Annotated in this window: 45 protein-coding genes and 1 pseudogene (1 of these 46 cut by a window edge); 34 read left to right on the top strand and 12 right to left on the bottom strand. The window is 71.7% G+C overall.

The features are described from left to right. The 4 genes from ACIQPT_RS26950 to ACIQPT_RS26965 all read right to left on the bottom strand — a co-directional run. Window positions 1-729, bottom strand: a 729-nt coding sequence (locus ACIQPT_RS26950; RefSeq protein WP_401159315.1) for a hypothetical protein, incomplete at its 3' end; no start/stop codon positions are given. Between the two features lie 9 nt (window positions 730-738). Beyond that, entirely contained in the window at window positions 739-3,114 is a 2,376-nt protein-coding gene (locus tag ACIQPT_RS26955) for an FHA domain-containing protein (RefSeq protein WP_401159317.1), read from the bottom strand. A gap of 59 nt (window positions 3,115-3,173) precedes the next feature. Further along, window positions 3,174-3,590 (bottom strand): ATP-binding protein, encoded by a 417-nt coding sequence (locus ACIQPT_RS26960; protein ID WP_401159319.1) that lies wholly within the window; start codon window positions 3,588-3,590, stop codon window positions 3,174-3,176. Between the two features lie 105 nt (window positions 3,591-3,695). Beyond that, window positions 3,696-4,304, bottom strand: a complete 609-nt coding sequence (locus ACIQPT_RS26965) for a sigma-70 family RNA polymerase sigma factor (RefSeq protein ID WP_401159321.1) — start codon at window positions 4,302-4,304, stop codon at window positions 3,696-3,698. A gap of 105 nt (window positions 4,305-4,409) precedes the next feature. Here ACIQPT_RS26965 and ACIQPT_RS26970 point away from each other — a divergent pair, with 105 nt between their 5' ends. The 3 genes from ACIQPT_RS26970 (at window position 4,410) to ACIQPT_RS26980 (ending at window position 10,539) form a co-directional block, all read left to right on the top strand. Beyond that, window positions 4,410-5,237 (top strand): alpha/beta fold hydrolase, encoded by an 828-nt coding sequence (locus ACIQPT_RS26970; protein ID WP_401159323.1) that lies wholly within the window; start codon window positions 4,410-4,412, stop codon window positions 5,235-5,237. Window positions 5,238-5,306: 69 nt separating this feature from the next. After that, a complete protein-coding gene (locus ACIQPT_RS26975; protein WP_401159324.1) occupies window positions 5,307-8,684 on the top strand; it encodes a LamG-like jellyroll fold domain-containing protein in 3,378 nt (1,125 codons plus the stop codon). Between the two features lie 232 nt (window positions 8,685-8,916). Continuing rightward, the gene (locus ACIQPT_RS26980; protein WP_401159326.1) at window positions 8,917-10,539 is read left to right on the top strand and encodes an alpha/beta hydrolase; all 1,623 of its coding nucleotides are present in this window, start codon (window positions 8,917-8,919) and stop codon (window positions 10,537-10,539) included. A gap of 161 nt (window positions 10,540-10,700) precedes the next feature. Here the strand turns inward: ACIQPT_RS26980 and ACIQPT_RS26985 are convergent, their stop codons facing one another. Then, complete coding sequence (locus tag ACIQPT_RS26985) at window positions 10,701-13,052, bottom strand: AbfB domain-containing protein (protein WP_401159328.1); 2,352 nt, start codon at window positions 13,050-13,052, stop codon at window positions 10,701-10,703. 70 nt (window positions 13,053-13,122) lie between these two features. Then, window positions 13,123-15,567: an RICIN domain-containing protein gene (locus tag ACIQPT_RS26990; RefSeq protein ID WP_401159331.1), complete on the bottom strand. Its 2,445-nt coding sequence runs from the start codon at window positions 15,565-15,567 to the stop codon at window positions 13,123-13,125. A 568-nt stretch (window positions 15,568-16,135) separates the two neighbouring features. Between ACIQPT_RS26990 and ACIQPT_RS26995 the strand changes: the two genes are divergently transcribed. The 8 genes from ACIQPT_RS26995 to ACIQPT_RS27030 all read left to right on the top strand — a co-directional run bounded on the left by ACIQPT_RS26995 (window position 16,136) and on the right by ACIQPT_RS27030 (window position 25,750). Beyond that, window positions 16,136-17,218 (top strand): ABC transporter substrate-binding protein, encoded by a 1,083-nt coding sequence (locus ACIQPT_RS26995; RefSeq protein ID WP_401159333.1) that lies wholly within the window; start codon window positions 16,136-16,138, stop codon window positions 17,216-17,218. Window positions 17,219-17,317: 99 nt separating this feature from the next. Next, window positions 17,318-18,964 carry a sugar ABC transporter ATP-binding protein gene (locus ACIQPT_RS27000; RefSeq protein ID WP_401159336.1) on the top strand — a complete coding sequence of 549 codons (1,647 nt, stop codon included), beginning with the start codon at window positions 17,318-17,320 and terminating at the stop codon, window positions 18,962-18,964. Further along, complete coding sequence (locus ACIQPT_RS27005; protein WP_401159338.1) at window positions 18,961-19,935, top strand: ABC transporter permease; 975 nt, start codon at window positions 18,961-18,963, stop codon at window positions 19,933-19,935. Before ACIQPT_RS27000 ends, ACIQPT_RS27005 begins: the two co-directional genes overlap by 4 nt. Continuing rightward, the gene (locus ACIQPT_RS27010; protein WP_401159340.1) at window positions 19,932-20,978 is read left to right on the top strand and encodes an ABC transporter permease; all 1,047 of its coding nucleotides are present in this window, start codon (window positions 19,932-19,934) and stop codon (window positions 20,976-20,978) included. Before ACIQPT_RS27005 ends, ACIQPT_RS27010 begins: the two co-directional genes overlap by 4 nt. 45 nt (window positions 20,979-21,023) lie before the next feature. After that, on the top strand, window positions 21,024-22,055 hold the full coding sequence (locus ACIQPT_RS27015) for a LacI family DNA-binding transcriptional regulator (protein ID WP_401159342.1): 1,032 nt from the start codon (window positions 21,024-21,026) through the stop codon (window positions 22,053-22,055). Window positions 22,056-22,097: 42 nt separating this feature from the next. Beyond that, window positions 22,098-23,192: an aldose epimerase family protein gene (locus ACIQPT_RS27020; RefSeq protein ID WP_401159344.1), complete on the top strand. Its 1,095-nt coding sequence runs from the start codon at window positions 22,098-22,100 to the stop codon at window positions 23,190-23,192. A 107-nt stretch (window positions 23,193-23,299) separates the two neighbouring features. Continuing rightward, window positions 23,300-25,267: a GTP-binding protein gene (locus tag ACIQPT_RS27025; protein ID WP_401159345.1), complete on the top strand. Its 1,968-nt coding sequence runs from the start codon at window positions 23,300-23,302 to the stop codon at window positions 25,265-25,267. A gap of 66 nt (window positions 25,268-25,333) precedes the next feature. Beyond that, window positions 25,334-25,750 (top strand): acyl-CoA thioesterase, encoded by a 417-nt coding sequence (locus ACIQPT_RS27030; RefSeq protein WP_401159347.1) that lies wholly within the window; start codon window positions 25,334-25,336, stop codon window positions 25,748-25,750. A gap of 34 nt (window positions 25,751-25,784) precedes the next feature. Here ACIQPT_RS27030 and ACIQPT_RS27035 read toward each other — a convergent pair whose 3' ends face one another. Then, the gene (locus tag ACIQPT_RS27035; RefSeq protein ID WP_401159349.1) at window positions 25,785-27,272 is read right to left on the bottom strand and encodes an MFS transporter; all 1,488 of its coding nucleotides are present in this window, start codon (window positions 27,270-27,272) and stop codon (window positions 25,785-25,787) included. A gap of 123 nt (window positions 27,273-27,395) precedes the next feature. Between ACIQPT_RS27035 and ACIQPT_RS27040 the strand changes: the two genes are divergently transcribed. Both ACIQPT_RS27040 and ACIQPT_RS27045 read left to right on the top strand, forming a co-directional pair. Next, entirely contained in the window at window positions 27,396-27,968 is a 573-nt protein-coding gene (locus tag ACIQPT_RS27040; RefSeq protein ID WP_401159351.1) for a TetR/AcrR family transcriptional regulator, read from the top strand. Window positions 27,969-28,089: 121 nt separating this feature from the next. Further along, window positions 28,090-29,343, top strand: a complete 1,254-nt coding sequence (locus ACIQPT_RS27045; protein ID WP_401159352.1) for an MFS transporter — start codon at window positions 28,090-28,092, stop codon at window positions 29,341-29,343. Window positions 29,344-29,434: 91 nt separating this feature from the next. On the opposite strand, the gene ACIQPT_RS27050 is transcribed toward ACIQPT_RS27045, so the two are convergent. Continuing rightward, on the bottom strand, window positions 29,435-29,968 hold the full coding sequence (locus ACIQPT_RS27050) for an EF-hand domain-containing protein (RefSeq protein ID WP_401159355.1): 534 nt from the start codon (window positions 29,966-29,968) through the stop codon (window positions 29,435-29,437). A gap of 262 nt (window positions 29,969-30,230) precedes the next feature. On the opposite strand from ACIQPT_RS27050, the gene ACIQPT_RS27055 reads away from it, so the two are divergent. After that, window positions 30,231-31,013 carry a helix-turn-helix domain-containing protein gene (locus tag ACIQPT_RS27055; protein ID WP_401159357.1) on the top strand — a complete coding sequence of 261 codons (783 nt, stop codon included), beginning with the start codon at window positions 30,231-30,233 and terminating at the stop codon, window positions 31,011-31,013. Here ACIQPT_RS27055 and ACIQPT_RS27060 read toward each other — a convergent pair. Then, entirely contained in the window at window positions 31,003-32,100 is a 1,098-nt protein-coding gene (locus ACIQPT_RS27060) for a MerR family transcriptional regulator (RefSeq protein ID WP_401159423.1), read from the bottom strand. The two genes, ACIQPT_RS27055 and ACIQPT_RS27060, sit on opposite strands and share 11 nt — an antisense overlap. A gap of 279 nt (window positions 32,101-32,379) precedes the next feature. Here ACIQPT_RS27060 and ACIQPT_RS27065 point away from each other — a divergent pair, with 279 nt between their 5' ends. The 11 genes and pseudogenes from ACIQPT_RS27065 to ACIQPT_RS27115 all read left to right on the top strand — a co-directional run bounded on the left by ACIQPT_RS27065 (window position 32,380) and on the right by ACIQPT_RS27115 (window position 47,255). Then, the gene (locus ACIQPT_RS27065; RefSeq protein WP_401159358.1) at window positions 32,380-33,414 is read left to right on the top strand and encodes an iron-siderophore ABC transporter substrate-binding protein; all 1,035 of its coding nucleotides are present in this window, start codon (window positions 32,380-32,382) and stop codon (window positions 33,412-33,414) included. Further along, entirely contained in the window at window positions 33,411-34,451 is a 1,041-nt protein-coding gene (locus ACIQPT_RS27070) for a FecCD family ABC transporter permease (RefSeq protein ID WP_401159360.1), read from the top strand. Before ACIQPT_RS27065 ends, ACIQPT_RS27070 begins: the two co-directional genes overlap by 4 nt. Beyond that, window positions 34,448-35,500, top strand: coding sequence for a FecCD family ABC transporter permease (locus ACIQPT_RS27075; protein WP_401159362.1), 1,053 nt, complete (start codon window positions 34,448-34,450; stop codon window positions 35,498-35,500). The genes ACIQPT_RS27070 and ACIQPT_RS27075 overlap by 4 nt, the downstream gene beginning before the upstream one ends. Beyond that, the gene (locus ACIQPT_RS27080; protein WP_401159364.1) at window positions 35,497-36,336 is read left to right on the top strand and encodes an ABC transporter ATP-binding protein; all 840 of its coding nucleotides are present in this window, start codon (window positions 35,497-35,499) and stop codon (window positions 36,334-36,336) included. Before ACIQPT_RS27075 ends, ACIQPT_RS27080 begins: the two co-directional genes overlap by 4 nt. 149 nt (window positions 36,337-36,485) lie before the next feature. After that, window positions 36,486-37,706 carry a cytochrome P450 gene (locus ACIQPT_RS27085; RefSeq protein ID WP_401159365.1) on the top strand — a complete coding sequence of 407 codons (1,221 nt, stop codon included), beginning with the start codon at window positions 36,486-36,488 and terminating at the stop codon, window positions 37,704-37,706. Between the two features lie 22 nt (window positions 37,707-37,728). After that, window positions 37,729-38,859, top strand: a pseudogene (locus tag ACIQPT_RS27090) (type III polyketide synthase); the annotation flags it as partial. A 99-nt stretch (window positions 38,860-38,958) separates the two neighbouring features. Further along, window positions 38,959-40,149, top strand: a complete 1,191-nt coding sequence (locus ACIQPT_RS27095) for a S8 family peptidase (protein WP_401159367.1) — start codon at window positions 38,959-38,961, stop codon at window positions 40,147-40,149. A 249-nt stretch (window positions 40,150-40,398) separates the two neighbouring features. After that, window positions 40,399-44,688, top strand: coding sequence for a discoidin domain-containing protein (locus ACIQPT_RS27100; protein WP_401159368.1), 4,290 nt, complete (start codon window positions 40,399-40,401; stop codon window positions 44,686-44,688). Between the two features lie 123 nt (window positions 44,689-44,811). Then, window positions 44,812-45,819, top strand: a complete 1,008-nt coding sequence (locus ACIQPT_RS27105; protein ID WP_401159369.1) for a LacI family DNA-binding transcriptional regulator — start codon at window positions 44,812-44,814, stop codon at window positions 45,817-45,819. 44 nt (window positions 45,820-45,863) lie between these two features. Next, a complete protein-coding gene (locus tag ACIQPT_RS27110; protein ID WP_392948649.1) occupies window positions 45,864-46,181 on the top strand; it encodes a cupin in 318 nt (105 codons plus the stop codon). 147 nt (window positions 46,182-46,328) lie between these two features. After that, window positions 46,329-47,255, top strand: coding sequence for a YihY/virulence factor BrkB family protein (locus tag ACIQPT_RS27115; protein ID WP_401159371.1), 927 nt, complete (start codon window positions 46,329-46,331; stop codon window positions 47,253-47,255). Here ACIQPT_RS27115 and ACIQPT_RS27120 read toward each other — a convergent pair. Beyond that, window positions 47,233-48,243: a zinc-binding dehydrogenase gene (locus tag ACIQPT_RS27120; protein WP_401159373.1), complete on the bottom strand. Its 1,011-nt coding sequence runs from the start codon at window positions 48,241-48,243 to the stop codon at window positions 47,233-47,235. The two genes, ACIQPT_RS27115 and ACIQPT_RS27120, sit on opposite strands and share 23 nt — an antisense overlap. Window positions 48,244-48,349: 106 nt before the next feature. Between ACIQPT_RS27120 and ACIQPT_RS27125 the strand changes: the two genes are divergently transcribed. Beyond that, a complete protein-coding gene (locus tag ACIQPT_RS27125; RefSeq protein WP_401159375.1) occupies window positions 48,350-48,940 on the top strand; it encodes a TetR-like C-terminal domain-containing protein in 591 nt (196 codons plus the stop codon). Between the two features lie 33 nt (window positions 48,941-48,973). On the opposite strand, the gene ACIQPT_RS27130 is transcribed toward ACIQPT_RS27125, so the two are convergent. Then, window positions 48,974-49,822: a M12 family metallo-peptidase gene (locus ACIQPT_RS27130; protein WP_401159377.1), complete on the bottom strand. Its 849-nt coding sequence runs from the start codon at window positions 49,820-49,822 to the stop codon at window positions 48,974-48,976. A 223-nt stretch (window positions 49,823-50,045) separates the two neighbouring features. Between ACIQPT_RS27130 and ACIQPT_RS27135 the strand changes: the two genes are divergently transcribed. Continuing rightward, window positions 50,046-50,918 (top strand): ABC transporter substrate-binding protein, encoded by an 873-nt coding sequence (locus tag ACIQPT_RS27135; protein ID WP_401159379.1) that lies wholly within the window; start codon window positions 50,046-50,048, stop codon window positions 50,916-50,918. A gap of 9 nt (window positions 50,919-50,927) precedes the next feature. Here the strand turns inward: ACIQPT_RS27135 and ACIQPT_RS27140 are convergent, their stop codons facing one another. Further along, the gene (locus ACIQPT_RS27140; RefSeq protein WP_401159382.1) at window positions 50,928-51,353 is read right to left on the bottom strand and encodes a nuclear transport factor 2 family protein; all 426 of its coding nucleotides are present in this window, start codon (window positions 51,351-51,353) and stop codon (window positions 50,928-50,930) included. A gap of 155 nt (window positions 51,354-51,508) precedes the next feature. Here ACIQPT_RS27140 and ACIQPT_RS27145 point away from each other — a divergent pair, with 155 nt between their 5' ends. From ACIQPT_RS27145 to ACIQPT_RS27175, 7 genes are all read left to right on the top strand, one after another. Further along, window positions 51,509-52,078, top strand: coding sequence for a PadR family transcriptional regulator (locus tag ACIQPT_RS27145; protein ID WP_401159384.1), 570 nt, complete (start codon window positions 51,509-51,511; stop codon window positions 52,076-52,078). 92 nt (window positions 52,079-52,170) lie between these two features. After that, window positions 52,171-52,797, top strand: coding sequence for an ArsR/SmtB family transcription factor (locus ACIQPT_RS27150; RefSeq protein ID WP_401159386.1), 627 nt, complete (start codon window positions 52,171-52,173; stop codon window positions 52,795-52,797). Next, window positions 52,794-54,182, top strand: a complete 1,389-nt coding sequence (locus tag ACIQPT_RS27155; RefSeq protein WP_401159388.1) for an MFS transporter — start codon at window positions 52,794-52,796, stop codon at window positions 54,180-54,182. Before ACIQPT_RS27150 ends, ACIQPT_RS27155 begins: the two co-directional genes overlap by 4 nt. Beyond that, a complete protein-coding gene (locus tag ACIQPT_RS27160) occupies window positions 54,175-55,107 on the top strand; it encodes a carbohydrate kinase (RefSeq protein ID WP_401159389.1) in 933 nt (310 codons plus the stop codon). Before ACIQPT_RS27155 ends, ACIQPT_RS27160 begins: the two co-directional genes overlap by 8 nt. A 100-nt stretch (window positions 55,108-55,207) precedes the next feature. Beyond that, window positions 55,208-56,323, top strand: a complete 1,116-nt coding sequence (locus ACIQPT_RS27165; protein WP_401159390.1) for a beta-ketoacyl-ACP synthase 3 — start codon at window positions 55,208-55,210, stop codon at window positions 56,321-56,323. Then, entirely contained in the window at window positions 56,307-57,563 is a 1,257-nt protein-coding gene (locus ACIQPT_RS27170; RefSeq protein ID WP_401159393.1) for a beta-ketoacyl-[acyl-carrier-protein] synthase family protein, read from the top strand. Before ACIQPT_RS27165 ends, ACIQPT_RS27170 begins: the two co-directional genes overlap by 17 nt. Window positions 57,564-57,636: 73 nt before the next feature. Continuing rightward, window positions 57,637-57,671, top strand: the 5' end (the start) of a protein-coding gene (locus ACIQPT_RS27175) for an acyl-CoA dehydrogenase (RefSeq protein ID WP_401159394.1). 1,978 nt of this gene lie beyond the right edge of the window; 35 of the gene's 2,013 nt are visible here — the first part of the coding sequence; its start codon is at window positions 57,637-57,639; its stop codon lies off the right edge, out of view.

The following is a 57,671-nucleotide window of genomic DNA, read 5'->3' on the forward strand; positions in this document are numbered from 1 at the left end:
CACGCGGGTGGGCTCGGGCCCGTCCGGCGGTGCGATGCGTGTGGGTTCGGGAGCATCAGGCGGTGCGGCGGCGGGCGTGGGGTCGAACTCGTCCGGGGTCACCACGCGGGTCGGTTCCGGACCGTCCGGCGGTGCCATGCGGGTCGGTCCCGGCTCCTCACCGGCCGCCACGACCCGCGCGGGTTCCGGAGCCGGGGCCCCCGCCACCCCCGCCTCCCCGGATACCGGTCCCGCCGCCCCCGGGCCCGCCTCCGCCGCGTACGTACTCAGCCGGGTCCCGTCGCAGAAGACCCACCGCTCGTGCTCGGCGTCGTACAGCCACACCGACTCCCCGTCCACCACCATCCCCACCCGCAGCCCCCGCGTCCGCTGCCGGAAGCCCTCCCCGTCGCTGCGGCCCTCGGCCAGGTCCTGCGCCGCGCGGCGGTACCGGCTCAGCGACTCCTCCGCCCTGGCCAGCAGCGGTCGCGGGTCCGCGGTACGTGCGAGCGGCGCCCCGGCGGCCGGAGGCGTCTGCGGTACGGAGACGAGGAGCCGCCCGTCGACCCAGGCCGACCAGCCGTTGGAGCAGGCGACATACGCCCAGTCCCCGCGCCGGTCCTCCAACTGCACCGGCAGCAGGGCGTCCAGCGGATCGGTGGGCCGGGCGACATCGGGCGACTCCCAGGCCGGCAGGCCGTCCGGCGGGACGACGTGCGTGGGGCGGAATTCCGGGGTCGGGGTCGCCATGGAACCACCTCACTTCCGCATGACCGCGGGCTCGTGCCGCCTCAGCAGTTTCATGACCACGTATCCGAAGACGAGCGAGAGGACGGCCATCATGCCCATGTTGAGCAGCCAGACCCCCGCCGAGTGCCCGAAGAGCGGATCGGAGGTCAGCTCGCCCGGCACGATCCGCGCCAGGTCGATCGTTCCGGCCATCGCCCCGAGCGCCCACCGCGACGGCACCAGCCACGACAACTGCTCCACCCCGGGCACCCCGTTCAGCTTGAGCAGCGCGCCGCAGAAGACGACCTGGACGATGGCGAGGAGGACGAGCAGGGGCATCGTCACCTCCTCCTTGCGCACCAGCGCGGAGACCAGGAGGCCGAGCATCATCGCGGTGAAGGACAACAGGGCCACGGCCAGCGTGATCTCCACGAGCGGTGGCAGGAACACCCCTGCGCCACCTGGCGCGTTCAGATCGACGCCGACCAGCCCCACCAGGGTCAGCACCACGGCCTGGAGCACGGTGACGGTCCCGAGCACCACGATCTTCGACATCAGATACGCGGATCTGGAGAGCCCGACGGCCCGTTCCCGCTGGTAGATCACCCGTTCCTTGACCAACTCCCGTACCGCGTTGGCCGCTCCGGTCAGCACACCGCCCACGCACAGGATCAGCAGGGCGTTCATCGCCGTCTCCTGGGTGAGCGTGCTGCCCGCCAGGGCGCGGGCCATGGCGCCCATGACGAAGGGCAGCGCGATCATGATGATCAGGAACGTCCGGTCCGCGCTCAGCGCGGAGGCGTACCGGCGTACGAGCGTGTGCAGTTGCGCACCCCAGTTACGGGTCTTCGGCGGCGGCGAGACCAGCGCTCCGGGCGCGGCCGTCGGCAGGTGGGGCTGTGCCGTGGCGTTGACGATGTACTGCCGGTGGAAGGGCGAGTCGGCGTAGGTGGTCGCCCAGTCGCGGTCGCGGTCGTTCTCGAAGGCCTCGAACGCCTCCGGCCACTCCGCGAAACCGAAGAAGGCGAGGGCGTCCTCAGGGGGGCCGTAGTAGGCGATGCGGCCGCCGGGCGCGAGGACGAGCAGCCGGTCGCAGACCTCCAGGCTCAGCACGCTGTGGGTGACGACGATGACGGTACGGCCGTCGTCGGCCAGGCCGCGCAGCATGTGCATGACCGAACGGTCCATGCCGGGGTCGAGCCCCGAGGTCGGTTCGTCCAGGAAGAGCAGCGAGGGCTTCGTCAGCAGCTCCAGGGCCACGCTCACCCGCTTGCGCTGGCCTCCGGAGAGCGAGTGGATCGGCTGGTCGGCGCGCTGTTCGAGGCCGAGTTCCTGGATCACCTCGGCGACCCGCGCCTGCCGCTCGGCCTTCGCGGTGTCCTGCGGGAAGCGGAGCTCGGCGGCGTAACCGAGGGCCTTACGCACGGTCAGCTGGGAGTGCAGGATGTCGTCCTGCGGGACGAGGCCGATGCGCTGGCGCAGCTCGGCGAAGTCGCGGTAGAGGTCACGGCCGTCGTAGAGCACCGTGCCGCTGTCGGCGGGGCGCTGGCCGGTGAGCGCGTTGAGCAGGGTGGACTTCCCCGCGCCGCTGGGCCCCACCACGCCGAGCAGGCACTTCTCGCCGACGGGGAAGGAGACCCGGTCCAGCAGGGTCTTGCCGCCCTTGCCGGCCCGGCCGACCGTCACCTCCAGGTCCTGGACGTCCAGCGACACCTCACCGGTGTCCACGAACTCCTGGAGGGAGTCGCCGACCAGACAGAAGGCGGAGTGGCCGATGCCGACGATGTCGCCGGGGCCGACGGGCCCGCGCGCGACCGGCTGACCGTTGAGGAAGGTCCCGTTGTGGCTGCCCAGGTCGACGATCTCGTAGGTGCCGTCGGCCAGCGCCCGCAGTTCGGCGTGGTGGCGGGAGACCACCAGATCGTCGATGACGAGGTCGTTGCCGGCGTCGCGGCCGATCCGCACGGTCTTCGCGGGCAGCGGACGTACGGTCGTGGGCTGCCGGAACGTGCCGGTCGCCGCGGGCATCGACACGGCCGAGGGGCGGTCGGCGGAGGGAGCGGGAGTGGCGGCGGGCGCGGGAGGCTCCCGGCCCAGCAGGAGGGCGCGCGGTCCGTCGCTCGGATTGCCGAAGCGGATCTCGCTGCCCGCGCCGACGTCCGATGCGTGAATGCGCCGGCCACCGGTGTACGTGCCGTTGGTGCTGTCCTCGTCCTCGATCGTCCAGTGACCGGCCTCGGGCCGCAGGATCGCGTGGTGCCAGGAGACCCGGATGTCATCGATGACGACGTCGCTCCCGGGATCGCGCCCGACATGGTAGTCCCGGCTCGGACTCATCACCGTGGAGCCCAGATCGGTCTCCAGAACGAGTTCGGGCGCAGTCGGCGTTGCGGGCCGCTCTCCCATGCCCTGAATTCTACCGATACGTAACGATCGGCGCCCGCTGCCGGCGGCAGACTCGTGGCTCAGCGCGGCACGGTGGCGAGGATGACCTTCCCGCCGCCCGCCGCCTCCCGGACCCGTACCTCCTGGGCCAGCCGCTGGATCATCGGCCAGCCGAATCCGCCGGTCAGTCCGGTCAGGTCGGGCGTCCGGTCCTGTGGGTGCGCCGGGCTGGGGTCGGTGACCCGGACATGGACGCTCCCGCGGTCCGCGGTCAGCCACAGCGCGGTGACGGCCCCCGCGTGCCGGACGGCATTGGTGACCAGCTCCGACACGAGGAGCAGGAGGTCCTGGATCGTGTGGGAGGTCGGCGCGGGGTGCAGTCGCGCGACGAAGGTGCTGACCGCGTCCCGCGCGTCGGCGGCCTTCTCCGGCCGGCAGACGAAATCGGTACGGGTCTCGCCGTCCGGTGAAAACGTCATCAGAATGCGGTCGTTCATGGCTTCCACCCCGTTGCGTGAGCTTTCCGGCTGGAGTCCGGGTACCCCGGAAACGGCATTTCATGGAAATCGGCCGGGGCGAATGTGCGCCGTACGCGGAACGGCTCAGCGACCGCCCGAGAGCCGGTCCCGCTGGACGCGGTGCGCCAGGGTGCGGCGCACCCTGGCCGACCCGGCGACGGCGACGGCTTCTCCCGCGGGAACGTCGAGTCCCCGGCTGATCACGTCGTAGGTGCTCCGCAGGCTGCCGGGCAGGTCGGTGCGGTGCTCCGTCAGGTCCTGCTCGACGAGCCGCCGCAGCGCGTCGACGTTCCGCGGCGTGAACCCCTTCCGGCCCCGGCCGAGGGCGTCGGCCAGGCGGGTGCAATGGGCGTCGTCGTGGAGGTTCTCGGAGATCTCCTCCGCCAGGCCCCACAGCCGCCCTTCGAGCCAGGCCGTGTCGTGCTGGTCGAGGGCGACGTCCGGCGGGAGCGCCGGCTTGCCCGGCCGGTCCTTCGTCACCTGCTTGGACACGGCGGGCTGACTCATGCCGGTGAGCCGGGCGATGGTCTCCTGGGTCCAGCCGAGGCCGGCGAACAAGGTGATCATTTCGCTGCGCAGCCGCCGCGTCTCCTCGCCCGCGCGAATCACCTCGTTCATACCGGCGAACATTCTGGCCGCCTGTTCCTCGGTCAGGAAACCGGGGTGGTGCGGTGGGTCTGCCTCGTAGGTCACAGCAGGTCCTCCTTGTCGGCGTGGGGCACAGCTCGGTTATACCTGAATCGGTCGATGTTTATAACCTGGTTGTACAACCTCGTTATGAGGTGCAGGGTGGTCGCCATGTCCACCTTTCACGCACCTGATGGAACCCGGCTCGCCCATCGCACGGCCGGAGACGGCGAACCGCTGATCTGCCTGCCGGGAGGTCCCACCGGCTCGGAATATCTCGGCGATCTCGGAGGCCTGGCCGCGCACCGTCGGCTGATCCTCCTCGACCCGCGCGGCACCGGCCGTTCCGCGCGCCCAGGGCAGGTCGCCACCTACCGCTGCGACCGCCAGGTGGGCGACGTCGAGGCCCTGCGTGCCCACCTCGGTCTCGACCGGATGGACATCCTGGCGCACTCCGGCGGCGCGAACCTCGCGGTGCGGTACGCCGCCCGCCATCCGCGGCGCGTCGCCAAGCTCGCTCTGATCGGCCCCGGCCTGCGGGCGTTGGGGGTGCCGATCGACGGCGGGACGCGCCGGGCGCTCGCGCTGCGCCGCAGCGGTGAGCCGTGGTTCCCGGCCGCCTTCGCCGCGCTGGAGGCGATCATCGAGGGCTCCGGCGCCGACTGGGAGGCGGTCGCTCCCTTCTTCTGCGGCCGCTGGGACGCCGGGGCCCGGCGGCATCACGCGGCAGGGCAGCCGGACAACGCCGAGGCCGTCGCCGGTTTCGCGGCCGAAGGCGCCTTCGATCCGGCGGCCACGCGTGCGGCGCTCGCCGCGTTCGCGAGCCCTGCCCTGCTGCTCGCCGGGGAGTGGGACCTGAACAGCCCGCCATCGGCCGTGGCCGCGGGTGCGGAGCTCTTCCCGCGCGCCGCGTTCGTCGTGCAGTCCGGGGCGGGTCACTACCCGTGGATTGACGATCCCCGCCGGTTCGTGGCGACCGTCGCGGCGTTCCTCGGCTGAGGCCGCGTCTTTCTATCGTTGAAAATTCTGTGTGCACGACCGTTGTGCAGTGTTTGGTGTTGTGGCTCAATGTTCGACTATGTGCAGTGCCTCACAGGTTCGAGGCACCCCCGGCTCTTCGACGAGGACGACGCCTTGAGACGACAACACCCGCGCCCCCGTGCCCTGTTCAGGGCCCTGACCTGCGCTGCGGCGCTGCTCATACCGGTCGGTGCCACCCTGGTCCCGACGGCGGCCGCCGCACCCGCCGTGCCGGCCGGAGCCACCGCGAAGACCTTCACCGCCGACGACCCGGTCACCGATGTCCACGGGGTGAAGGGCGAGTACTTCAGCATGTCCGCCCCGGGCGCCCGTGACTTCGCCGAGCTCGGCGCCACCTCCCTGGACCCCGAGATCGACTTCCCCGGTCTCACCGGGACGTTCGAGTCGGCGACCGGCAAGTCCGAGCACACGACGGCCCGCTGGACGGGGCAGCTCGAGGCCCCGGAGACCGGTGACTACACCTTCTCCGCCATCGGCGACAACGGCTTCCGTCTCTACCTCGACGGCAACGTTGTCATCGACCACTGGGAGCCGGACTGGGACAAGGAGCAACACAGCGCTCCGATCGCCCTGAAGGCGGGCGAGAAGCACGACTTCAAGCTGGAGATGTTCCAGGACATCGGCGGCGCCAGCATGTTCCTGCGCTGGGCGAGCGACACCGTCCAGAAGCAGATCGTGCCCGAGTCCGCGTTCACTCCGCCCGACGACTTCGAGGTCTACCCGGTCGCCCTGAGCGTCGCGAAGAACGGCAAGCGCCTCCAGGCCACCTTCCGGGACCGCGTCTCGGACTACCGCAAGGTGAAGGACCACCTCGAGATCGAGGCCGACACCTCCCCGATGCCGGTGAAGTCGGTGAACCGGGCCTCGGACGACCCGAGGGCGCTGATCATCGATCTCGCCGCGCCGGTCCAGAAGGACCAGCGCGTCAAGGTCGTCTACGACGGCGAGGGCGGCCTGAAGTCGGGGACCGAGACCGTCCCGGAGATCGGCCGCACCGCCAAGAACCTCTCCACGCACCGCCTCACCACCACCTGGGGCGACAAGCTGGACGTCAACAACCCGCTGCCCGAGTACCCCCGGCCGCAGCAGGTCCGCGACCAGTGGAAGAACCTCAACGGCCCCTGGGAGTTCGCCGGGGCCACGGAGGGCGAGCAGCCGGTCTTCGGCAAGAAGCTCGACGAGAAGATCATCGTGCCATTCCCGGTCGAGTCCCAGCTCTCCGGACTGGAGCGCGACGAGGACCACATGTTCTACCGCAAGCTCGTCACCGTGCCGAAGAACTGGTCGGTCGGAAAGAGCGGCAAGGGCGCGTCCGGCAAGAGCACGTCCGGCAAGGACAAGCGGCTGAAGCTCAACTTCGACGCCGTCGACTACCGGTCCACCGTCTGGGTCAACGGCACCAAGGTCGCCGAACACACCGGCGGTTACACCGGGTTCAGCGCCGACATCACCGACGCGCTGAAGGGCAGCGGCCCCCAGGAGATCGTCGTCGCCGTCACCGACGAGACCGGTCCGAACCAGCCCAAGGGCAAGCAGTCCACCAACCCCGGCGGCATCGTCTACACCCCGTCCTCCGGTATCTGGCAGACCGTGTGGATGGAGCCGGTCGCCCCCGCCGCCATCGACTCCCTGACCACCACCCCGGACATCGACACCGGCCGCCTCGCGGTCACCGTCAACTCCGCGAAGGCCTCCGCCGACGCCCGGATCACCGCCGTCGCCCGCGACCGCAAGGGCAAGGTCGTCGGCAAGGTCACCGGGCCGGCCAACCGCGAGCTGAGCATCGAGCTCAAGAACCCGCGCCTCTGGTCGCCGGACGACCCCTACCTGTACGACCTCGACGTCTCCCTCGCCGACGGCCGCTCCAAGGACAGCGTCGAGAGCTACTTCGGGATGCGCCAGCTGAAGATCGCGGAAGTCGGCGGCTACCAGAAGCTCGTCCTCAACGGGAAGCCCTTCTTCTCCCTCGCCATGCTCGACCAGGGCTTCTGGCCCGACGGGCTGCACACCCAGCCCAGCGACGCCGCCCTCACCTTCGACCTGAAGGCCCAGAAGGACCTCGGCTACAACGCCGTGCGCAAGCACATCAAGGTGGAGTCGCCGCGCTGGTATTACCACGCCGACCGGCTCGGGCTCCTGGTCTGGCAGGACTTCGTCAACGCCGACATCGACAACGACACCGGCAAGGACGCCTTCCTCACCCAGGGGAAGGAGATGATGAAGCAGTTCCACAACTACCCCTCGATCAGCGGCTGGATCGTCTTCAACGAAGGCTGGGGCGAGTGGGACCGGACCGAGACCGGAAAGATCGCCGAGGACGTCAAGGCGCTGGACCCGTCCCGCGTGGTCAACGCGCACAGTGGGGTCAACTGCTGTGCCTCCAAGGGTGATTCCGGCAAGGGCGAGATCATCGACCACCACGACTACGTGAACGACGACCCGGCCTTCCCGGACGACCGGCGCGCCGCGATGGACGGCGAGCACGGCGGCTTCACACTCCGTACCCCCGGGCACATGTGGCCCGGAGCGCCGGCCAACATCTACTCCGGCGTCGCGGACAAGGCCGCCCTCACCGCGAAGTACGTCGACAACACCCGTACGTACTACCTCGCCGCCGCCGGCGCCGAACTCTCCGGCTCCGTCTACACCCAGGTCAGCGACCTGGAGAACGAGCTCAACGGCCTGTGGACGTACGACCGTCGAGAAATCAAGGTCGACCCGAAGAAGATCCGGGAGATCAACCGCCAGGTGATCGCCGCCGGGGCGGCGGCCGGTGAGCGCGACGAGCTGAAGGGCGGCGGCTCCTGGTCGCTCGACGAGAACAAGGGCGCCACCGCTCGCGACAGCGGCCCCAACAAGGCCCACCTGACGCTGGAGGGCGGCACGGTCTGGGCCCCCGGTGTCACGGGCTCGGCGCTGACGTTCGACGGCGACGGGCAGTACGCGCAGAGCGCCGGTCCGGTCGTGGACACCACGAAGGACTACACGGTCGCCGCCTGGGCCTCGCTGGACGCCGTACCGGACAACTACGCCACCGTCGTCAGCCAGGACGGCCGGCGTACCGAGAACCCCTTCTACCTCCAGTACGGGCAGGGCGCGTTCGCCTTCTCCACCCCGGGCGGCAAGCGCGCCCGCCTGGAGATCACCCCGGAGACCGGTCGGTGGTACCACCTGGTCGGGGTCCGCAAGGGCGACGCGATCACCCTGTACGTCGACGGGAAGCCCGCCGCCACCACCGAGGCCGGTCCGGCCGAGGTGAGCACCGGCCCGCTCGCCGTCGGGCGGGCCCAGTACGACGGCGCCAAGGGCGACTTCTGGAACGGCTCCGTCGACCAGGTCGGGGTGTACGACAAGGCCCTGACGGCGGAGGAGGTGTCCGCGCTCCACGACGGTCAGAAGCCGTAACAGGAGTGACCGGGGCCCGCTCCCGGCGCCGCGACCCATGGCGCCGGGAGCGGGCCCCGGCCTGTTCTCGTCTACAACTCGCGGACCATGCACGGCTGTTGCATCATTCCCAGGGTGGAGGGGAGGTGCAGCCCGCCGGGGGATCCGCGCACGCGTCCGCTTCCTGAAGGATCTTTCCTGTCCGACACATGCGACCGGAAGGATCGATATCGTGCGCAGCAGACGACGTCTCGTGCCCCTGTTAGCGGTGAGCATCACGGCAACGCTGGCTCCCGCCCTCGCCACTTCGACGGCCGCCGCCGCCCCGGCCGCCACCTCCCAGGCCGCCACCTCCCCGGCCACGGGCACGAGCGTGCTGGACCGCTACGCCCAGCAGAAGCCGCAGTGGAAGCCCTGCCAGGCCGACGCCCCGGCGGAGATCCGGTGCGCCACGATCAAGGTCCCGCTGGACTACCGGAAGCCCGGTGGCAAGCGGATCGACCTGGCCATATCCCGGATCAAGGCCACCACCCCCGGCAAACGGCACGGTGTCCTGCTCTCCAACCCCGGCGGCCCGGGCGGACCGGGCCTGTACATGCCGCTGAGCATGGCCGAGGCGCTTCCCGCGGCCGCGCGGCAGCAGTACGACCTCATCGGCTTCGACCCGCGCGGCGTGGGACGCAGCACCCCGGTCTCCTGCGGCCTGGAGCCGGAGGACGAGAACTGGCTGCGGCCGTACAAGGAGGAGACGTTCGACGACGACGTCGCCTGGGCGCGGACGTTCGCCGACAGGTGCGAGGAGAAGGCGGGCGACACGCTCCCGCACATCACCACGCGCAACACCGCACGCGACATGGACCTGCTCCGGGCGGTCCTCGGCGAGAAGAAGATCAGCTACGTGGGCTACTCGTACGGCACCTATCTGGGCGCCGTCTACACCCAGCTCTTCCCGGGCCGGGCCGACCGGTTCGTGCTGGACAGCGCGGTCGACCCGGAACGCGCCTGGCGGGGGATGATCCAGTGGTGGGCGGAGGGCGCCGAGCCCGCGTTCGACCGGTGGACCGAGTGGGCCGCCGAGCGTTCGGAGACGTACGGCCTCGGCGACACCCCGAAGAAGGTCGACCGGACCTTCTGGGACGTGGTCGCGCAGGCCGACGAGAAGCCGATCGACCTGGACGGGCAGCTGGTCACCGGCGACGACATCCGCATGGGCATGCGACCGGCGTTCTTCAGCCCGCAGTACGCCACCGAGGCGTTCGTGGAGCTGAAGAAGGCCGCGGACGGCAAGCCCGTCGCGCCGGGGAAGCTCGGCGCGTTCACCGGATCCGAGGGGCGCGGAACAGCGGGCACGGCCGTCGAGGCACCGGCCGACAACGGGACGGCGAGCTTCTGGGCCGTGGTGTGCGGCGACAACTCGGCCGCGTGGTCCCGCGACCCGGAGAGCTACCGGCAGGACGCCATCGCGGACAAGGGCCGCTACCCGGTCTTCGGTGACTTCGCCTCCAGCATCAAGCCCTGCGCCTTCTGGGACAGGTCCGCGGAACGGGCGACCGAGGTGAACAACAGGGTCGGCTCCCTGATCGTCCAGAACGAGTGGGACTCGCAGACCCCGCTGCCCAGCGCCCAGGCCCTGCACGCGCAGATGAAGGGGTCGAAGATGGTCACCGTCCTCGGCGGAGAGGGCCACGGCGTCTACCCCAGCGGCAACCCGTGCACGGACGGCACGATCAACCGCTACCTGGTCACCGGCAAGCTCCCGGCGAAGGACGTGACCTGCCACGCGACGGCCGAGTCGAACGCGAAGGCACGGCAGAACCAGCGGAGCGAGGTGATCCCCGGATCTCCGCTCCCGGTACGCGCCCCGGACCGCTTCTGAGCCAGGAGCGGGGCGCCCAGGAAGGCTTCTGAGCCGGGAGCGGGGCGCCCAGGACCGTCTCCGGGCCCGCACGGAGCCGGCCCGGCAGCGGCGGAAAGGTTCTCCGTCGCTGCCGGGCCGTCCGGGCCGGTCACCCGCTCATCGTCGTCGGTCCCCGCGGATCACGGGGCCCAGGGCGCGTCGACCGCCCAGGTGGTGTCCTCGGCGAAGAGGGCCGGGTCGTCGAAGGGACGCCCGCCGCCGGGAGTGGCCAGCCACACCTCGGAGTCGATGTGGCGCAGATAGCCGCCGGGCAGATTGGCGCTGGTGAACCGCACCCCGCCGTCGCCCGCGACCGCACACCAGGTGGCATCGTCCTTGAACAGAGCGGAGCCGTCGTCGGCGTCCCGGTGCACCCGGAAGTCCCGGTGGCGGAGGAACTCACCGGGGTAGTTCCGGGACTCGAAGGAGTAGCAGTTGTCGTTGGCGAGGCCGGTGACGATCTTCCAGGTGGCGTCCGCCTTCAGCACGGCCGGGCTCCCGCTGTCCACCACTTCGGTGACGGCCAGCGCGTCGTGGTGGCGCAGGTGCTTCGTGGTGTGGCCGGGGGTGGTGACCCGCAGCGACCTGTACTCCCCGGTGGGGAGGTCCACCGGGGGAGCGGGGTTCCGGGACGCCTGGATGAGGGCCTGGTTGGCGGCCTTCACCCGGGCGGTGTCGACCTTGACGACCTGACGGTCGTAGGTCAGCAGCCCGTTCGCCTCGTTCTCGACGTCCGTGATCTCCGTGTAGACCGACGCGGAGAGCCCGGCGGGCAGTTGGCCGACCCGGATGGCGTCGAGGAGCCCGACGAACCGGTTGTCGAGGGCCTCGATGCTCGGCTGGTCCTCGTAGCTGAACCCGCCGCCCGGATACCACTCGTGGCCCGGCACCTTGTAGCCCAGCCCGCCGAACTCGCCCAGCACGGCGGCCCGGGTGGCGCTCGGTGCGGTGTTGCCCGGGCCGACGTAGATGTGGTTGTCCACCACGTCACCGTTGCCGCCGTCGACCGATCCGCAGCAGTTGACCCCGCTCATGTTGTTGACGAGACGCGAGGGGTCCTGCGCCTTGACCTCGTCGGCGATCCTGGCCTGGTCGTACTGCCCCCAGCCCTCGTTCTGGTTGACCCACATCACCACCGACGGCGAACTGCGGTGCTGGTCGATGATGTTGCGGTACTCCGCCTCCCACTGGGTGCGCGCGGGCCCGTCCGGCACCTTGCCGGTGTCCATCGACGGCATGTCCTGCCACACCAGCAGCCCCAGCTTGTCCGCCCAGTAGAACCATCGCTGCGGCTCCACCTTGATGTGCTTGCGGACCATGTTGAACCCGAGGTCCTTGTGCGCCTGGAGGTCGTACTTCAGCGCCTCGTCGCTCGGCGCGGTGTAGATGCCGTCCGGCCAGTACCCCTGGTCCAGCGTGCCGGTCTGGAACACGAACTCCCCGTTGAGCACCGGCCGCAGGATGCCGTCGACCTTCGCGGTGCCCACGGACCGCATGCCCGTGTAGCTGCCGACGGTGTCCGTGACGGCCGAGCCGTCGAGGAGGTCCGCCCGCACGTCGTACAGGAACGGGTCCTCGGGGCTCCACAGCCGCGGATTCGGTACGGCTACGGAGATCTCCCCGTCCACCGGGCCGGTCGCCGTGCCCACGACCGTACCGCCGTCGGAGACGGTGATCCGGGCGCTCCTGCCCGCCGCGCCCGCTGTTTGGACCTTCACCCGCAGGGTGCTGTCGCCCAGGTCCGGCGTCATGTCGAGCCGCGTGATGTGCGCGGACGCCACCGGCTCCAGCCACACCGTCTGCCAGATGCCGGAGGCCGCCGTGTAGAAGATGCCGCCGCCCGGGTGCGGCTTCACATCGTTGATGCGCTGCTTGCCGACCGCCTGACCGCCGGTCTGGCTGGGGTCGTACACGGAGACCACGACCGTGTTCGTCCCGCCGTTCAGCTGCGGTGTGATGTCGTACGAGAACGCGTCGAAGCCGCCCTTGTGCGCCCCGACCTCGGTGCCGTTGACCCAGACCGTGGTCTGCCAGTCGGATGCCCCGAAGTGCAGCGTGACCCGGCGGTCGTCCCAGTCGGCGGGGACGGTGAAGGTCCGCTTGTACCAGAGCTTGTCGTTCTCGGTGATCCGGCGCTGGATGCCGGAGAGCGCGGACTCGGCGACGAACGGGACCCGGATCTGCTCCGGGAACGTCGCGGGCTGCCCGGCGTCACGGCCGGTGACCGCGAAGTCCCAGATGCCGTTGAGGTTGGCCCAGTCCGGGCGGGTCAGCTGCGGGCGCGGGTACTCCGGCAGCGGCTCGTCCACCGGGACCTCGTTCGTCCACGGCGTCGTCATGGGCGCCGGCTTCGGCTCCCAGGCGGCGGGCGCGGCGGCGGCCGGCGACATACCGGTCCCCACGAGCGCGGTGGCCACCAGGGCGCGCAGACCGGTGGTGGCCGTTAATCTCCGCCACCAGGAGCGGTGGCGGGGTGCGGGTGCTGGGCGCATGGTTGGACATCCCTTTCTACGGCTGTACGGGAAGGGGTGAGCTGAGCGGTAGAGGTAGGTCAGAGGGCTCTCACAGCAGCCGCCACAGATGGTCGGCCGTCCCGTTGTCGTCGTACTGGACGACATGGGCGCTGTCGGCCGTGGACATCCCGTCCACGCCGAGCACCTTGTCCGAGTTCCGGTTGCGGATCAGGTACCAGCCGTCGCCGTCCGGGACGAGCTGCCAGAGATGGTCGGCGGTGTCGTTGTCGTCGAACTGCACGACGTGCGCGCTGTTCTCGGTGGACATCAGGTCGACGCCCAGCACCTTGCCGGAGTGCTGGTTGCGGATCCGGTACCAGCCGTCCCCGTTGGCCACCGGCCGCCACAGATGGTCCGCCGTCCCCGTGTCGCCGAACTGGACCACATGCGCGCTGTTGTCGGTCGACATGCCGTCGACGCCCAGCACCTTGTCCGAGTTCCGGTTCGCGATCCGGTACCAGCGGTCCGCCAGCCACGGCTCGGCGTCCGGGGCGGCCGTCGGGAAGGACGTGATCCGCAGCCGGGCCGCGCCCATGGGCACGAGCGTGATCTCCTCGACCGGCTCGGTGGAGCGCGCCGGGCTCGCCTGGAGGGGCCCGACGACATGCTCGTCGTCCGCCGTCCACTCCGGAATGCGGCGGGCGCGGGCGGTCAGGGTGAGCGGAGTGCCGTCCAGGGTGAAAGGGTTGTCGCCGGGGGCCCGCCCCGTGGAGCGGTGGCGCAGGGACGCGGCAGGCCGGGCGGTGTCCAGGACGAGGCCGTAGTTCCACGGGCTCGTGGCGTGGACCGCGTACTCCGGGAAGGTGTCGCTGCCGCCGATCCGCTCGTACTCCTCCCCGATGCGCAGGGAGTACGTGAGCGGCCCGTGGTCCACGCTGACGGAGCTGTGGTTGTCCGCCCAGGTGCGGACGGCGGTGCGCTGCGGCAGTCGCAGCGTGACCTTGTCGCCGCTCGACCAGGTCCGCTCGATCCGGGTGAAGGCCGGGCCGGCCGGGGCGGCGACCCGCTCTCCGTCGACCCGGATCTCCGGCTCCGCGCACCAGGCCGGGACGCGCAGCACCAGCGGGAAGGTCAGCGGCTTCGGTGAGGTGAGGGTGAGCTCGACCGTGTCCGTGAAGGGGTAGCCGGTCTCCTCGGTGAACGTCACCTCCGTGCCGTCCGCGACCTTCGCGCTCACCTCGCTCGGCGCGTACATCGCCGCGGCGAGTCCGCCGTCCGGGGTGGCGAGCCACAGCTCCTCGGTGAAGTAGGGCCAGCCCATCCCGTAGTTGTGCGGGCAGCAGCGGTACTGGTCGACGCCCGGCAGATACGCCAGCATCGCGAAGGGGTTCTGGAACTGGCGGTCCCGCTTGGGCTCGTTGTCCAGGTCCACGCTGTTGGCGCAGGTGATGTAGTGCACCGCCTTGCCCGACGGGTCGAGCGACGCCGGGAGCGAGTTGAACGCCAGCTCCTCGCAGCGGTCCGCCCACAGCGGGTCCCCGGTGATCCGGGTGAGCAGCTGGTGGCTCGCCATGAACTCGACGATCCCGCAGGTCTCGAAACCCTGGCGGGGGTCGCCGTGCCCGGGCCGGGCGTTCTCGTCCCCCGCGAAGCCGCCGCCGGGGAACTGCCCGTAGGCGTCCATGGCCTTCGCGTACGTGCCGTAGGTGTTACGGGTGTCGGTGGCCGAGCCGCTGCGCAGGGCGAACTGGGCGGGCTCGCGGAAACCCTGGGCGATGTTCACGTTGTGCGGGTCGACCAGGTTGTCGCCCCAGTCGGCCCCGTACCGGTGGATCCTGTCGACGAGGTCCAGGAGGAAGGCGTCGCCGGTGCGGTTGTAGAGCCACATGACGCTGTCCAGGCCGTCGCCCCAGCGCAGGGCGATCCAACTGGTGTCGAAAGCCCCCGGGCCCTGGGCGTTCATGTAGCGGAAGAAGCGGCTCAGCAACGGGATGATCCGGGTGTCGCCGCTGTACTCCTGCCAGGAGCGCAGGGCCTGGATCAGGGGGAGGAACGGCCAGAAGTCGGGGCCGCCGTTCAGCGAGGTCCGCAGCGCCTTCGGGCCGAAGAAGCCGTCGCTCTGCCCGGTGGCGAGGATCGCGTCCATCCATCGGCGGGTGGTGGCCAGTGCGTTCGCGTCCCCGGTGACGATCGCGAGATCGGCGTAACCGCGCAGCCAGTACGGGACTTCCTCCCAGCCGCCCCGGTCCGGGCGCACCCAGCCGGTCGCCGTGAAGTCCAGGAAGTGCGAGAACTCCTCGTACCGGCCGCACAGCCCCTCCAGTTGGAGCTTCAGTTGACCGGCCAGCCAGCCGCGCGCCGTCACCCTGCCCGGGGGCAGTTTCAGGAACGCGGTGGGGTGCAGCGGGGCCGCGTTGGGGGAGTAGTGGCCGCCCCGGGCGGCCGGTACCCGGTGGCGGTCGGGCGTCGCGGCGGTCGCCCACCGGCTCGTCGCGCCGGTGGCGAGCGCGGTGGCCACCGCGGTGGCCATGAGCTGCCTGCGGTTCAGGGGCATCGGTGCGGCTCCTGCTCTGAGCCGGGGGCCGCCTGAGCTGCGGCCGGCTCGGTGGGGGTGATGGCGCGCGGGCGAGGGGTGCCAGGGCTGGTGCGGGGCAGGACGAGCGGGGCCGTGCCCCGGTCGGGGGAGCGGTGGGGCGGCCGGACGGGCGCATGCCGAAGGTCGCCGTCGCGCGGTCGGTCCGGCGTACGGCAGCCAGCCTTGCAACGATGGAAAATCGGCGTCCGGCGGTATGACAGCACGGTGCCGGGCGGCTGTCCAGAGGCCGCGCAGGACCCGTTGCCATGCGACGGGCCGATTCCCGCCCGCCGGCCCCGACCCGTGGCCGACACATTTTGGAAACGCATCGCCGACGCTCTTGCCGCCCGTGCCGCGCCGCCTATATAACGTTGTAAACCGAGCCGCCGACAGGCCGCGCAGGCTCTCACGACCGCTGTTCCCGCAGTACGGAGCAGGGGCGTGAGGAATGCAGCGGCATCGGCCGCAGAGCAGCCGATGCCTCGTCCCGCATGCCCGACCGCACGCCGATCAGCGTGCCGTCAACCCGCCAAGGAGCGTTCCGCGCATGATGATCCAGCGTCGATCCCGTACCCTCGCCGTGGCCTGTATCCTCGCCGCCACCACGCTGGCCGCCGCCGGCTGCGCCAAGTCGGAGACCTCCAACAACGCGGGCGGCGACAGCAGTCAGGGCGCGCAGGAGGCCAAGACCCCCGATTCCTCGTCCGGCGCGGGCTGCAAGCTGGAGACCTACGGCGCGCCGAAGCTGGACCTGAAGGACGCCGTGGTCGGCTTCTCCCAGTCGGAGAAGGAGGCCAACCCGTTCCGGATCGCCGAGACCCAGTCCATCAAGGACGAGGCGAAGAAGATCGGCGTCAAGAAGCTCCTCACCACCAACGCCCAGTCCCAGCTGTCGAAGCAGATCAGCGACATCCAGGACATGCTGTCCCAGGGCGCCCAGTTCCTCATCGTCGCCCCGCTCAACTCCGACGGCCTGGAGCCCGCGCTGAAGGCGGCGGCCGCCAAGAAGGTCCCCGTCCTCACCATCGACCGCAAGGTCAACTCCACCGCCTGCAAGGACTATGTGGCCTTCCTCGGCTCCGACTTCGTCGAGCAGGGCAAGCGCGCCGCCGACGCGATGATCAAGGTCACCGGCGGCAAGGGCAAGGTCGCCATCCTGCTCGGCGCGTCCGGCAACAACGTCACCACCGACCGCACCAAGGGCTTCGTCGACCAGGTCAAGGCCGAGGCCCCCGGCCTGGAGATCGTCGCCCAGCAGACCGGCGAGTTCGCCCGCGACAAGGGCCAGCAGGTCATGGAACAGCTCATCCAGTCCAAGCCCGACATCACCGCCGTCTACGCCGAGAACGACGAGATGGGCCTCGGCGCGGTCACCGCGCTGAAGGCGGCCGGAAAGAAGCCCGGCAAGGACGTCAAGATCGTCTCGGTCGACGGCACCCGCAACGCCGTCCAGGCCCTCGTCAACGGCGAGTACAACGCCGTCATCGAGTCCAACCCGCGCTTCGGCCCGCTCGCCTTCGCCACCGCGCAGAAGTTCTACGCCGGTGAGGAGATCCCGGAGAACGTGATCATCACCGACCGCGAGTACGACGAGGCCAACGCCAAGGACTCGCTCGGCGGAGCGTACTGACCCCGACCGGCACTCCGGCCGCCGCGACGGCCCCGGGACACCTCCCGGGGCGTTACGGCGGCCCGGCATCGTTCCCGTAACACCGGAAGGCCAGGATTCATGGCACCAACCCAAGCGACCCCCCAGCACCCGGAGACCCCCGGGGCCGGGGCCGCCGCCGTGGCGGACCCCGTCCTGGAGGCCCGCTCGGTGAGCAAGCGGTTCCCGGGCGTCGTCGCCCTCGACGGAGTCTCCTTCGCGCTGCGCGCGGGCGAGGTCCACGCGCTCGTCGGCGAGAACGGGGCCGGCAAGTCCACCCTCATCAAGGTGCTCACCGGCGTCTACCAGAGCGACGAGGGCGAGGTGCGCGTGACCGGCGAACCGGTCCGCTTCGCCCGCCCCTTCGAGGCGCAGCAGGCCGGGATCTCCACCATCTACCAGGAGGTGAACCTCGTCCCGCTGATGAGCGTGGCGCGCAACATCTTCCTGGGCCGGGAGCCGAAGAACCGTTTCGGGCTCATCGATTTCGCCCGGATGAACCGCGAGACCACCGAACTCCTCGACGGCTTCGGCGTCCGCGTCGACCCCAAGCGGCCCCTGCACACCCTCGGCATCGGCACCCAGCAGATGGTCGCGCTCGCCCGCGCCGTCTCCGTACAGGCCCAGGTCGTCATCATGGACGAACCCACCTCGTCGCTGGAGCCCCGCGAGGTCGAGACCCTCTTCCGGGTCATCGAGAACCTGCGCGGCCAGGGCATCGCCGTCCTCTACGTCAGCCACCGCATGGACGAGCTCTACCGCATCTGCGACCGGGTCACCGTCCTGCGCGACGGCCGCCACATCCACACCGGCGAACTGGCCCCGCTGGAGCGCATGCAGCTGGTGTCGATGATGCTCGGCCGCGACATGGCCGAGGTCCGCCGCGAGGGCCTCACCAACTTCGACGCCGCCGGACACGAGGCGGCCCGCACCCCCGTCCTCACCGCCAAGGGTCTCGACCGCCGCCACCAACTGCACGACATATCCGTCGAGTTGTACGCCGGTGAGGTGCTGGGACTCGGCGGGCTGCTGGGCTCCGGCCGCAGCGAGACCGCCAAGGCGCTGACCGGCGCGCTGCCGCTGGACGGCGGCGAGATCACCGTCGACGGCAAGCGCATCGGCCGCCCCACCCCAGCCGCCGCCATCCGCGCGGGCATCAGCATGCTCCCCGAGGACCGCAAGGCCGAAGGCATCGTTCCCGGCCTCTCGGTCCGCGAGAACATCGTGCTCGCCGCCATGCCCCGGCTCTCCAAGGGCGGCATCGTCTCCCGCGCCAAGCAGGACCGCATCGTCGACCTCTTCATGAAGCGGCTGCGGATCAAGGCCTCCAGCCCCGAACAGAAGGTCGGCGAACTCTCCGGCGGCAACCAGCAGAAGGTGCTGCTCGCCCGCTGGCTCTGCCTGGAGCCCAAGGTGCTGCTGCTCGACGAGCCCACCCGGGGCATCGACGTCGGCGCCAAGGCCGAGGTGCAGTCGCTCATCGACGAACTCGCCCGCGAAGGCCTCGCCGTCCTGCTGATCTCCTCCGACATCGAGGAGCTGATCGAGGGCGCCGACCGCATCGTCGTCCTGCGCGGCGGCGCGGTCGCCGGTGAACTCGCCGGCGACGAGGTGGCCGAGAGCCGCCTCCTCGAAGTGCTCGCCGACCACACGCCGGACACCGTGCTCGCCGACCACACGCCCGACACCGGCGGGAAGGTCCCGGCCGGCCAGGAGGACCCCCGATGACCACCCAGGCCACCCTGCCACGCCCCGCGAAGCCACTGGCCCGGCTGCGCGACCCCGCCTGGTACCAGGAGTACGGCGTGTACGCGGCCGTCGCCGTCGTCCTGCTGTTCAACGCCCTGTTCACCGAGCACTTCATGACGGCCGACAACCTGCGCACCCAGCTCGTCCAGGTCGCCCCCATCGTGATCGTCGCGCTCGGCATGGCCCTGGTCATCGGCACCGAGGGCATCGACCTCTCCGTCGGCTCCACCATGGCGCTCGCCGCCGCCCTGCTGCCGCTCTACCTCGGCTACGGACTCGTTCCCGCGCTCCTGATCTCCCTGCTCGCCGGTGCGGTGGTCGGCGCGATCAACGGGACGCTCGTCTCGCTCGTCGGGCTGCAACCCATCGTCGCCACACTCGCCCTGTTCGTCGGCGGCCGGGGCCTCGCCCTCGTCATGGCGGACGGTCAGCTCAAGCAGATCGTCAACCCCGACATCCTCGCGCTCGGCACCGGCTCCTTCCTGGGCATCCCGCTGGTCGTCCTCATCGCGGGCGTCCTCGCGCTGGCCGTCGCCTTCCTGGTGCAGCGCACCACCTTCGGCCGCCAGATCGTCGCCATCGGCGGCAACCGCTCGGCCTCCGCGCTGTCCGGACTGCCCGTCAAGCGCGTCCTGATCGGCGTCTACATCCTGTGCGGGGTGATGGCCGCGCTCGCCGGCATCCTCGCCACCGCCCGGCTCACCGCCAGCGATCCGTCCTCGCTCGGCACCCTCATGGAGCTCTCCGCCATCACGGCCGTCGTGGTCGGCGGCACCCCGCTGAACGGCGGCTCCATCCGGGTGCTCGGCACCGTCGCCGGGGCCCTGCTCATGCAGTTGCTGCGCGCCACCCTCGTCAAGCACGACCTGCCCGACTCCACCGCACAGATCGCCCAGGCGGCCATCATCATCGCCGCCGTCTACGTCGCCCGGGAGCGTAGGTCCCGATGAAGAACACCACACCCACCGCCCCGGCCCCCCAGGCGCCGGCGCCGCGCAAGAACGCCCCCTCGCGCCCCGAACCCCGACCCGAGCGCTCCACCGGCTCCCGCGTCGGCGAACTCGTCCAGCGCCAGGGCGTCCTGGCGGTCCTGCTGACCGTGATCCTCATCGCCTCGTTCGTCTACCCGACGTTCGCCAGCGTCGACAACGCCCGGGGCGTCACCGTCCAGGCCTCGTTCCTCGCGATCGTCGCCCTCGGCATGACGCTCGTCATCATCACCGGCGGCATCGACCTCTCCGTCGGCTCCGTCTTCGCCCTCGGCGGCGTCCTCGCGGCCTGGGCCTCGCAATGGGGCTTCCTCGCCGCCCTGCTCGTCCCCCTGGTGGTCTGCGGCGCGATCGGGCTGGTCAACGGCCTGCTCATCGCCCGCGGGAACATGGCGCCCTTCATCGTCACGCTCGCCACGCTCCTCGCGGCGCGCGGCATGCTGCTCGCCTTCACCGACGAGGGCGCCACCACCTACCTGGTGCCCAAGGACTCCGCCTTCGCCGAGCTGGGCCAGGGCAGCGTCTGGGGCTTCGGCTACCCGATCCTCATCGTCCTGGCCCTCTTCGGGGCGGGCGGACTGCTGCTCCAGCGGACCTCGTTCGGACAGACGCTGTTCGCCGTCGGCGGCAGCAGCGACGCGGCCACCCTGATGGGCCTGCCCGTCGCCCGGACGAAGATCCTCGTCTACACCCTCAGCGGACTGCTCGCCGGACTCGCCGGAGCGCTGAACGCCGCCCGTCTCTCCTCCGGCGTCACCATCGTCGGCGTCGGCATGGAGCTGGACGCGATCTCCGCCGTCGTCATCGGCGGCACCCTCCTCATCGGCGGCGCGGGCTCGATCAGCGGCACCCTCTGGGGCGTCCTGCTGCTCGCCGTGATCCAGAACCTCATCAACCAGATCGGCTCGCTCAACTCCTCGTACCAGTCGGTGGTCAGCGGCGGCTTCCTTATCGTTGTCGTGGTGGCGCAGCGTTACCTCGCGCGCAGCCGGAGAACCACCTGAACCGTACGGATCGGGCCGAGTCGAACCAAGGAAACAAGGAGTGCCGTGGGCGTCAGCCTCAAGGACGTAGCTCAACGGGCGGGCGTGTCCATCAAGACCGTGTCGAACGTGGTCAACAACTACCAGCACGTCACCCCCAAGATGCGGGCCAAGGTCCAGCAGGCGATCGACGAGCTCGGCTACCGGCCGAACCTCACCGCCCGCCATCTGCGCAAGGGCCGCACCGGCATCATCGCGCTGGCCGTCCCCGAATTCGGCAACCCGTACTTCGCGGAACTGGCCGGCGAGGTCGTCGACGCGGCCGCCCGCCACGACTACACCGTCCTGGTCGACCACACCGCGGGCCGGCGGGACAAGGAGCTGCTGGTCTGCCAGGGATTCCGCTCCCACGTCATCGACGGCCTCATCCTCAGCCCCATCCACCTGGAGACCGAGGACCTGATGGCGCGCGCCGAGACCGCGCCGCTGGTGCTGCTCGGCGAGCGCGAGTACGAAGCTCCGTACGACCACATCGCCATCGACAACGTGGCCGCCGCCCGGGAGGCCGTCGCCCACCTCGTCGCGCTCGGCCACCGCAGGATCGCCTTCCTCGGCTCCCGCACCGGCCAGGAACGCCAGCCGGCCCACCTGCGGCTGCGCGGCTGGCGCGAGGAGCTGGCCGCCTCCGGCATCGAACCGGACGAATCCCTGGTCGTCGTCACCGACGGTTACGGTCGCGAGGACGGCGCGGCCGCCATGGCCTCCCTCCTCGACCGGGGCGAGCGGCCCGACGCCGTGTTCGCGTACAACGACATGATCGCCACCGGGGCGATGCGCACCATCACCGAACGCGGCCTCACCATCCCGGACGACATCGCCGTCGTCGGCTTCGACGACATCGAGGAGAGCCGGTTCGGGGCCACCACCCTCACCACCATCGCACCGGACAAGGCGGCCATCGCCCGGCTCGCCGTCGACAGCCTCGTCGAACGCCTCGCGGGCACCCCGGTCGCCGAACCCCGGCGGCCCCGCCCCGGCTACCGCCTCGTCGTCCGCGAATCCACCACGCCCCGCGAGGCTTCCGGCCCGGCCCGCTGACACCGCTTCGCGAGGCCCCTTCCGCACCCCAAGGAACTCCTCATGCCCACCGTGCACCGCAAACCGTTCGGCCGCGCCCACGGGCAGAGCGAGATCGACCTCTGGACCCTCGACTCCGGCACCGGCGTCCGGGCCGAGATCCTCACCTACGGCGGTGTCCTGCACAGCCTCACCGTGCCGGACACCGCCGGCGACCCCGGCCCGGCCGTCCGGTCGCTGCCCGCGCTCGACGACTACACCGACAAGAACCCGTACTTCGGGGCCATCGTCGGCCGGTACGCCAACCGCATCGCCCACGGCCGCTTCACCCTCGACGGGACCACGCACCACATCCCCGCCAACGACCGGGGCCACGCCCTGCACGGCGGCCCCGACGGCTTCCACACCAGGATCTGGCAGGCCGCCGGGCACCGTACCGACACCGCCGCCGTCCTCCGGCTCACCCTGCACAGCCCCGACGGCGACATGGGCTTCCCCGGAGCGCTCGACGTCACCGCCACCTACACCCTGGACACCGCGGGGACCCTCGCCGTCGACTACCGGGCCGTCACCGACCGGCCCACCGTCGTCAACCTCGCCCACCACGCCTACCTCAACCTCGGCGACGACGACATCCTCGGCCACACCCTCCAGGTCGACGCCGACGCCTACCTCCCCATCGACGCCGGCTCCATCCCCGAAGGCCCGCCCGCCCCGGTGACCGGCACCCCGTTCGACCTCACCGCCCCGCGGCGGCTGGGCGGACGACTCGCCCTGCCGCACCCCCAACTCGCCCTGGCCGGCGGGTTCGACCACTGCTGGGTGCTGCGCCCCGCCGAGCCCGGAACCCTGCGCCGGGCCGCCCGCCTCGCCGCCTCCGGCGACCGGCGGATCCTGGAGCTCTGGACCACCGAACCGGGCCTCCAGGTCTACACCGCCAACCAGCTCGACGGCGCGTTCACCGACGGCACGGGCCGCCGCCACCAGCGCCACGGCTCGCTCTGCCTGGAGACCCAGCACCTGCCGGACTCGCCCAACCGCCCCGGCCACCCGAGCACGGTGCTGCGCCCCGGCGAGACCTTGCGCAGCCGCACCGAATGGCGCTTCCCGCACCTGCGCGCGGAAGAAATCCGGTTGCGACCGGAATCGACCCCCTGATCTACTCCCCGCAAGCCATCAGGACGACCCAGGAGTTTGAACTATGCGCGGAGCTTTCGTGTTCCTCCCGACAGAAACTGACCTTTCTCTCAAGGACATGAAGCTCCGTGCACACGTTGAATCTGGGAATTCTGGCGCATGTCGACGCCGGTAAGACAAGCCTGACCGAGCGGCTGCTGCACACCGCCGGAGCCATCGACACCCTCGGCAGCGTCGACGACGGCAGTACGCGGACCGACTCGCTCGCGCTGGAACGCCGGCGCGGCATCACGATCAAGTCCGCCGTCGTCTCCTTCGCCGTCGGCGACACCACGGTCAACCTCATCGACACCCCCGGTCACCCGGACTTCATCGCCGAGGTGGAGCGGGCCCTGGGCGTGCTCGACGGAGCGGTCCTGGTGGTCTCCGCGGTGGAGGGCGTCCAGGCGCAGACCCGCGTCCTGCTGCGCACCCTGCGCCGACTGCGCATCCCGACCCTGCTGTTCGTCAACAAGACCGACCGGCCCGGAGCGCGGTACGGCCCACTGCTGACGAGCATCACCGAACGGCTCTCCCGGGACGTCGTCGCGATGGGCCTCACCGACCGCCTCGGCACCCGTGAGGCGACCAGCACCGCGTTCACCGACGCCGACCCCGCCTTCACCGCCGCGCTCGCCGAACAGCTCACCGCCCACGACGACGAGCTGCTCGCCGCGTACGTCGACGACCCGGCGGCCCTCACCCACGCCCGGCTCCTCGGGGCTCTGGCCGAGCAGACCGCCCGCTGCCTCGTCCACCCGGTCTTCTTCGGCTCCGCCGCCACCGGCGCGGGCATCGACGCCCTGGTCGACGGCATCACCGGACTGCTGCCCGCCGCGCGCGGCGATGCCCGGGGCCCGGTCCTCGGCACGGTGTTCAAGGTGGACCGCAGCGCCGGGGGCGATCGGAACGCGTACGTCCGCATGGTCGAAGGGACCGTGCACACCCGGGACGTCCTGCCCTTCCGGAGCCCGGACGGAGCGGTGGGCGAGGGCAAGGTCTCCGCGATCGAGGTGTTCGAGAACGGTACGGCGACGATCGCCGCCTCGGTCGGCGCGGGCCGCATCGGCAGGCTGCGCGGCCTGGCGGGCATCCGCGTCGGCGACACCGTCGGCACGGTCGCGGCGGTGGCCGAAGCCCGGCACTTCGCCCCGCCGACGCTGGAGACGATCGTCGTCCCCGCCCGCCCGGAGGACCGTGGCGCGCTGCACCTCGCGCTCGGACGTCTCGCCGACCAGGACCCGCTGATCGGCGTCCGCCGCGACGACCTCCGCCGGGAGGTGTCCCTCTCGCTCTACGGGGAGGTGCAGAAGGAGGTCATCCAGGCGACCCTGGCCGACGAGTTCGGCGTCGACGTCACTTTCCGCGGGACCACGACGATCTGCCTGGAGCGGCCCGTCGGTACGGGGGCGGCCGTCGAGTTCATCGACACGGACCTTCACCCCTTCCTCGCCACCGTCGGACTGCGGGTCGACCCGGCCCCGTACGGCAGCGGGGTGGAATTCCGCCGTGAAGTGGAACTCGGCTCCATGCCCCCTTCCTTGATGCGAGCGGTCGAGGACACGGTGCTTTCCGCTCTGAGCCAGGGAATGCACGGCTGGCAGATCACCGATTGCGTCGTCACGCAGACGCATTCCGGATACGACAGCGTGTCGAGCACGGCGGGCGATTTCCGCCATCTGACGCCCCTGGTCCTGATGGACGCGCTGCGCCGGGCCCGAACGCAGGTGTACGAGCCGGTGCACCGCTTCCGCCTGGAGTCGCCCGCGGACGCCTTCGGCGCACTGGTCCCGGTCCTCGCCCGGCTCCGCGCCGAGCCGGGTCCGCCCGAGACGCACGGTGCGCTCTGCACCGTGGAGGGCGAGATCCCGGCGGCCCGGGTGCACGAACTCCAGCAGCTCCTGCCGGGGCTGACCCGGGGCGAGGGAGTGCTGGAGTCCGCCTTCGCCGGCTACCGCCCGGTGACCGGCCCGGCCCCGGAGCGGCCGCGAACGGACAACGACCCGCTGCACCGCAAGGAGTACCTGCTGCGCACGGTGCGGCGGGTCGCCGGCTGAGCCTCTCGCCGGGCGGGTAGGACCGGCCACCGGAATGGACCGCTGCCCGCAGACGTTCGCACGGTCATGACCTTCTCCGTTGATGTGACCGTGCGCGGCTATGAGCTCGACACCCAGGGACACCTGAACCAGGCCGTCTACCTCCAGTACGCGGAGCACGCCCGCTGGGAGCTGCTGCGGGCCGCCGGACTGCCCCAGGAGAAGCTGCTGGCGGACGGGATCGGCCCGGTCCAGCTGGAGGTGACGGTCAAGTACCGTCGCGAGCTGCGCGGGGGTGAACGCGTACAGGTCACCTGCCGCTTCGACTACGGCACGGGCAAGACGTTCACCATGGAGCAGCAGGTCATCAAGGAGGACGGCACGGTGGCCGCGGAGATCACCGGAGTGGCCGGTGTCCTCGACCTGACCGAACGTCGCCTCGTCCCGGACCCGCAGGGCCGCCTGGCCGCACTGGCGGGCAACCCGGACCTGCTGACGGGCTGACGGCTTCCGCGTCGGGCGGTTCACCGCCCCGCTGTCATCGCGGGGCGGTCCGCCGGCCGCGGCGCGCGCCGGTGACGACGAGAGCTCCGGCGATGAGGACCACGAGGGCGGCGACGCGCAGTGCGGTGCCGGCGCCGTGGGTGAATGCCTCGGTGACGGCCGTGCGGTCGGCCGGGGCCAGGGCGAGCGCGTCCCGCACCGTGTGCGGGGGAGGAGTGCGTTCGCTCAGCCCGGCCGGCAGGTGGTGGGTGAAGCCGGCGGTGAGAACGGTTCCGACGACCGCCACGCCCAGGGCGCTGCCCAGTTCGCGCGTCGCCGACTGGAGTCCTCCGGCGATCCCCGCCCTCTCCACGGGCAGGGCCGAAGCGATCTGCGCGGTGAGGCAGGGAGCGGCCAGCATGATGCCGAGCCCGATGACGACCAGAGCGGCCGCGTACGCCGGGTAGGCCAGGGTCGAGGCGTAGGAGAGGGTGAACAGCCCGGCGCTGGTGAGCGCGAAGGCCGCCGAGAGCGTCGCGGGGACTCCGATACGACGGACGAGCCCGGGGACGTAGCGGGTGCCCACCAGGAGCGGGACGGTCAGCGGAACGACCCCGAGCCCCGCCTGCAGGACGGTGAAGCCGCGTCCGTACTGCAGGAGCGAGGCGTTGACGTAGAAGAGGCCGAAGTTGCCGAAGAAGATCATCGTCATGCCCAGGGCGGCGCTGCTGAGGGCAGGGCTGCGGAACAGCCGGGGATCCAGCATCGGGTGAGGGGCGCGCAGTTCGACACGTACCCAGCACAGGCTCAGCAGAGCGCCGCAGGCGAACGAGAGGAGAACGACCGCGCTGCCCCAGCCCTGTTCGGGACCCTCGATGATGCCGATCAGCAGGGCCACGACCGCGGCCACGAACAGCAGCGTGCCCGGCACATCGAGACCGCGTTCATGCCGGGCGCTGCGCGGCGCGGACCGGGCGGCCCAGGCCAGGCAGCAGAGCGCGACCAGGGCGACCGTCAGGAACAGGGACCGCCAGGAGCCCACGTTCAGCACCGCTCCGCCGCCGACGTTGCCGACGACGCCGCCGATACCGGTGGCCGCCGCCCAGACGGCCAGCGCGTGGGGGCGCCGCTCGGGTGCGGTGGCGTGCAGGAGGATGGCGACGCAGTTGGGCAGAACGCACGCCGCGCCCAGGCCTGTGACGGCTCGCCCGATCAGCATGACCGCGACGTTCGGCGCCACGGCCGATACCAGGGCGCCGAACGCGAATATGCCGAGCCCCGTCAGCAGGACCCCCTTGCGGCCGAACTTGTCGCCGACTGCGCCCGCGGGTATGACCAGGCAGGCGAAGATCACCACATACGCGTCGACGATCCACAACAGGTCCGACGAGGTGGGCCGCAGTGAACCGGCGGCGAGGTCGGGTACGGCGAGGTTGATCGCCGCGACGAATCCGACGACCAGCGCCGTGCACACGCTCATGGCGGCGAGCACCGGGCCGGACTTCTCTGCCGTCGGCGCCGGGCTTTCCACGGTGGAAGCCATGTCTCGTTTCCTTCTGGGGATGGGGTGTTGGAGGTGGAGGCAGGGCCCGATCGCAATTACGAGGCACCGTGCATCGTAAAAGTAACACCATTCGGTGCACGGTGTCTCGTTTATAGTGGGGGCATGGTTCAGGAAACCGGCCGGGGCAGGCCCCGCAGCGAGAGCGCACGGGCGGCCGTGCTGCACGCCGTCGACGACCTCCTGGTCGAGGTCGGGTATGCGGCACTCACCATGAAAGGGATCGCCGAGCGCGCCGGCGTGGGCCGGCAGACCGTGTACCGCTGGTGGTCGAACAAGGCCGAGGTCCTCTACGAGGCCAGCGTCATCGACGCCCGGCAGGAGCTGGCGGTCCCCCTCAGCGGCGACGCCCGCGACGACCTCACGGCCTATCTCGACGCCCTCACCGGCTTCCTCGCGCACTCGCACGCGGGAGCCGCCTACCGTGCCCTGCTGGGGGAGGCCCAGCACGACACGGACGTGGCCGCTCTCCTCGCGTCCGGTGACGTCCTCGGTGAGAGCGCGGCCGCGGTGGTGGCTCCGCTGCGGGAGGCCGGCGGCGCCGATCTGTCGCTGGAGCAGGCGGCCGCCCTGCTGATCGGTCCGGTGTTCTTCCACATCCTGTCCGGCAGGGGGCCCGAGGGGATCGACACGAAGAAGCAGGCGGACCGGTTCCTGCGCGCCCTGGCCGTGGACTGAACCGACCCGGCCCCCGCCCGGTCAGGGCGACGGGAACGGCCCACGCCCGCCGCCCGGCCCGACCGCCATCACCGCGTTCTCGCTCCTCGTCCCCGCACGTGAACAGGACAAGCCGACACTCATGTCCGTACCCGCCAAGGAATCCGTCGTCCGGACCCCCGGCATCCCGCACCTGCTGGTGACGATGCTGTTCTGCTTCTCCGGATTCGCCCTCCTGCTTCCGGTCTCCCCGGCATGGGCCGTCCACGGAGGAGCCGACGCGTTCGGCGCCGGACTCGTCACCGCCGTCCTGATGGCCGCCACCGTGCTGGCCCAGCTGTGCGTCAGGGCCACGCTCCGCAGGCTCGGCTGGACCCGCACCCTCGTCCTCGGTGCTCTCCTGCTCGGCCTGCCCTCGCTCCTGCAAGCCCTCAGCGACCACCTGCTGCCCGTCCTGCTGACGACCGCACTGCGCGGAGCGGGCTTCGGTATCGTCACCGTCTGCGGTGCCACGGCGGCAGCCGTCCTGGCTCCGCGCGGACGCCAGGGGGCGGTCATCGGCCTCTACGGTCTCGCCGTCGCCCTGCCCCAGGTCGTCCTCACCCCGGCCGCTCCCTGGCTGACCGACACCTTCGCCCTGCCCGCGGTCATCGCCTGCGGCGTGCTCCCCGTCCTCGCCCTGCCCTGGGCGCGCGCCCTCGGCCACGCCGTCGAGGCCCGCGCCGACACCCCCGCCACCCGGGACGGCACCGCCCGGCATCCGGCCCGCGCGACCGCGGTGCTCCGGCGTATTCGGCGTCCCCTGGCCGTGCTGCTCCTGGTCACGGCGGCGGGCGGAGCCGTACTCACCTTCGCCCCGCAGTTCACCGCCACCCCCGCGCTCGCCGCAACAGGGCTGCTCGCCCTCACCGGCACCGCCGCGCTGGCCCGCTGGGGCTGCGGAGAGCTCGCCGACCGGATCGCTCTGCGGCCCATCACCGGCGCCCTCGCCCTCACCGCGGGCGCGGGGCTGGCACTGATCGCCCTCGCCATCGGTGCGGACAGCACCCCCGTCGCCGTCCTGCTGTCCGGACTGCTTCTCCTGGGGGCGGCATACGGAGGACTCCAGAGCCTCACCCTTGTCCAGGCGTTCGACTACGCGGGCGCCGAGAACCGGCACATCACCTCGGTCGCCTGGAACATCGGCTACGACGCGGGCACCGGCCTCGGATCCCTGATGCTGGGCGTGGCGGCACAAGTGGCCACGTTCTCCGCCGGCTTCGTCACCCTGTCCGGCCTGATGGCCGCCGCTGGCCTGGCCGTCCTCCTCATCGGCCACCGTCCGTCCGCCGACCCTCCGGAGGACGGCCGCCGGCGCGCGCCCGGAACGGAGAGCCCGTCTCTCGGCGAGCGCTGACGCCGACGCGGTGAAAGCCCGGGCGAGGCGTTCACCGCGTCGGTCGTGTCCGAGGCGATGTGCCCCGGCCGTCCTCTCCCGGGGCGCCCGGTCAGACCGCCGTGCCGACGACCAGATGGTCGCCGGGGATCCCCGCCTTCCCCGGCGCGTAGTAGTCCTTGATCCCGGCGACCCAGGTCTCCACCCGGATCCGGTCCCCGTCGGTCGGCTCGAAGGCGTCGAAGAGCGCGTCGATGTTCGCGGGCTCGAACCCGATGGCCGTCATCAGCGCCATGAACAGCGGCCGCTCGATCAGGCCGTCGCCGTCGGGGTCGCCGAGTGCGGCCAGCGCCTCGGCGAACACCGCGACGGTGGCGTCGAATCGCTCCGGCGACAGCACGCAGGCCGTGAACTCCTCGAAGCTGATCTCGCCGTCCCCGTTGGCGTCGAGCTCGGTGAGCAGGGTCGTCCAGTACCGCCGGAACGCCGCCCGCATCGCGTCCTTCGCCGCCTGGTCCGAGGCGTGCGCCTCCTGGACGACGCGGTCGGCCATGAGGTCGAAGTCGTCCGCCTCCAGGACGCCGTTGGCGTTGGCGTCGAACAGGGAGAAGACGAGCGCGACCCGCCTGGTGGCCTCAGTGCTCATGAATCCGTCACCTTTCTCCGCAGTCACGTTCTCTCCGACCGCGGCCCGGTGCCCGGTCGGCCCACCCACTGTCCGCCGGGGAGCGCCGTTCCCGGCGAAAGCCGGGGTTCTTTCACCTGAAGGACGTAACTGACCTGCCTAAACGTCGGGTTGAGTCAGTCGGAGGGGCTCGGTGGCTCCGCGCGCCCCCGACCTTCTAGGCTGAGCGGATGCGCACTCCGTCCGCCGCGAGCGGCTCCCGTACGACCGAGGTCCGCCTCCCGTGACCAGGGAGACCCGGACGCTGCCCGCGTTCGCCCCCGGCTCGGTGGACACCCCCTTCGTCATCCGGGGCTACGACGAGGTCGTCTCCCACGACACGCACTGGGACGCGCACTCCCACCCCTTCCACGAGCTGCTCTGGAACGAGCGCGGCGCCTCCACGGCGGTGGTCGGCGAACGCATCTGGACGATCACCCCCGCGCTCGGCCTGTGGATGCCCGCCGGGACCCTGCACTCCGGGTCGGCGACGGCGGGGACCTGGTTCCGGGCGAGCTTCTTCGGCTTCCGTACGACGTCGTCGATCTCCGACACCCCGGTCGCCGTCGAGATCACCCCCCTGCTGCGCCTCCTGCTGGAACGGCTCGGCGAACCCGGCCTCGCTCCCTCCTCCCGGGCCGCGACCGAGGCGCTGGTGCTCGACGTCCTCGCGCCGTCGCCCCGCGAGCTGCTCGTCCAGGTCCCCACCTCCGGCCTCCTGCGCCCCATCGCGGACGCGGTCCGCGAGGATCCGGGCGACCAGCGAACGCTGGCGGACTGGGCGTCCGAGCTGGGGGTCAGCACCCGCACGGTCACGCGCGCCTTCAGCGCCGAGACGGGCACGAGCTTCGTACGCTGGGTCGCGACGGTCCGCGCGCAGCACGCGATCGGCCTGCTCACCCGGGGCTGGGACGTCGAGTCGGTCGCCGAGCAGGTCGGCTACCGCTCCGCGAGCGCCTTCGGCGCGGCCTTCCGGCGGACCACCGGGCTGACCCCGGGGACGTTCCGGCCCGCGTTCACGCCCTGAGCAGGCGGAGGCCGAGATCCGCCGCGTCGAGGCCGACGAGGCCGCCGTTGCGTTCGGCCCACCGACCGGAGGCGAGGTCGTCGGCGAGGCTGCGTACCGCACGCCCCTCCGCCTCCGGCCCGACCCTCGTCCACACCGACGCGGCACGGCGCACACGTTCCTCCAGATACGCCCCCGGCCGGCGCCAGTACGCCTCGAACAGGCCGTCGGCGCAGTCCCACGGGACGGGCACCGGCTCGGCGCGGGCGCCGATCGCGTCGGCCATCCCGGCGAGCGAGGGGAATTCCGCGAGGACGCCGGTGAACTCGGGCAGATAGTCGCGGGTGAGCCAGAACCGGTCCTGCCATCCCGGCTCGTCGGTGTCGAAGGTGAGCACCACCACGCGGCGGGCCACACGCCGCATTTCGCGCAGCCCCGCGATCGGGTCTCCCCAGTGGTGAACGGTGGAGACGGCCATCGCGACATCGAAGGAACGGTCCGCGAACGGCAGGCACTCCGCGGCGGCGTCGACGCACGGCGCCGAGCCGGGAGGCCGCTGCCCCCGCATGACCGCTGACGGTTCCACCGCGGTCACCCGGCGATCGGCAGGCTCGTAGGAGCCGGTGCCGGCCCCGACGTTCAGCACCGTCCGCGCGTCTCCGAGCGCGTCCCAGATCTGCGCGGCGATCCGGGGATCGGTACGCCGGGTCGCGGTGTAGGCGCCCCCGATCGCGTCGTACAGCTGTGCACCGAGCATGGTCAGTTGTTCCTCCGGTGTCACCTTGAGTCCCTTCGCCCGTGTCTCGAGTTCCCTGTCGATGGCCGTCACCATCGCGTCGGCGCGATCACGCCGCTCCAGCAGCAGGCCGCGCAGCCGGTGCAGGTGCGCGACCGCGTCGGCCGACGGATCGTCGATCAGTTCCGCGATCTCCCGCAGTCCGAAGCCCAGCCGCCGATAGGCCAGCACCTCACGCAGCCGTTCCACGTCGCCCGCCGCATAGGCCCGGTACCCGGCCGCGGTCCGCGCGGACGGCCGGACCAGCCCGATCCCGTCGTAGTGATGCAGTGTGCGGACGCTCACGCCGGCCAGCTCGGCCACGCGTCCCACGGTCCAGTGTTCTTCCACGGCACCGACTGTGCGGCCTGACGCCACGTGAGGGTCAAGAGCTTCCTGTACCGCCGCCCCGCCAACGACGGATGTCTCCATCGCTACAGCACCTGTCTCAAACGGTTGATTGCGACAGGCGGGCCGACTCTCATAAAGTGCGAAGGCAAGCCTTACCTAAGCCCATGCCAGACGCGCCGCGCAGCGCTCCACGACGGCGGTCCCCACCCCGGACGTGCGAGAAGCGGCACCCCCGACATCCGGAAAGCCGGGTACACACCCATGTCTTCACACCGCCTCCGCCTGCTCATCGTGGCGGCCGCCCTCGTCGGTGTCTCCGCCTGCGGCGGGACGACCGACACCGGGAACAAGGACGACGAGAGCCGTTCCGGCGGCGCGTTCCCGCTGACCGTCGAGCACGCCCTGGGCAAGACCACCATCCCGGCCAAGCCGAAGCGCGTCGCGACCGTCAACTGGGCCAACCACGAAGTGCCGCTCGCGCTCGGCGTCGTGCCCGTCGGCATGGCCGCCGCCAACTTCGGCGACGACAACGACGACGGCGTGCTGCCCTGGGTCGAGGAGAAGCTCGACGACCTGAACGCGAAGACGCCGGTCCTCTTCGACGAGACCGACGGCATCGACTTCGAGGCCGTGGCGGACACGAAGCCGGACGTCATCCTGGCCGCGTACTCCGGTCTGACCAAGAAGGACTACGAGACCCTCAGCGAGATCGCCCCCGTCGTCGCCTACCCGGACGCCGCCTGGGCCACCCCGTGGCGCGAGATCATCCGGACGAACAGCAAGGCGATCGGGCTGGCCGACGAGGGCGAGAAGCTGATCAAGAAGCTCGACGGGGACATAGCGAAGACCGCCGCCAAGTACCCGCAGCTCAAGGGCAAGTCGGCGATGTTCATGACGCACGTCGACCCCAACGACGTCAGCCAGGTCGGCTTCTACACCGCCCACGACACCCGCACCCAGTTCTTCCAGGACCTCGGGATGACGATCCCCGGATCCATCGCGAAGGCGTCCGAGGGCACGAAGAAGTTCGCCCTCACCAAGAGCGCCGAACAGATCGACGCGTTCGACGACGTCGACATCATCACCGGCTACGGCGACGACACCGGTGAGCTGCTCAAGACGATCACCAAGGACCCGCTGCTCTCGAAGATCCCCGCCGTCGAGCGCGGCTCCGTCTACCTCCTGCCCGGCACCAGCCCGCTGGCCACCGCCGCCAACCCGACGCCCCTGTCGATCAGCTACGTGCTGGACGACTACGCCGCCGCCCTCGCCAAGGCCGCGGACAAGGCCAAGTGACCACGCTCGACACCCGTACCCCGCCGGACGCCGTCACCGGGCGCCCGGCGGGCGTGCGCCTGCTGTGGGTCCTGCTCTCCGTACTCGCCCTGGCCGCCGTCATGGTCGCGTCCGTCGCCCTCGGCTCCCGCGACGTGCCCTGGTCCGACGTCGTCGCGGCGCTCGGCGGCGCGGACGACACCCTGGGACGGGCGGCGGCGACCAAGCGCATACCCCGTACGGTCCTCGCGGTCGTCATCGGCGCGGCACTCGGCCTCGCGGGCGGCGTGATGCAGGGCGTGACCCGCAACCCGCTGGCCGACCCGGGCATCCTCGGCGTCAACATGGGCGCCTCGCTCGCCGTCGTCACGGCGGTCGCGTTCTTCGGGCTCACCTCGCCGACCGGATACATCTGGGTCGCCATCGTGGGCGCCGCCCTGTCCGCCCTGTTCGTCTACACCGTCGGAACCCTCGGCAGAGGAGGGGCGACGCCGCTGAAGCTGGCCCTCGCCGGGGCCGCCACGTCCGCGGCCTTCGCCTCGCTCGTCAGCGCGGTCATCCTGCCGCGCAACGACATCGCCGGAAGCTTCAAGCTCTGGCAGATCGGCGGCGTCGGCGGCGCGTCCTTCGAACGCATCGGCCAGGTCGCGCCGTTCCTCGCGGTCGGCTTCGTCGTCTGCCTGCTGTCCGCCCGCGCCCTGAACTCCCTCGCCCTGGGCGATGAGTTGGCTGCCGGTCTCGGCGAACGCGTCGCCGTGGCACGGGCCGTGGCCGCCCTCGGCGCCGTACTGCTCTGCGGCGCGGCCACCGCCGTCGCCGGACCGATCGGCTTCGTCGGCCTCGTCGTCCCGCACACCTGCCGGCTGCTCGTCGGCGTCGACCACCGCTGGCTCCTGCCGCTCTCCGCGGTGCTCGGCGCGGTCCTGCTCACCGCCGCCGACATCGTCGGCCGGATCGTGGCCCGCCCCTCCGAGATCGACGTCGGCATCGTGACCGCACTGATCGGGGCCCCCTTCTTCATCTACATCGTCCGCCGACAGAAGGTACGTGCCCTGTGAGCGCCCCCGTCCTCACCCGGCGGCCGTCCGTCGAGGCCGCCACCCGCCGTCGTGTGCGCGGCGCCTCGCGCCGTCGCCGGGTCGTCCTGGCGCTGGTGGTCCTCGTCCTCGCCGCGTTCGCCGTGACCCTCATGGCGGGCCGCACGTTCTACCCTCCCGGCGATGTGTTCCGGGTGATCCTCGGGGAGCAGGTGCCGGGAGCGTCGTTCACGGTGGGCCGGCTGCGGCTGCCCCGCGCGGTCCTCGCCCTGGTGGCCGGATTCAGCTTCGGCCTGGCCGGCGTCACCTTCCAGACGATGCTCCGCAACCCGCTCGCCAGCCCCGACATCATCGGCATCAGCTCCGGGGCGAGCGCCGCGGCGGCCATCGCCATCGTCACCCTGTCGCTCGGCGAGGTCCAGGTCTCCGTCCTCGCCATCGCCGCCGGCCTCGGGGTCGCCCTGCTGGTGTACTCACTGGCGTTCCGGGGCGGAGTCGTCGGCACCCGGCTCATCCTCATCGGCATCGGGATCTCCGCGATGCTCGACAGCATCACCTCCTACGTCCTGTCCCGGGCCGCCGAATGGGACCTCCAGGAGGCGATGCGCTGGCTGACCGGCAGCCTCAACGGCGCCGGCTGGGACCAGGTGGTCCCCGCGCTCGCCGCGGCGGCCGTCCTCACCCCGCTGCTGCTGGGCCAGGCCCGTAACCTCTCCGCGCTCCAGCTCGGCGACGACACCGCCTCCGCCCTCGGCGTACGCGTCGAGCGCACCCGGATCACCGTGATCGTCGCCGCCGTCGGGCTGATCGCCTTCGCCACCGCGGCGGCCGGACCCATCGCGTTCGTGGCGTTCCTCTCCGGCCCCATCGCCGCCCGGATCGTCGGAGCGGGCGGCTCCCTGCTGGTGCCCGCCGGACTCGTCGGCTCGCTGCTGGTCCTCGTCGCCGACTTCTGCGGCCAGTTCGCCTTCGGCGAGCGCTATCCGGTCGGCGTCGTCACCGGCGTCCTCGGAGCCCCCTACCTCGTCTACCTGATCATCCGCACCAACCGGGCGGGAGGCTCGCTATGACCACGCACCACCGACTGACCGCCGAAGGACTCACCCTCGGCTACGGCGACCGCACCGTCGTCGACTCCCTCGACCTGGCCGTACCGCCGGGCCGGATCACCGTGATCGTCGGCGCCAACGCCTGCGGCAAGTCGACCCTGCTGCGTTCCATGTCCCGGCTGCTCGCACCCCGGGCCGGCCGGGTCCTCCTCGACGGCAAGGAGGTGCACCGGCTGCCCGCCAAGGAGCTGGCCCGCACCCTCGGCCTGCTGCCGCAGTCGCCCGTGGCGCCCGAGGGCATCACGGTCTCCGACCTCGTCGGCCGGGGCCGCCACCCCCACCAGGGGATCTTCTCCCGCTGGAACGAGAAGGACGACGCCGCCGTGGCCGACGCACTGGAGGCCACCCATACCGAACCGCTCGCCGAGCGTGCCGTGGACGAGCTCTCCGGCGGCCAGCGCCAGCGCGTCTGGATCGCCATGGCCCTGGCCCAGCAGACCGATCTGCTGCTGCTCGACGAGCCGACCACCTTCCTCGACGCCAGCCACCAGATCGAGGTCCTCGACCTCCTGACCGACCTCAACCGCTCGCGCGGCACCACCATCGTGATGGTCCTGCACGACCTCAACCTGGCCGCCCGGTACGCCGACCACCTGATCGCCCTGGCCGACGGCGGGCTCCACGCGTCCGGCACCCCCGCCGAGGTGCTGACGGAGGAGACCGTACGGGCGGTGTTCGACCTCGACAGCCGCATCATCGAGGACCCCGTGTCGGGCCGGCCCCTGATGCTCCCGATCGGCCGCCACCACGTCCTGGACCGGGCCGAGGCCGTGCCCGTCGCGAAGTTGACCGGCTGAGCGCCGGGGGCGTGCGCCCCCCTGATCGGCTGACGGCGGAGTGACTCCGACATGTTTCGGCAGGTGACGGGGGACAGAGGGTGAGGTCTGGTGCCGGGTCCCGATCCGGCACGCCTTCATTCTCGAAGCGGTCATGGGGAGAAACCTCGGTGGAGAACACCTCGGTGCAGAACAAGGAAACCGTACGGAGCTGTCCGTTCGACTACGCGCAGCAGCTGGAGTTCGACCCCCAGCTCAGGCAATTGCTGACCGAGGAGCCGGTGTCCCGCATCCGTATGGCGTACGGGGAGGGCGAGGCCTGGCTGGTCACCCGCTACGAGGACGTGCGCACGGTCACCACCGACCGGCGGTTCAGCCGCGGTGCCGTCCTCGGCCGTGACTTCCCCCGGATGACCCCGGAGCCGATCGTCCAGGCGGAGTCCATCAACCTCATGGACCCGCCCGCCAGCAGCCGGCTGCGCAGCCTGGTCGCCAAGAGCTTCACCCCCCGCCGCGTCGAGCAGATGCGCGGCGGGACCCAGCGCGTCGTGGACCGGCTGCTGGACGAGATGGAGGCGGAGGGCTCACCGGCCGACTTCGTCGCCCGGGTCTCCTCGCCGCTGCCGCTGATCACCATCTGCGAGGCGCTCGGCATCCCCGAGGCCGACCGCCCCTGGCTCCGCGCCCACGCCATGACGATGATGAACGTCGGGGCCGCGGGCAAGCAGGACGCCGTACGCGCCAAGGCGGAACTGCGCGGCTACTTCCAGGAGCTGACCGCCGACCGGCGCCGCTCCCCGGGCGAGGACCTCATCAGCACCCTGGCCACCGCCCGGGACGGCGCCGAACTGCTCGACGACGACGAGCTGGCCGTCATGGCGATGGTCCTGCTCATCACCGGCCAGGACACCACGACCTACCAGCTCGGCAACATCGCCTACACCCTGCTCACCCGCCCGGAGCTCCTGCACTCCCTCCAGGCCGAACCGCAGCGGCTGCCCCGCACCCTGGAGGAGCTGCTGCGCCACATCCCCTTCCGCAAGGGCGTCGGCATCCCGCGCATCGCCATGGAGGACGTAGAGCTCGGCGGCGTCCTCATCAAGGCCGGCGACGTGGTGCACGTGTCCTATCTGACGGCCAACCGGGACGCGGCCAAGTTCGACCGTCCCGACGAGCTGGATCCCGACCGGCCCTCCATCCCCCACATGACGTTCGGCTGGGGCGCGCACCACTGCCTGGGCGCACCGCTGGCCACCATGGAACTGGAAGTGGCCTTCTCCACGCTGCTGACCCGCTTCCCGGCCCTGCGTCTGGACGTGCCGCCCGAGGACATCCAGTGGAACACGACGTCCATCTGGCGTTACCCGCTCGCCCTGCCCGTCACCTGGTGACGAGAGCCTCCGCTCCAGAGAACGAGGAGAACCCATGGCGACCCTGTGCCGACCGGCCATCGCTGTGCCCGAGCACGTCATCACGATGCAGCAGACCCTGGACCTGGCCCGGGAGACCCACGCCGGGCACCCGCAGCGCGACCTCGTCCTGCGGCTCATCCAGAACACCGGCGTCCAGACCCGGCACCTCGTGCGGCCCATCGAGGAGACCCTGAAGCACCCCGGATTCGAGCTCCGCAACCGGGTGTACGAGGCCGAGGCCAAGACCCGGGTCCCCGAAGTCGTCCGGCAGGCCCTCGCCCACGCCGAGACCGACCCGTCCGAGATCGACCTGATCGTCTACGTCTCCTGCACGGGCTTCATGATGCCCTCGCTGACCGCGTGGATCATCAACACCATGGGCTTCCGGGCGGAGACCCGCCAACTGCCCATCGCCCAGCTCGGCTGCGCGGCGGGCGGCGCGGCGATCAACCGCGCGCACGACTTCTGCCTGGCCTACCCCGAGGCCAACGTCCTCATCGTGTCCTGCGAGTTCTGCTCGCTGTGCTACCAGCCCACCGACATCGGGGTCGGTTCGCTGCTCTCCAACGGGCTCTTCGGGGACGCCCTGTCCGCGGCCGTCGTCCGGGGACAGGGCGGCACCGGCATGCGCCTGGAGCGCAACGGCTCCCACCTGGTGCCCGACACCGAGGACTGGATCTCCTACGCGGTCCGCGACACCGGGTTCCACTTCCAGCTGGACAAGCGGGTCCCGGGCACCATGGAGATGCTCGCCCCGGTGCTCCAGGACCTGGTCGACCTGCACGGCTGGTCCGTCCCGGACATGGACTTCTTCATCGTCCACGCGGGCGGGCCACGCATCCTGGACGACCTCTGCCACTTCCTGAAGCTGCCGCCCGAGATGTTCCGCTACAGCCGGGCCACCCTCACCGAACGCGGCAACATCGCCAGCTCCGTCGTCTTCGACGCGCTGGCACGGCTCTTCGACGACGGCGGCGCCGCCGAGTCCGCGCAGGGGCTCATCGCCGGCTTCGGGCCCGGCATCACGGCCGAGGTGGCGGTGGGCAGTTGGGCGAGCCACGACCCCCGGGCCACCGCCGAGCACGACCTCGAAGAGCTGGAGTTGACGTCCGGCGTTGCGCTGTCCGGCTGAACCCGCTAAGGCGACCGACGGACGGGGACGAAGGAACGGGTGTTCGCGCTTCGCGGATGCACTCGCTCCGTGAACGGATCCCCACCCCGAGGAGAATGCATGCGCCTGCCCGCCCGATGGGCCACGGCCACCCTGCTGCTGATCGCCCCGCTGGTCGCCGCACCCGCCCCGGCCTCGGCCGACACCGGACCGGAAGGGGTCCTGGTGGAGCAGTCCACCCGGGCCGTACCCGGGCAGTACATCGTCACCCTGGAGCCCGAACTCTCGCCGGAGACCTTCCTGCGGGAGTTCGGGCTCAGCCCGTTGTTCACGTACGGAAATGTCCTGCACGGCTTCGCCGCCACGCTCACCGCCACCGAACTCGAAGCGGTGAGGACCCTCCCCGGCGTCCTCGCCGTCGAGGAGAACGCCGAGGTGACCGTCCCCGCGCCCACCGCCGCGAACCTGCTGCGGGCCCCCGCGGCCGGCTGGGGCACCGACCGCATCGACCAGCGAGCCCTGCCGCTGGACGACACCTTCACCACCACGGCCACCGGCAAGGGCGTGAAGGCGTACGTCGTCGACACCGGGATCGACGCCGCGCACAGCGAGTTCGGCGGCCGGGTCGTCAACGGGTACGACGCCGTCGGGGACGGCCGCGGCGGCATGGACTGCAACGGACACGGCACCCACGTCGCGGGCACCGTCGGCGGCGCGACCTCCGGCGTCGCCGAGGACGCCACGCTGGTCAACGTACGCGTCCTGAACTGCGAGGGCCGGGGCACCTGGGCCGGCATCCTCGCCGGGTTCGACTGGGTCGCCAAGGACGCCGCACGCACCGGAACCCCCGCCGTGCTGAACGCCTCGCTCGGCGGCGCCCGCTCCACCGCCGTCGACGCGGCGGTCGAATCCGTCGCGGACGCGGGTGTGCTGCCCGTCGTGGCCGCAGGCAACGACAACCGGGACGCCTGTGACGTCTCCCCGGCCGCCGCGGACGGGGTGGTCACGGTCGGCGCGAGCGACCGGCAGGACCGGGAGACCTCCTTCAGCAACTGGGGCTCCTGCCTGGAGCTGTACGCCCCCGGCGCCGACATCGTCTCCGCCCGCCTCGGCGGCGGCACCGTCTCGCTGAACGGCACCTCCATGGCCAGCCCGCACGTCGCGGGCGTCGCCGCGCTCTACAAGCAGGAGAACCCCTCGGCCTCGCCCGCCGCCGTAGCGCGGTGGCTGACGGACACGGCCACCGAGGACGTGCTCTCCGGCCTCGGCCAGGGCTCGCCCGACCGGCTGCTCTACACCGGCGGCCTCTGACGATCCGTCGGGGGCCTGCCCGGCTCCCCGCCACGGGGCCGGGGAGCGGTGATCGCGCGGCGGAATCCGCTCCCCGGCCCGGCCGTTTCGCTGTTGCCGAAACGGTGGACGGTCTCTCATTTCTCTGCAACTCTCTGACGGCACAACGCAAAACAGGCCGCAGCATACGCAGAAATCCATGTTCCCTGGCTGCGGTCACAGAGCCGCGCCCTCGACGCGCCCTGCGCCGAGGCCGAAGATCGGGGAGCTATGAGAGCCCAACGCTGGAGATGGCGGGCGATATCCGCCTTGGTCACGACCAGTCTTCTGATGATCGGCTGGCCGTCGCTCACCGCCTCGGCGGCCGACGGCCCCAACCTCGCCGCGGGCCGGGCCGCGGCCGCGAGCAGCGCCCACGCCGAGTACGGCGCGTCCGGCATCACCGACGGCAACCGCTCGACGTACTGGCAGAGCGCGGGAGACGGACTGCCCCAGTGGGTCCAGGCCGACCTGGGTGCGGGCACCCGCGTCGACGAGGTCACCCTGGCGCTCCCGGCGGGCTGGGAGACCCGCACGCAGACGCTGTCCCTCCAGGGCAGCGCGGACGGCACCAGTTTCGCGACCCTGAAGAACTCGGCGACGTACACCTTCGCCCCGGGGGCCGCGAACGAGGTCACCATCGCGTTCCCGGCCACCCTGACCCGCTTCGTGCGCGTCAACATCACCGCCAACACCGGCTGGTCGGCGGCCCAGCTCTCCGAACTGGAGGTCCGGGGCGCCGGTGGGTCCTCGGCCGACCTCGCCGCCGGCAAGACCCTCACGGCCAGCAGCGGCAACGGCGCGCAGACCCCGGCCAACGCCAACGACGGCAACCGCGACAGCTACTGGGCCAGCCGTGACGACCAGTTCCCGCAGTGGATCCAGGCGGACCTGGGCGCATCGCTCGGCGTGGACCGGGTGGTCCTGCGGCTGCCCGACGGCTGGGCCGCGCGCAGCCAGACCCTGAAGCTCCAGGGCAGCGCCAACGGCACGGACTTCACCGACCTCACCGCGTCCAAGGCCTACCGCTTCGACGCGGCGGGCGGACAGTCGGCGACGATCACCTTCGACGCCACGACCACCCGGTACGTCCGCGTCCTGGTCACCGCCAACACCGGTGCCGAGTCAGCCCAGTTGGCCGAACTGGAGATCTACGGCCCCACCACCGGCGACACCGAGGCCCCGACCGCACCGGCCGGCCTCGCGTTCACCGAGCCCGCCACCGGGCAGATCCGGCTCACCTGGAAGGCGTCGACCGACGACAAGGCCGTCACCGGCTACGACGTCTACGCGAACAACACCCTGCTGACCAGCGTCGCGGGCGACGTCACCACGTACACCGACACCCGCCCGGCCGGGCAGGACGTCAGCTACTTCGTCCGCGCCAAGGACGCGGCGGGCAACGTCTCCGCCAACAGCAACACCGTGACCCGGGCCGGGGACACCGGTGACACCCAGGCCCCCACCGCCCCCTCCGCGCTGGCGTTCACCGAGCCCTCCAGCGGCTCGGTCGAGCTGACGTGGCAGGGCTCGACCGACAACAAGGGGGTGACCGGCTACGACGTCTACGCCAACAACGTGCTGCGCGGCAGCGTCGCGGGCGACGTGCTGACGTACAGCGACAGCCAGTCGGCGTCCACCACGGTGAGCTACGTCGTACGGGCCAGGGACGCGGCGGGCAACGTCTCCGGCGACAGCAACACCGTCACCCGCAACGGACAGTCCGGCTCCGCGTCCAACCTCGCCGTGAACAAGCCGATCACCGCCTCCTCCGTGGTCCACACCTTCGTCGCGGAGAACGCCAACGACAACAGCACCTCCACCTACTGGGAGGGCGCGGGCGGCAGTTACCCGAACACCCTCACCGTGAAGCTCGGCTCCAACGCCGACACCGAGAGCGTCGTCGTCGAGCTCAACCCCGACAGCGGCTGGGGGCCGCGCACCCAGCGGATCGAGGTTCTCGGCCGCGAGCAGGACTCCTCGTCCTTCAACTCGCTGGCCGCAGCGAAGGATTACGACTTCACTCCCGCGTCCGGCAACACGGTGACCATCCCGGTCTCCGCACGCGTCGCCGACGTCCAGTTGAAGTTCACCGCCAACAGCGGCTCCGGGGCCGGTCAGGTCGCCGAGTTCCAGGTGCTGGGCGCTCCGGCGGCCAACCCCGACCTCCAGGTCACCGGCATCACCGCCGCACCCGCGGAGCCGGTCGAGACGGACGAGGTCACCCTGACCGCGACCGTCCGCAACGCCGGAGCGCTCGCCGCCCCGGCGAGCGAGGTCGCGTTCCAACTCGGCGGAACCGAGGTCGCCACGGCCTCCGTCGGTGCTCTGGCGTCGGGGGCGTCCATCGACGTCAGCGCTTCCATCGGGGCCCGTAACGCGGGTAGTTACGCACTGAGCGCGGTCGCCGACCCGGCGGACGAGGTCATCGAGCAGAACGAGACCAACAACACCTACACCAGCGCCTCCCCGCTGGTGGTGAAGCCGGTCTCCAGCTCCGACCTGGTGGCCGCAGCCGTCACCACCTCGCCCTCGGCCGCGTCCGACGGCGACACGGTCACCTTCTCCGTCGCGCTGAAGAACCAGGGCACGGTGGCCTCGGCGGGCGGCAGCCACGGCATCACGCTGACGCTCGTCGACAGCAAGGGCGCCACGGTGAAGACCCTGACCGGCGCCCACAACGGGGCCATCGCGGCGGGAGCCACCGCCGCACCGGTCGCGCTGGGCACCTGGACCGCGGCCAACGGCTCGTACACCGTACGGACCGTGATCGCGGACGACGCCAACGAACTCCCGGTCAAGCGCGAGAACAACACCTCCACCCAGGCGCTCTTCGTCGGCCGGGGCGCCAACATGCCGTACGACATGTACGAGGCGGAGGACGGCACGACCGGCGGCGGCGCGCAGGTCGTCGGCCCGAACCGGACCGTCGGCGACATCGCGGGCGAGGCCTCGGGACGCAAGGCCGTCACGCTCAACGACACCGGAAACTATGTGGAGTTCACCACCAGGGCCTCGACCAACACCCTGGTGACCCGCTTCTCCATCCCCGACGCCCCGGGCGGCGACGGCATCGACTCCACGCTGAACGTCTATGTGGACGGCGTCTTCCTCAAGGCGATCGACCTCACCTCCAAATACGCCTGGCTGTACGGGAACGAGACCGCCCCCGGCAACTCCCCGGGCTCCGGGGCGCCCCGTCACATCTACGACGAGGCGAACGTGATGCTGGGCGAGACCGTCCCGGCGGGATCGAAGATCCGGCTCCAGAAGGACAGCGCCAACACCTCCACGTACGCGATCGACTTCATCAACCTGGAGCAGGTCGCACCGGTCGCCAACCCGGACCCCGCCACCTACACCGTGCCGGAAGGGTTCACCCACCAGGACGTCCAGAACGCCCTGGACAAGGTCCGCATGGACACCACCGGCACCCTCGTGGGCGTCTACCTGCCGGCGGGGGAGTACAGCACGGCCAGCAAGTTCCAGGTCTACGGCAAGGCCGTCCAGGTGGTCGGCGCCGGGCCCTGGTACACCCGCTTCAACGCCCCGTCCACCCAGGACAACACCGACATCGGCTTCCGGGCCGAGGCCAGTGCCAAGGGGTCGTCGTTCGCGGACTTCGCGTACTTCGGCAACTACACCTCCCGCATCGACGGGCCGGGCAAGGTGTTCGACTTCTCCAATGTGTCGGACATCGTGATCGACAACATCTGGAACGAGCACATGGTGTGCCTCTACTGGGGAGCCAACACCGACGACATCACCATCAAGAACTCCCGGATCCGCAACATGTTCGCCGACGGCGTCAACATGACCAACGGGTCCACCGACAACCTCGTGACCAACAACGAGGCGCGGGCCACCGGTGACGACAGCTTCGCGCTCTTCTCGGCGATCGACGCCGGGGGCGCGGACATGAAGAACAACGTCTACGAGAACCTGACCTCGATCCTCACCTGGCGCGCGGCGGGCGTCGCCGTCTACGGCGGGTACGACAACACCTTCCGCAACATCCACATCGCCGACACCCTGGTGTACTCCGGGATCACGGTCAGCTCGCTGGACTTCGGCTACCCGATGAACGGCTTCGGGACCGAACCGACGACGCTGGAGAACATCTCGATCGTGCGCGCGGGCGGTCACTTCTGGGGAACGCAGACCTTCCCCGGCATCTGGCTGTTCTCGGCGTCCAAGGTGTTCCAGGGCATCCGCATCAACAACGTGGACATCGTCGATCCCACGTACAGCGGGATCATGTTCCAGACGAACTACGTCGGCGGACAGCCCCAGTTCCCGATCAAGGACACCGTGCTCACCGACGTCTCCATCTCGGGAGCGCGCAAGAGCGGTGACGCCTTCGACGCCAAGTCCGGGTTCGGGCTGTGGGCCAACGAGATGCCGGAGGCCGGGCAGGGGCCCGCCGTCGGCGAGGTCACCTTCAACGGCCTGAAGCTCAGCGACAACGCCGAGGACATCAGGAACACCACCTCCACCTTCAAGATCATCACCAACCCGTAGGCCGGGGAGAGGCCGTACGCGCAGGCAAAGGGACGCTCTCCGATGGCCGGAAGGCGTCCCTTTTGCGTGCAACCCTTGCGTTGATAAGTCAATAGTTTGCAGCGCTTACGCTAGTCTTGCGGCATGACGCGACGACTTGCTCAGGTTGCCAAGAAGGTTGGGGTCAGCGAGGCCACAGTGAGCCGGGTGCTCAACGGCAAGCCCGGGGTGTCCCGGACCACGCGGCAGTCCGTGCTGACGGCCCTGGACGTCCTCGGCTACGAGCGGCCCACCCAACTGCGGGGCGAGCGCGCCCGGCTCGTCGGTCTCGTCCTGCCCGAACTGCAGAACCCGATCTTCCCCGCCTTCGCCGAGGTGATCGGCGGCGCCCTCGCCCAGCAGGGGCTCACCCCCGTGCTGTGCACCCAGACCAAGGGCGGCGTCTCCGAAGCGGACTACGTGGACCTCCTGCTCCAGCAGCAGGTCTCCGGGGTGGTCTTCGCCGGCGGCCTGTTCGCGCAGGCCGACGAGGCCCATGAGCACTACCACCGGCTCGCCGAACGCCGGATCCCCGTCGTGCTGATCAACGCCCCCATAGAGGGACTGGACTTCCCCTGCGTCTCCTGCGACGACGCGGTCGCCATCGAACGCGCCTGGCGTCACCTGGCCTCCCTCGGCCATGAGCGCATCGGCGTGGTGATCGGCCCTTCCGACCACGTCCCCTCGCGCCGCAAGCTCGCGGCGGCCCGGTCCGTCGCGGCGGCCACCGGCGGAGAGCTGACCGAGGCGCACGTCGAGCGCTCGATGTTCTCCCTGGAGGGCGGCCAGGCAGCGGCCTCCCGGCTGCTGGAGCGGGGAGTCACCGGCATCATCTGCGCCAGCGACCCCCTGGCGCTCGGCGCCGTGCGCGCGGCCCGCAGGCGTGGCCTCGGCGTGCCGTCCGACATCTCGGTCGTCGGCTACGACGACTCGGCGTTCATGAACTGCACCGACCCCCCGCTCACCACGATCCGCCAGCCCATCGAGGCCATGGGCCGGGCCGCCGTCGAACTGCTCTGCGCGGGCATCCAGGGCGGCTCGGTCCCGCCGGACGAGCTGCTGTTCGAGCCGGAGCTGGTGGTACGGGGCTCCACCGCGAAGGCGCCCCGCTGAGCGCGCGGATCGCGGCACCGCCACGGCTGCGGCACAGTGGGCACATGGACGACCTCAACGCACTCGCCGAGGAACACCTGACCGCGGCCCGCGCCGCCGCGCACGGCCGCAGCGCCCACCTCCTGCTCCAGCAGCCCCCCTTGCGGCAGACGGTGATCGCCCTCACCGAGGGGACGGCGCTCGACGAGCACAACGCACCGCCCGCTGCCTCGCTCCTCGTCCTGCGCGGCAGCGTCCGCCTCACCGCCGCCTCCGGCGACGCCGAACTGCCGGCCGGGACCCTGCACCCGATCCCGCAGGAACGGCACGGGCTGCTGGCGCTCCAGGACGCCGTGGTCCTGCTCACGGCCGTCAACGACTGACCCTCCGGGGGCGCGGGAGGCTTCGCCGGCCGGAAGGGGTGTGCTTCGGCCGCGACGTGGCAGGAGAGGATCGAGCGGAGTCGGCGCGTCCGGGAACGGACCGGCCACGCCGCCCACCGCGTCCGCCCTCGTCCCCGGAGTACCAGCTTGCCCACCCAGACCGCGTCCGCCGCGGAAAGCACCGCCCCCACCGCCGGGCGCGCCACGCAGCCCCGCCGCTGGCGCACCGCCCTGCGCCGCACACCGGTGTCGCTGTGGAACGACGACATCACCGACTGGGCCGCCGCCCTGACGTACTACGCCATCCTCGCCCTGCTCCCGGCGCTCCTGGTCACCGTGTCCGTGATCGGACTGGCCAACCCCGGCGCGACCAGCGCCCTGATCGCCGACATCACCGCCTTCGCCCCGGCCGAGTCCGGCGAGGCGCTGCGCAGGCCGTTGGAGGCGGCGACCGAGCAGCGCTCCGCCGTCTGGCTGCTCGTCGCCACCGGGTCCGTGAGCGCCGTGTGGTCCGCGTGCAGCTACCTCGCGGTCTTCCGCCGGGCGATGCACGCCATGCACGGCGTCCGGGACACGCGCCCGCCCCTGCGGCAGGCGCACATCATCGTCGTCTCCGCGATCGGCCTGCTCCTCCTGCTGATGACCAGCGCCTTCGCCATCGTCATGACCGGCCCACTGGCCCGCTGGCTGGGCCGCCGCATCGGCCTGCCGCACGAGGGGGAGACCCTGTGGGCGGCGCTGAAGTGGCCGCTGCTGGTCTTCCTCGTGGCCTGCCTGATCATGGTCCTCTTCAGTACCGGCCCCCGCTCCGCGCGCGGTGTCCGCCGAGGCCTGCCCGGCGGGATCCTCGCCGCGTTCTGCTGGCTCACCGCGTCGGCGCTGTTCGCTCTCTACGCGACCCAGGTCGGCAGCTACAGCAGGCTGTACGGGTCGCTCGCCGGGCTCGTCGTCTTCCTCATCTGGGTCTGGTTCGCCAACCTCTCCCTGCTGGCCGGCGCCCAGTTCAACGTCGAGCTGGACCGGCGCGAGCCGGAGAGGGAACGGGAGCCCGTCACGGCCGCAGAACGATCCTGACCGGGTCGCCCTCCTTGGTCTCCATCCGCCGGACCGCCGACGCCACGTCGTCCAGGGGCAGCACCTCGGTGATCGACCGGGAGAAGTCCAGCCGACCGCCCTCGGCGAGCCGCACGAGCTGCGGCACATGGTGGCCCTCCGAGCCGTAGTGGCCCAGGATCCGGTGCCCGCGATAGCTGAACAGGGTGCCGTGGGCGACCGTCAGCGGCTGGTCGGTCAGTCCCACCAGCACCAGCCGCCCCTTCGTCGCCAGCGCGGTCAGCGCCTGCTCGCGGACCGCCGGGACTCCGGCGAAGTCGAACGCCGCCTGCAGACCCACACCGCCCGTCGCCCCGAGCACCCTCTCGCGGAACAGCGGATCGGCGGGGTCCAGCGCCAGGTCGGCCCCGAACTCCAGGGCCCGCCGCCGGGCCGCCGGGGCCGGGTCCACCGCGACGACCGGGTGCGCGCCCACCGCCCGCAGCAGCTGCACGGCGTGCGCGCCGAGCCCGCCCACGCCCCAGACGCCCACGGCCTCCGCCGCCCGCACATCGCCGGTGGCGGTCACCGCGGCCCACGGCGTGGAGACCGCGTCCGGGATGATCGCCGCCTGCTCGAAGGGCAGCGAGTCGGGCAGGGCGACGAGGGTGGACGCGGTGGCGAGGGCGTACTCGGCCCAGCCGCCGTCGTAGTCGACGCCCCGGGTGTACGTCCGGCCCCGGCGCTCCTCGCCGGCCTGGAGGACCACCCGGTCACCGACCGCCCAGCCCTCGACGTCCGGCCCCGGCTCCGCCACGGTCCCGGCCACCTCGTGGCCCAGGGTGACCGTGTCCCCCTCCAGGTACATCGGGCTCAGGGTGCCGTCGGCGAGGTGGACATCGGAGAGACACACCCCCGCCGCCCCGACCTTCACCAGCACCTCGCCGGGGCCGGGCACGGGCCTGTCCACCTCCTCCACGGTGAGGGTGCGGCTGGGGAGGTGGAGACGCGCGGCGCGCATGCGTTCCATGACGGGTCCTTACGGTTCGGATCGGCGGCCTATCGCAAGTCGCCTTGCTTTGAAACGTAAGCCCGGCCTGCCCGTAAAGCAAGTAGCCCTGCGATACGGTTCGGGGGTGACCACGGAGAAGAGCCCCGCGCCGCTGCGCCGCCGGGGCGAACGCATGCGGCAGGCCGTCCTGGCGGCCACCGTCGACCTGCTCACATCGGAAGGGCTCACCGGCACCACGGTCGCGGCGGTCGCCCGGGCGGCGGGGGTGCACGAGACCTCCGTGTACCGGCGGTGGAAGACCCGCGAGAACCTGCTGCTCGACGCCCTCGGTTCGCACGCCGACGACGCGTTGCCCGCGCCCGACACGGGGGACGTGCGCCAGGACCTGACCCAGCTGATGTCGGCGGTCTCGGACTACCTCGCCTCCCCGCGGGGCGCGGCCCTGCTCCACCTCGGCGCCTCGCCCGACGTGGGGTCCGTCGAGGCGGAGCGCCTCCCGTACTGGGACGCCCGTCTGGAGCGCGGCGAGGACATCGTGCGGCGCGGGATCGAGCGCGGCGAGCTGGCCCCGGACACCGATCCCCGGCTGGTCGCCGAGACCCTGGCGGGGCCGCTGTTCGCACGGGTCCTGCTGACCGGGGCACCGCTGGACAAGGGGCTCGCGCGCCGGATCGTGGACCTGGCGCTGGACGGTGCGCGCCCCCGTAACGGGTGACGCGCCGACGGGTGACGCGCCCCTGCCTCCGGGTCAGCTCCTGTCGCGGTACCCGGCGACGATCGGCATGGTCTCGCGCAGCACCCGTACGCCGTCGTTGTCCGCGTCGCCCAGTCGGTGGCCCTTCCAGGTCTGCGTCGCGCTGGAGAACCGGCTGATCCGCCGGCAGCGGTCCCCGCACGCGGAGCGGTACGCCATGATCGTGTAGCGCTTGCCGTCCTCGGTGATCCAGCCGGTGTTGTACGGGCGGTTCCGGCTTACGCTCATCGAGCCGTCCGCGTTGCCCGCCAGCGTTGTACGGTCATGGGCCAGGCCCAGGTTGTGGCCGATCTCGTGGCTCGCCGAATCCAGGTCGATCCCGTCGACGTCGACGACCGCGTAGGCGTACTCGTCCGTGGAACTGTCGAGCACCGGCGTGTAGTCCGCCGTGCCGCCGCCCCGCTGCGGCCGGTCCACGACGAGCGTGACCAGGTCGGCGCCGTACCGCGCCCGCTGTTCGTGCACCTGCCGTCCGAGCCCCGCCGCATGCTCCTTGAGCGTGGCGTGCGCGGCGCGGAACTCCTCCGATCCCTCGTAGCCGGTCGCCGTGTACGGGTGGACGACGCGGATGATCCCGCAGAGACCGCCCGCCGCCAGGGACCGGTTCATCCGCGTCGCGATCCGCTGGGCCGAGGCCGGCACCCGGTGCTCCCCGCCGACCCGCTTCGCGGCCTTCGGCGTGTGGATGGCCAGGACGTCGACCACGGGGCACTCCGGCGCGCTCGCCGCTCCTGCCGCCGCCCGAGCCGTGGCCCCGGCCGTGGCCGGCGCGTCCGCCGAGGCCGCACAGAGCGACGCGCCGATGCCGACGGCCAGAGCTGCCTTCACAAGGGTCGCGCGCATGGGAGTCGACTCCGTCCGGAAGGGCCGGCCCAGGGCGCTGACCGATGACTGAGGGTGCCTCATTTCTAACACTCGGTGATACGGGCCGCCCAGCGTGGCCGAAACCGATCGACGGCCGTTTGTTCCCTGGCCAGAGGGGTGTGGGGGCGAGGAGGTGGGCAGGTACACGTGTACGAACTCGCACGAATGGAACGGCAGTCGGCGGCAGAGGGGCGTGTGTGACGTGACGGAACAGAGCGAATGGCGGTTCTCCGACGACCGGGGTCAGCAGTCGACGGCACCCCGCCCGCCCGGGCGGGTGCTGGCCTATGTTCAGGCCGGGGCGACCCTGTGGGACCTCGGAATCCGGCCGGTGGGAATATTCGGCTCCGACCACGACGGTCCGGACGCCGATACGGCGAAGACCGGGACCCTGCCGCTGGACGAGGTCGCGTACGTCGGCGCGGGCGGCGCCCTGGACGTCGAGCGGCTGCTGAGCACCGGGCCGGACCTCGTGGTGGCCGTCAGTTACGGCGGCGGCCATGTCTACGGGCTGGCCCCCGAGACCGCCAAGCCCCTGGAGGAGCGGGTCCCGGTGGTCGTCCTCGACGTCAGCCAGGCCCGTACGTTCGGCGAGATCGGCGACCGGTTCGCCGAACTGGCCCGCTCGCTCGGCGCGGTGGACCGGCCGGGCGCGGACCAGGACCTGGACGCCGCCCGGGAGCGGCTGCGCTCGATCGTCGCCGCCACGTCCGCCGACGCGCCCCGGGTGCTCGCCCTCTCCCCGGCCGGCCCGGACCAGGCACATGTCGCACGCCCCAAAATGTGGCCCGAACTGCGCGTGCTCACCGAACTGGGCGTCCAGGTCGTGGAGCCGGCCGAAGGGCCGGGGGCCAACTGGTCCACGCAGAGCCGCTCCGACACCTTCGCGCTGCGCCCCGAGGTGATCCTGACCGACATCCGCGCCCACGCCACCCCGCTGGAAGAGCTGCGGGGGAGCGAGGGTGCGCCGACGCCCGTCGTCCCGTGGAACCCCGAGCCGCTCTACGGGCCCCGCGACCACGCCCGGTTCCTGGGCCTGGTCGCGGATGCCCTGGAGGCGGCGCGGACGAGCTGAGCCCCGGTCCTACGGGGCGGGGACGAGGCCGTCGGCGACCAGGCCGGCGAGCACGGCCTCGCCCAGCGCCTGCACGGCGGAGGCCGGACGGACCATCACGGTGAACTCCTTGATCCGCCCGTCCTCGTCCAGGTGCAGCAGGTCGATGCCGTGGATCTCCTTGCCGCCGACCGTCGCCCGGAAGAGCAGGACCGCCGACGGGGCCTCGGCCCCGTCGGCGCTCGTCTGCGAGGCGCCCGCGAACTCACCGACGTAACGGAAGTCCTCGAAGGTGCGCAGCAGGACGCCGAAGAGGCCCAGCACCGCCGGCCGGCCCTCGAACGGGGTGAACTTCACCGGGCTGTAGAGCCGGATGTCCTCGGTGAACAGATGGTCCAGGGCGCCGAGGTCGCGGCTGTCGACGGCGGCGCGGAAGCGGTCCACTGCGGTGGTCATGGTGTCCTCCTTGATGAGGTGCGTCCTTGCTGAGGCGCGTTGCATAGTCATGAATGTGACTAGTCAGTTTCATGACTATCATGGGGTTCGGTGTTCCGAACAGGGGTGGGCGTGGACGGGGACGGCCCGGACGCGGCGGAGAGGGAGGCGGTCCGATGGCGTTGCGCCACGCGGTGCTGGCGGCGCTGCTCGACGAGGAGCTGAGCGGCTACCAGGTCACGAAGGCGTTCGCGGCGGGTGTCGCGAACTTCTGGCACGCCCTGCCGCAGCAGGTCTACGCGGAGCTGGCCAGGCTGGAGAAGGAGGGGCTGGTCGCGGGCCGCGAGGTCGTCCAGGAGGCGCGCCCCAACAAGCGGCTGTTCCGCGTCACCGGCGAGGGGCTGGCCGAGCTGGAGAGCTTCGCGTCCGCCGCCGCCAAGCCCGCGTTCCTCCGGGAGGACCTGCTGGTCCAGGTCCAGGCGGCCGACCACCTCGACACGGACGTGCTGATCGAGCGGCTCACCGAGCGGTACGCGTTCGCCGAGGCCAAGGCCGCGCTGTTCGAGGAGCAGTTGCGCGGGATGCGCGGAGGGCTGGACGAGGCGGAGTTCCTGCTCCACGGACCGCGCGTCGGCCCGTATCTCACCTGTCGCCGGGGGCGGGACTTCGAACGCGCCAACCGTGACTGGTGCCGGGAGGTGGTCGAGGTCCTGCGGGCACGCCGGGGGGCTCCTGCCGACTCCTGACCGTCACCGTCCGACCGTCACCGGCCAAGTTTCCCAAAAATATTCTGCAAAAATACTTTGGGAAAGTGCCTCCGCCGTTCTACGCTGCGGTCATGGACAGCGAAGACGGTCGTCGCATACTCGATCCGGCACAGGACGGGGCCGCCCTCAAGGCCCTCACCCACCCCCTGCGCCTCACCCTGCTCGGGCTGCTCCGGCAGCACGGCCCGGCCACCGCCAGTGAACTCGCGGTCAGGACGGGGGAGTCCTCGGCCTCCACCAGCTACCACCTGCGGGTGCTCGCCAAGTACGCGTTCGTCACCGAGGCCGACCACCGTGACGGCCGGGAACGCCGCTGGAAGTCCGTGCACGACATGACCTCGTGGAGCAACGAGGCGATGCACCGCAGCCCCGGCGGCAGCACCATCCTCAGCGTTCTGCACCGCCGCCAGATCGAGCACCTCCAGCGGTCGCTGGAACGCCACGAGGCGGATCTGGACAGCGGCCGCCTGGGACGGGAATGGCAGGAGCCGTCGGGCGTCAACGACTTCATGCCCCGGCTGACCCCCGAGTCGCTCTCCGAGCTGTGGGAGGTGCTCCAGGCCAAGACGGAAGAGCTGACCGCCCGCGACGCCGAGGACCCCCGCGCCGAGCAGGTCGTCCTGTTCACCGCCGGACTCCCGCTGGCCCCGGACCCGGTGGCCGGTACGGACGCCGCCGCTGCCGGAGACGCGTCGTGACCGGCGGACCGGCCCTCGCCGCCGCCCCGATATCCGGCCTGGACGAGGCGACCGCGCGCCGCCGGTTCGTCGCGGTCTCCTTCCTCTTCTGGCTCCCCATCGGCATGAGTCTCGCCCCCGCCGTGCTCCTGTTCACCGAACGCGGCATGGGCCTCGCCGCCATCGCCGGGTTCTTCGCCGCGCACTCCCTCACCGCCGCCGCGATGGAGCTGCCCACCGGAGGCTTCTCCGACGTCATCGGTCGGCGTGCGGTCCTCGCCACCGCCGGACTTCTCAACCTGACCGCCCTGACGCTGCTCGGACTCGGTACCGATGCCTGGGTGTTCATCCTCGGTATGGCGCTGATGGGTTCGGCGCGCGCCCTGTCCAGCGGCCCGGCCGAGGCCTGGTACGTCGACACCGTGCACGCCTCGGCCGGCCCCGACGCCGATGTGCGCACCGGTCTGGCCCGGGGCAGCTCGGCGGTCTCCGTGGCGCTCGCCCTGGGCACGCTCCTCGGTGGCGCCCTGCCCTGGCTGCTCGGCCTCGGCCCCGACCCGGGAGCCTGGCTGACCGACGTCACCTCCGGGCTCGTCCTGCCGCTCTCGGTGCCCGCGCTCCTCGGTGCGGCCGTCGAAGTCGTCTTCGTCCTCCATGTCCTGCGGGCTCTCCCCGAACCGCCCCGGCCGGGGGTCACCCTGCGCGGCATCCTGGGCGGTGTGCCCGCCGCCATCGCCGACGGTCTCCGGCTCGCCGCCCGGGACGCCCTGATCCGCCGCGTACTGCTGACCGCGAGCGCCACCGGGGCCGCCTTCGCCGCACTCGAACTCCTTACCCCGGGCCGGGCGGCCGCGCTCACCGGGGCCGCCGAGTCCGGGGCCGTACTCTTCGCCGCCCTCGCCTGCGCCGGGTTCGCCTGCGCCGCCCTGGGTAGCCAACTCGCCCCGGCAGCAGCCAGGTTGACCGGAAGCAGCGAACGCGCGGTGCTCGCGGGCCTCGGGGTGGCCGCGGCGGGCCTGACCCTGCTCGGGATCACGGCCGCCACCTCCTCGGCCACGGACGCGCTCGCCACGACGACCGCCGCTGCCGGATACGGGCTCGTCTACCTGGGACTCGGCATCGCGGGCCCCAACGAGAACGACCTGCTCCACCGCCGCGTCGACTCCTCGGGCCGGGCCACCGCACTCTCGGTGCAGTCCCTCGCCCTCCAACTGTGCGGCGCGGGCGCGGGACTCGTCGCCGGGATGCTGCCGCTGGGCCCGCTGCCCTGGCTGCTGGCCGCCGCCGTCCTGCTCGCGGGTGCGCTCCTGTGGGTCCGCCGGGCCGCGCCGGAGTCCCCGGAGAGTGTCAGCCTTGACCCGGACACCCACCCCACGGCACTGCAGGAGACCCACCCCCATGCCTGACCCCCGTGAACTGCTGGTCATCGGCGAATGCGTCGCCGACATCGTCCGGCTGCCGGGCGAGGCCGACCGGGTCCACCCGGGCGGCGGCCCCGCGAACGTCGCGTACGGCCTGGCCCGCCTCGGCCATGACACCACCCTGCTCACCCAGTTGGGCCCGGACGGCCACGGGCGGCTCATCCGGGACCATCTGGCCGCCGCCGGGGTCGCGGTCCGCACCGACGGCGCCATCGGCCCCACCCCGTCGGCGGCCGTCACCCTCGACGGCCAGGGGCACGCCACGTACACCTTCGACGTCGGCTGGACCCTCGGCCCGGTGGTGCTCGACCGGGCGCCGCTCCATGTGCACACCGGCTCGATCGCGGCCGTCGTCGAGCCCGGGGCCGCGACGGTCCTGGCCGCCGTGGAGTCCCTGCGGGCCGGCGCCACCGTCAGCTACGACCCCAATGTGCGGCCCGAGTTGATGGGTGAGCGCGCCCGGGCCGTGGCCCGGGTCGAGCGCTGCGTCGCGCTGAGCGACGTGGTGAAGGCCAGCGACGAGGACCTGCGGTGGCTGCACCCGGACGAGGAGCCGGAGCGGGTCGCCGAGCGGTGGCTCGCCGCCGGCCCCGCGCTGGTCCTCGTCACCCGGGGCGGGGCCGGCGCGTTCGCCCTGTTCTCCGGCGGCCGGGCCGCCGCCGAAGCGCTGCCCGTCACCGTCGCCGACACCGTCGGCGCGGGCGACGCGTTCATGTCCGGGACGCTCCACGCCCTCGCCGGGCACGGCCTCCTCGGCCCGGACGCGCGCGAGCGGCTGCGCGCCGTGGACCGGGACACCGTCGCCGACGTCCTGCGCCACGCGGTGGCCTCCGCCGCCGTGACCGTCTCCCGGGCCGGGGCCAACCCGCCCGGCCCGGACGAGCTCCGGGAAGCCCTGGCTCACAACTGACGCCTCGTCATGACCCGTTCGGCGCAGTCGAACGCACCCTCGTGAGACGTTCCGCCGTTCGTCAACCGGATGCAGTACGACAACGGGATCGGGGCAACGGGTGGCGAGGAGACGGACGGCCGACAGCGGTACGGAGCCGGGGACGCGGGCGGGAGTCTTAGCGGCCGGGACGCGCACGGCGGTGCTGGAGGGCGTGGCGGGCTGGGTGCCGGGGGAACCGGTCGGCAACGAACGGCTCCCCGCGGACTGGGGCATCGACGACGCCTGGGTCCGCCGTCGCACCGGCATCGGCAGCCGGCACCGTGCCGGACCGGGCGTCGCCACCGGGGACCTCGCCTACGAGGCTGCCTCCCGGCTGCTGGCCCGCGCCCCGGCGGCGGGCGAGGTGGACGCGGTCGTCCTCGCCACGGCCACCCCCGACCACCTCTGTCCGGGCACCGCCCCCGCGCTCGCGGCCCGGCTCGGGCTCGGCACCGTACCGGCCCTGGACATCGCCGCCGTGTGCAGCGGCTTCGTCTACGGACTCGCCGTCTGTCACGGACTGGTCGCATCGGGTCTCTACGGGCGGGTCCTGCTGGTCGGCGCCGATGTCTACTCGACCTGGCTCGACCCGGACGACCGCTCGGCGGGCGTCGTCTTCGGCGACGGGGCGGGCGCCGCCCTGGTGGCGGCCGGGCGCTCCGGCGACCCCGGGGAACTGCTCGCGTTCGACCTGGGCAGCGACGGTACGGGCTACGAGCTGATCACCGTCCCGGGCGGCGGGGCCCGCGCGCGGGCGAGCGGGAAACCGCCGGGCCCGGGCGACGGGTTCTTCCGCATGCAGGGCGGCACGGTCTACCAGCACGCCGTCGAGCGGATGACCGGCTCATGCCGGACGCTCCTGGACCGGGTCGGCTGGGACCCGGCCGAGGTCGACCGCTTCGTACCGCACCAGGCCAACGCCCGGATCCTGCGCGCCGTCGCGGAGCGGGTCGGCATCGCGCCGCAGCGCTGCGTCACCCATCTGGAGCGGGTCGGCAACACCGGCGCCGCCTCCATCCCGCTGGCCCTGGCCGACGCGGCGGACGGGGGCCGCCTCCGGGCCGGCGACCGGGTGCTGCTCACCGCCTTCGGGGGCGGACTGACCTGGGGTTCGGCGGCACTTCGCTGGCCGGGGCCCCCGGGGACCATTTCGACGGATTCTACGGAAGGAACACAGCATGTCGCTCCCCGCTGATCAGGGCACCGAGGCCGGAGCCGGCACCGCCATCGCGGTGACGGGGGTCGGCCTGGTGACACCCGCAGGGGCGGACGAGCACAGCTTCTGGGAGGGGCTGTGCTCCGGGCGCTCCACCGCCCGGCGGTGCGAGGAACTCGCCGGTCTGCCGGTCGACTTCGCCTGTCCGGTGGACGGCATCGACCTGGACGCGGCGGTGGGCGGCCGGTCGGTGTGGCGGATGGCCCGGTTCGTGAAGTTGGCCCTGGTGGCCGCCCGGCAGGCCGTCGCCGACGCCGGACTCGACCCCGCACGGTGGGACGGCAGCCGGGTCGGGGTGGTCCTCGGCGTCGGCGTCGGCGGCGTCTCCGTCCTCGTCGACAACGCCGCCAAGCTGGCGGCCTCGGGGCCCGACGCGGTCTCCCCGCTGCTCGTCCCGATGATGATCCCCAACGCGGCGGCGGGCGAGGTCGCCATCGCGCTGAAGGCGGGCGGCCCGAGCCTCGCCCCCGCCACCGCCTGCGCCTCCGGGGCCACCGCGATCGCCGTCGCCCGCGACCTGTTGCTCGGCGGCAGCTGCGACGTGGTGGTGGCGGGCGGCGCGGAGTCGGTGCTGACCCCGCTGGTGGTCACCGCCTTCGCCCGGATGGGCGCGCTGTCCACCCGCACCGGCGACCCGGCGGCCGCGTCCCGCCCGTTCGCCGCCGACCGGGACGGCTTCGTCATCGGCGAGGGCGCCGCCATGCTCGTCCTGGAGCGCGAGGCCGGGGCCCGCGCCCGGGGCCGGCGTCCCCGCGCCCTGCTCACCGGGGCCGGGTCCAGCACGGACGCCCACCACCCCACCGCCCCGGCCCCCGACGGGCACGGCGCCCAGCGGGCGGTCCAGGCGGCGCTCGACCAGGCGGGCTGGACACCGGGCGACGTCGACCACATCAACGCCCACGGCACCTCCACGCCCCTCAACGACGCCATGGAGACCACCCTCATCTCCCGGCTCTTCCCGCACCGGCCGCCGGTGACCGCGCCCAAGGGCGTCGTCGGGCACACCCTGGCGGCGGCGGGCGCGATCGAGGCGGTGGCGACCGTCCTGACGCTGGAACGTTCCGCCATTCCGCCGATCGCCAACCTGGACGCGCTCCCCGACGCCTTCCCGCTCGACTGCGTGACGAAGGAACCCCGGCACCAGCGCGTCGGGACGGCGCTGAGCCACTCCTTCGGCTTCGGCGGCCACAACGTCGCCCTCGCCTTCCAACGCGCCTGAAAAGCGGGGCATTTCGGGACGGCGAGGGGTGTCCTCGCCGTTCCTTGATCGTTACTGTGTTGTGACCGTAACCATGAATGACGCGGCTCCGCCGTCCACGAACGACTT

It is taken from the genome of Streptomyces sp. NPDC091289 (assembly GCF_044757365.1).
GTDB lineage: Bacteria > Actinomycetota > Actinomycetes > Streptomycetales > Streptomycetaceae > Streptomyces.

Excerpts from the sequence above, each read along its gene's own strand:
- ACIQPT_RS26955 (WP_401159317.1), bottom strand. The coding sequence starts at position 3,114 with ATGGGAGAGCGGCCCGCAACGCCGACTGCGCCCGAACTCGTTCTGGAG.
- ACIQPT_RS26960 (WP_401159319.1), bottom strand. The coding sequence starts at position 3,590 with ATGAACGACCGCATTCTGATGACGTTTTCACCGGACGGCGAGACCCGT.
- ACIQPT_RS26970 (WP_401159323.1), top strand. The coding sequence starts at position 4,410 with ATGTCCACCTTTCACGCACCTGATGGAACCCGGCTCGCCCATCGCACG.
- ACIQPT_RS26975 (WP_401159324.1), top strand. The coding sequence starts at position 5,307 with ATGTTCGACTATGTGCAGTGCCTCACAGGTTCGAGGCACCCCCGGCTC.
- ACIQPT_RS26985 (WP_401159328.1), bottom strand. The coding sequence starts at position 13,052 with ATGCGCCCAGCACCCGCACCCCGCCACCGCTCCTGGTGGCGGAGATTA.
- ACIQPT_RS26990 (WP_401159331.1), bottom strand. The coding sequence starts at position 15,567 with ATGCCCCTGAACCGCAGGCAGCTCATGGCCACCGCGGTGGCCACCGCG.
- ACIQPT_RS26995 (WP_401159333.1), top strand. The coding sequence starts at position 16,136 with ATGATGATCCAGCGTCGATCCCGTACCCTCGCCGTGGCCTGTATCCTC.
- ACIQPT_RS27000 (WP_401159336.1), top strand. The coding sequence starts at position 17,318 with ATGGCACCAACCCAAGCGACCCCCCAGCACCCGGAGACCCCCGGGGCC.
- ACIQPT_RS27005 (WP_401159338.1), top strand. The coding sequence starts at position 18,961 with ATGACCACCCAGGCCACCCTGCCACGCCCCGCGAAGCCACTGGCCCGG.
- ACIQPT_RS27010 (WP_401159340.1), top strand. The coding sequence starts at position 19,932 with ATGAAGAACACCACACCCACCGCCCCGGCCCCCCAGGCGCCGGCGCCG.
- ACIQPT_RS27020 (WP_401159344.1), top strand. The coding sequence starts at position 22,098 with ATGCCCACCGTGCACCGCAAACCGTTCGGCCGCGCCCACGGGCAGAGC.
- ACIQPT_RS27030 (WP_401159347.1), top strand. The coding sequence starts at position 25,334 with ATGACCTTCTCCGTTGATGTGACCGTGCGCGGCTATGAGCTCGACACC.
- ACIQPT_RS27035 (WP_401159349.1), bottom strand. The coding sequence starts at position 27,272 with ATGGCTTCCACCGTGGAAAGCCCGGCGCCGACGGCAGAGAAGTCCGGC.
- ACIQPT_RS27040 (WP_401159351.1), top strand. The coding sequence starts at position 27,396 with ATGGTTCAGGAAACCGGCCGGGGCAGGCCCCGCAGCGAGAGCGCACGG.
- ACIQPT_RS27045 (WP_401159352.1), top strand. The coding sequence starts at position 28,090 with ATGTCCGTACCCGCCAAGGAATCCGTCGTCCGGACCCCCGGCATCCCG.
- ACIQPT_RS27050 (WP_401159355.1), bottom strand. The coding sequence starts at position 29,968 with ATGAGCACTGAGGCCACCAGGCGGGTCGCGCTCGTCTTCTCCCTGTTC.
- ACIQPT_RS27065 (WP_401159358.1), top strand. The coding sequence starts at position 32,380 with ATGTCTTCACACCGCCTCCGCCTGCTCATCGTGGCGGCCGCCCTCGTC.
- ACIQPT_RS27080 (WP_401159364.1), top strand. The coding sequence starts at position 35,497 with ATGACCACGCACCACCGACTGACCGCCGAAGGACTCACCCTCGGCTAC.
- ACIQPT_RS27095 (WP_401159367.1), top strand. The coding sequence starts at position 38,959 with ATGCGCCTGCCCGCCCGATGGGCCACGGCCACCCTGCTGCTGATCGCC.
- ACIQPT_RS27100 (WP_401159368.1), top strand. The coding sequence starts at position 40,399 with ATGAGAGCCCAACGCTGGAGATGGCGGGCGATATCCGCCTTGGTCACG.
- ACIQPT_RS27105 (WP_401159369.1), top strand. The coding sequence starts at position 44,812 with ATGACGCGACGACTTGCTCAGGTTGCCAAGAAGGTTGGGGTCAGCGAG.
- ACIQPT_RS27110 (WP_392948649.1), top strand. The coding sequence starts at position 45,864 with ATGGACGACCTCAACGCACTCGCCGAGGAACACCTGACCGCGGCCCGC.
- ACIQPT_RS27120 (WP_401159373.1), bottom strand. The coding sequence starts at position 48,243 with ATGGAACGCATGCGCGCCGCGCGTCTCCACCTCCCCAGCCGCACCCTC.
- ACIQPT_RS27130 (WP_401159377.1), bottom strand. The coding sequence starts at position 49,822 with ATGCGCGCGACCCTTGTGAAGGCAGCTCTGGCCGTCGGCATCGGCGCG.
- ACIQPT_RS27140 (WP_401159382.1), bottom strand. The coding sequence starts at position 51,353 with ATGACCACCGCAGTGGACCGCTTCCGCGCCGCCGTCGACAGCCGCGAC.
- ACIQPT_RS27145 (WP_401159384.1), top strand. The coding sequence starts at position 51,509 with ATGGCGTTGCGCCACGCGGTGCTGGCGGCGCTGCTCGACGAGGAGCTG.
- ACIQPT_RS27150 (WP_401159386.1), top strand. The coding sequence starts at position 52,171 with ATGGACAGCGAAGACGGTCGTCGCATACTCGATCCGGCACAGGACGGG.
- ACIQPT_RS27160 (WP_401159389.1), top strand. The coding sequence starts at position 54,175 with ATGCCTGACCCCCGTGAACTGCTGGTCATCGGCGAATGCGTCGCCGAC.
- ACIQPT_RS27170 (WP_401159393.1), top strand. The coding sequence starts at position 56,307 with ATGTCGCTCCCCGCTGATCAGGGCACCGAGGCCGGAGCCGGCACCGCC.